The sequence below is a fragment of the Aeromonas rivipollensis genome (assembly GCF_037811135.1).
GTDB classification, from domain to species: Bacteria; Pseudomonadota; Gammaproteobacteria; order Enterobacterales; family Aeromonadaceae; genus Aeromonas; species Aeromonas rivipollensis.
In genome coordinates, this window is sequence record NZ_CP149130.1 from 3682501 (window position 1) to 3738982 (window position 56482).

General features: G+C 63.6%; 50 protein-coding genes (1 of these 50 cut by a window edge). 25 read left to right on the forward strand and 25 right to left on the reverse strand.

What is annotated here, in order from left to right:
• Positions 1-70: 70 nt before the first annotated feature.
• A complete protein-coding gene (locus WIR04_RS16650; RefSeq protein ID WP_338888394.1) occupies positions 71-712 on the reverse strand; it encodes a ribonuclease T2 family protein in 642 nt (213 codons plus the stop codon).
• A 233-nt stretch (positions 713-945) separates the two neighbouring features.
• On the opposite strand from WIR04_RS16650, the gene WIR04_RS16655 reads away from it, so the two are divergent.
• Positions 946-1506 carry a carbonate dehydratase gene (locus WIR04_RS16655; RefSeq protein WP_005330618.1) on the forward strand — a complete coding sequence of 187 codons (561 nt, stop codon included), beginning with the start codon at positions 946-948 and terminating at the stop codon, positions 1504-1506.
• Positions 1507-1589: 83 nt separating this feature from the next.
• Here WIR04_RS16655 and WIR04_RS16660 read toward each other — a convergent pair whose 3' ends face one another.
• Positions 1590-3485 carry a PhoX family phosphatase gene (locus tag WIR04_RS16660; RefSeq protein WP_338888397.1) on the reverse strand — a complete coding sequence of 632 codons (1896 nt, stop codon included), beginning with the start codon at positions 3483-3485 and terminating at the stop codon, positions 1590-1592.
• A gap of 200 nt (positions 3486-3685) precedes the next feature.
• Entirely contained in the window at positions 3686-4594 is a 909-nt protein-coding gene (locus tag WIR04_RS16665) for an S-adenosyl-l-methionine hydroxide adenosyltransferase family protein (protein ID WP_338888399.1), read from the reverse strand.
• A gap of 150 nt (positions 4595-4744) precedes the next feature.
• On the opposite strand from WIR04_RS16665, the gene WIR04_RS16670 reads away from it, so the two are divergent.
• Positions 4745-5206, forward strand: coding sequence for a hypothetical protein (locus tag WIR04_RS16670; protein WP_338888401.1), 462 nt, complete (start codon positions 4745-4747; stop codon positions 5204-5206).
• A gap of 9 nt (positions 5207-5215) precedes the next feature.
• On the opposite strand, the gene WIR04_RS16675 is transcribed toward WIR04_RS16670, so the two are convergent.
• Positions 5216-6451, reverse strand: coding sequence for an MFS transporter (locus WIR04_RS16675; protein ID WP_420883431.1), 1236 nt, complete (start codon positions 6449-6451; stop codon positions 5216-5218).
• 234 nt (positions 6452-6685) lie between these two features.
• On the opposite strand from WIR04_RS16675, the gene WIR04_RS16680 reads away from it, so the two are divergent.
• From WIR04_RS16680 to WIR04_RS16710, 7 genes are all read left to right on the forward strand, one after another.
• The gene (locus WIR04_RS16680) at positions 6686-7603 is read left to right on the forward strand and encodes a LysR family transcriptional regulator (RefSeq protein ID WP_338888405.1); all 918 of its coding nucleotides are present in this window, start codon (positions 6686-6688) and stop codon (positions 7601-7603) included.
• Positions 7604-7693: 90 nt separating this feature from the next.
• Entirely contained in the window at positions 7694-8365 is a 672-nt protein-coding gene (locus WIR04_RS16685; protein WP_338888407.1) for a CsgG/HfaB family protein, read from the forward strand.
• Positions 8366-8376: 11 nt separating this feature from the next.
• Complete coding sequence (locus WIR04_RS16690) at positions 8377-8736, forward strand: DUF4810 domain-containing protein (protein ID WP_025325859.1); 360 nt, start codon at positions 8377-8379, stop codon at positions 8734-8736.
• The gene (locus tag WIR04_RS16695) at positions 8733-9386 is read left to right on the forward strand and encodes a DUF799 domain-containing protein (RefSeq protein ID WP_338888409.1); all 654 of its coding nucleotides are present in this window, start codon (positions 8733-8735) and stop codon (positions 9384-9386) included. Before WIR04_RS16690 ends, WIR04_RS16695 begins: the two co-directional genes overlap by 4 nt.
• A 220-nt stretch (positions 9387-9606) precedes the next feature.
• Positions 9607-11082 carry a GGDEF domain-containing protein gene (locus WIR04_RS16700; RefSeq protein ID WP_338888411.1) on the forward strand — a complete coding sequence of 492 codons (1476 nt, stop codon included), beginning with the start codon at positions 9607-9609 and terminating at the stop codon, positions 11080-11082.
• Between the two features lie 102 nt (positions 11083-11184).
• Positions 11185-12438 carry a DEAD/DEAH box helicase gene (locus WIR04_RS16705; RefSeq protein WP_338888413.1) on the forward strand — a complete coding sequence of 418 codons (1254 nt, stop codon included), beginning with the start codon at positions 11185-11187 and terminating at the stop codon, positions 12436-12438.
• A 211-nt stretch (positions 12439-12649) separates the two neighbouring features.
• The gene (locus tag WIR04_RS16710) at positions 12650-13933 is read left to right on the forward strand and encodes a ferric reductase-like transmembrane domain-containing protein (RefSeq protein WP_420883432.1); all 1284 of its coding nucleotides are present in this window, start codon (positions 12650-12652) and stop codon (positions 13931-13933) included.
• 79 nt (positions 13934-14012) lie between these two features.
• Here WIR04_RS16710 and WIR04_RS16715 read toward each other — a convergent pair whose 3' ends face one another.
• The gene (locus WIR04_RS16715) at positions 14013-15470 is read right to left on the reverse strand and encodes a DUF2235 domain-containing protein (protein ID WP_338888417.1); all 1458 of its coding nucleotides are present in this window, start codon (positions 15468-15470) and stop codon (positions 14013-14015) included.
• Between the two features lie 246 nt (positions 15471-15716).
• Between WIR04_RS16715 and WIR04_RS16720 the strand changes: the two genes are divergently transcribed.
• Together WIR04_RS16720 and WIR04_RS16725 are read left to right on the forward strand one after the other, a co-directional pair.
• Complete coding sequence (locus WIR04_RS16720; protein ID WP_025325853.1) at positions 15717-16226, forward strand: hypothetical protein; 510 nt, start codon at positions 15717-15719, stop codon at positions 16224-16226.
• A 474-nt stretch (positions 16227-16700) separates the two neighbouring features.
• Entirely contained in the window at positions 16701-16871 is a 171-nt protein-coding gene (locus tag WIR04_RS16725; RefSeq protein WP_338888418.1) for a hypothetical protein, read from the forward strand.
• A 109-nt stretch (positions 16872-16980) separates the two neighbouring features.
• On the opposite strand, the gene WIR04_RS16730 is transcribed toward WIR04_RS16725, so the two are convergent.
• Entirely contained in the window at positions 16981-17160 is a 180-nt protein-coding gene (locus WIR04_RS16730; protein ID WP_338888419.1) for a hypothetical protein, read from the reverse strand.
• A gap of 689 nt (positions 17161-17849) precedes the next feature.
• Here WIR04_RS16730 and WIR04_RS16735 point away from each other — a divergent pair.
• A complete protein-coding gene (locus WIR04_RS16735) occupies positions 17850-19148 on the forward strand; it encodes a patatin-like phospholipase family protein (protein ID WP_338888421.1) in 1299 nt (432 codons plus the stop codon).
• 135 nt (positions 19149-19283) lie between these two features.
• On the opposite strand, the gene WIR04_RS16740 is transcribed toward WIR04_RS16735, so the two are convergent.
• Positions 19284-20987 (reverse strand): amidase, encoded by a 1704-nt coding sequence (locus WIR04_RS16740; RefSeq protein WP_338888423.1) that lies wholly within the window; start codon positions 20985-20987, stop codon positions 19284-19286.
• A gap of 127 nt (positions 20988-21114) precedes the next feature.
• The gene (gene aguA, locus WIR04_RS16745) at positions 21115-22212 is read right to left on the reverse strand and encodes an agmatine deiminase (protein ID WP_338888425.1); all 1098 of its coding nucleotides are present in this window, start codon (positions 22210-22212) and stop codon (positions 21115-21117) included.
• A gap of 147 nt (positions 22213-22359) precedes the next feature.
• Here aguA and WIR04_RS16750 point away from each other — a divergent pair, with 147 nt between their 5' ends.
• Complete coding sequence (locus WIR04_RS16750) at positions 22360-23271, forward strand: LysR family transcriptional regulator (protein WP_338888427.1); 912 nt, start codon at positions 22360-22362, stop codon at positions 23269-23271.
• Positions 23272-23530: 259 nt separating this feature from the next.
• On the opposite strand, the gene WIR04_RS16755 is transcribed toward WIR04_RS16750, so the two are convergent.
• Together WIR04_RS16755 and WIR04_RS16760 are read right to left on the reverse strand one after the other, a co-directional pair.
• Entirely contained in the window at positions 23531-24943 is a 1413-nt protein-coding gene (locus WIR04_RS16755; RefSeq protein WP_338888429.1) for a DUF2252 domain-containing protein, read from the reverse strand.
• Positions 24944-25042: 99 nt separating this feature from the next.
• Positions 25043-25615, reverse strand: coding sequence for a TetR/AcrR family transcriptional regulator (locus WIR04_RS16760; protein WP_338888431.1), 573 nt, complete (start codon positions 25613-25615; stop codon positions 25043-25045).
• Positions 25616-25783: 168 nt separating this feature from the next.
• On the opposite strand from WIR04_RS16760, the gene WIR04_RS16765 reads away from it, so the two are divergent.
• Together WIR04_RS16765 and WIR04_RS16770 are read left to right on the forward strand one after the other, a co-directional pair.
• Positions 25784-26821: an alkene reductase gene (locus WIR04_RS16765; protein ID WP_338888433.1), complete on the forward strand. Its 1038-nt coding sequence runs from the start codon at positions 25784-25786 to the stop codon at positions 26819-26821.
• Between the two features lie 276 nt (positions 26822-27097).
• The gene (locus WIR04_RS16770; protein WP_338888434.1) at positions 27098-28009 is read left to right on the forward strand and encodes a MarR family transcriptional regulator; all 912 of its coding nucleotides are present in this window, start codon (positions 27098-27100) and stop codon (positions 28007-28009) included.
• A 254-nt stretch (positions 28010-28263) separates the two neighbouring features.
• Here the strand turns inward: WIR04_RS16770 and prfC are convergent, their stop codons facing one another.
• Both prfC and WIR04_RS16780 read right to left on the reverse strand, forming a co-directional pair.
• On the reverse strand, positions 28264-29853 hold the full coding sequence (prfC, locus tag WIR04_RS16775) for a peptide chain release factor 3 (RefSeq protein WP_307766432.1): 1590 nt from the start codon (positions 29851-29853) through the stop codon (positions 28264-28266).
• Positions 29854-30103: 250 nt separating this feature from the next.
• Positions 30104-31978 (reverse strand): diguanylate cyclase, encoded by a 1875-nt coding sequence (locus tag WIR04_RS16780; RefSeq protein WP_338888436.1) that lies wholly within the window; start codon positions 31976-31978, stop codon positions 30104-30106.
• A gap of 188 nt (positions 31979-32166) precedes the next feature.
• Between WIR04_RS16780 and WIR04_RS16785 the strand changes: the two genes are divergently transcribed.
• Positions 32167-33171: a sensor domain-containing diguanylate cyclase gene (locus WIR04_RS16785; protein WP_338888438.1), complete on the forward strand. Its 1005-nt coding sequence runs from the start codon at positions 32167-32169 to the stop codon at positions 33169-33171.
• A 13-nt stretch (positions 33172-33184) separates the two neighbouring features.
• Here the strand turns inward: WIR04_RS16785 and viaA are convergent, their stop codons facing one another.
• Positions 33185-34639: an ATPase RavA stimulator ViaA gene (viaA, locus tag WIR04_RS16790; RefSeq protein ID WP_338888440.1), complete on the reverse strand. Its 1455-nt coding sequence runs from the start codon at positions 34637-34639 to the stop codon at positions 33185-33187.
• 88 nt (positions 34640-34727) lie between these two features.
• On the reverse strand, positions 34728-36335 hold the full coding sequence (locus tag WIR04_RS16795) for an ATPase RavA domain-containing protein (protein ID WP_338888442.1): 1608 nt from the start codon (positions 36333-36335) through the stop codon (positions 34728-34730).
• A gap of 227 nt (positions 36336-36562) precedes the next feature.
• Between WIR04_RS16795 and WIR04_RS16800 the strand changes: the two genes are divergently transcribed.
• On the forward strand, positions 36563-36994 hold the full coding sequence (locus WIR04_RS16800; protein WP_338888444.1) for a hypothetical protein: 432 nt from the start codon (positions 36563-36565) through the stop codon (positions 36992-36994).
• 98 nt (positions 36995-37092) lie between these two features.
• Positions 37093-37542: a ribosomal protein S18-alanine N-acetyltransferase gene (rimI, locus tag WIR04_RS16805; RefSeq protein WP_338892616.1), complete on the forward strand. Its 450-nt coding sequence runs from the start codon at positions 37093-37095 to the stop codon at positions 37540-37542.
• An 80-nt stretch (positions 37543-37622) separates the two neighbouring features.
• On the opposite strand, the gene WIR04_RS16810 is transcribed toward rimI, so the two are convergent.
• Complete coding sequence (locus WIR04_RS16810) at positions 37623-38165, reverse strand: hypothetical protein (RefSeq protein ID WP_338888446.1); 543 nt, start codon at positions 38163-38165, stop codon at positions 37623-37625.
• A 180-nt stretch (positions 38166-38345) separates the two neighbouring features.
• On the opposite strand from WIR04_RS16810, the gene WIR04_RS16815 reads away from it, so the two are divergent.
• Positions 38346-40136, forward strand: coding sequence for a long-chain fatty acid--CoA ligase (locus WIR04_RS16815; protein WP_338888448.1), 1791 nt, complete (start codon positions 38346-38348; stop codon positions 40134-40136).
• Positions 40137-40211: 75 nt separating this feature from the next.
• On the opposite strand, the gene WIR04_RS16820 is transcribed toward WIR04_RS16815, so the two are convergent.
• The 4 genes from WIR04_RS16820 to WIR04_RS16835 all read right to left on the reverse strand — a co-directional run bounded on the left by WIR04_RS16820 (position 40212) and on the right by WIR04_RS16835 (position 43776).
• Entirely contained in the window at positions 40212-41426 is a 1215-nt protein-coding gene (locus tag WIR04_RS16820) for an aldose 1-epimerase family protein (protein ID WP_338888450.1), read from the reverse strand.
• A gap of 249 nt (positions 41427-41675) precedes the next feature.
• The gene (locus WIR04_RS16825) at positions 41676-42368 is read right to left on the reverse strand and encodes an aspartate/glutamate racemase family protein (RefSeq protein ID WP_338888452.1); all 693 of its coding nucleotides are present in this window, start codon (positions 42366-42368) and stop codon (positions 41676-41678) included.
• 118 nt (positions 42369-42486) lie between these two features.
• Entirely contained in the window at positions 42487-43077 is a 591-nt protein-coding gene (locus WIR04_RS16830) for a LysE family translocator (RefSeq protein WP_025325831.1), read from the reverse strand.
• Positions 43078-43179: 102 nt separating this feature from the next.
• On the reverse strand, positions 43180-43776 hold the full coding sequence (locus WIR04_RS16835; protein ID WP_338888456.1) for a LysE family translocator: 597 nt from the start codon (positions 43774-43776) through the stop codon (positions 43180-43182).
• Between the two features lie 116 nt (positions 43777-43892).
• On the opposite strand from WIR04_RS16835, the gene WIR04_RS16840 reads away from it, so the two are divergent.
• The 3 genes from WIR04_RS16840 (at position 43893) to WIR04_RS16850 (ending at position 47553) form a co-directional block, all read left to right on the forward strand.
• A complete protein-coding gene (locus tag WIR04_RS16840; protein ID WP_307766395.1) occupies positions 43893-45266 on the forward strand; it encodes a PLP-dependent aminotransferase family protein in 1374 nt (457 codons plus the stop codon).
• 29 nt (positions 45267-45295) lie between these two features.
• A complete protein-coding gene (locus tag WIR04_RS16845; protein WP_338888459.1) occupies positions 45296-45760 on the forward strand; it encodes a hypothetical protein in 465 nt (154 codons plus the stop codon).
• A 164-nt stretch (positions 45761-45924) separates the two neighbouring features.
• Positions 45925-47553: a hypothetical protein gene (locus WIR04_RS16850; protein WP_338888462.1), complete on the forward strand. Its 1629-nt coding sequence runs from the start codon at positions 45925-45927 to the stop codon at positions 47551-47553.
• A gap of 30 nt (positions 47554-47583) precedes the next feature.
• Here the strand turns inward: WIR04_RS16850 and WIR04_RS16855 are convergent, their stop codons facing one another.
• The 3 genes from WIR04_RS16855 to WIR04_RS16865 all read right to left on the reverse strand — a co-directional run bounded on the left by WIR04_RS16855 (position 47584) and on the right by WIR04_RS16865 (position 51686).
• Entirely contained in the window at positions 47584-48897 is a 1314-nt protein-coding gene (locus WIR04_RS16855) for a sodium-dependent transporter (protein WP_338888464.1), read from the reverse strand.
• A 421-nt stretch (positions 48898-49318) separates the two neighbouring features.
• Positions 49319-50632, reverse strand: a complete 1314-nt coding sequence (locus WIR04_RS16860) for a sodium-dependent transporter (RefSeq protein WP_338888465.1) — start codon at positions 50630-50632, stop codon at positions 49319-49321.
• A 214-nt stretch (positions 50633-50846) separates the two neighbouring features.
• Complete coding sequence (locus tag WIR04_RS16865; RefSeq protein ID WP_234569206.1) at positions 50847-51686, reverse strand: isopenicillin N synthase family dioxygenase; 840 nt, start codon at positions 51684-51686, stop codon at positions 50847-50849.
• Between the two features lie 197 nt (positions 51687-51883).
• Here WIR04_RS16865 and WIR04_RS16870 point away from each other — a divergent pair, with 197 nt between their 5' ends.
• Complete coding sequence (locus WIR04_RS16870) at positions 51884-52447, forward strand: DUF2799 domain-containing protein (RefSeq protein WP_338888468.1); 564 nt, start codon at positions 51884-51886, stop codon at positions 52445-52447.
• A gap of 37 nt (positions 52448-52484) precedes the next feature.
• On the opposite strand, the gene WIR04_RS16875 is transcribed toward WIR04_RS16870, so the two are convergent.
• On the reverse strand, positions 52485-53306 hold the full coding sequence (locus WIR04_RS16875) for a Cof-type HAD-IIB family hydrolase (RefSeq protein ID WP_338888470.1): 822 nt from the start codon (positions 53304-53306) through the stop codon (positions 52485-52487).
• A gap of 166 nt (positions 53307-53472) precedes the next feature.
• A complete protein-coding gene (locus WIR04_RS16880) occupies positions 53473-54711 on the reverse strand; it encodes an MFS transporter (RefSeq protein WP_338888473.1) in 1239 nt (412 codons plus the stop codon).
• A 167-nt stretch (positions 54712-54878) separates the two neighbouring features.
• Here WIR04_RS16880 and WIR04_RS16885 point away from each other — a divergent pair, with 167 nt between their 5' ends.
• Together WIR04_RS16885 and WIR04_RS16890 are read left to right on the forward strand one after the other, a co-directional pair.
• On the forward strand, positions 54879-55502 hold the full coding sequence (locus tag WIR04_RS16885) for a metalloregulator ArsR/SmtB family transcription factor (RefSeq protein WP_338888475.1): 624 nt from the start codon (positions 54879-54881) through the stop codon (positions 55500-55502).
• A 310-nt stretch (positions 55503-55812) separates the two neighbouring features.
• Entirely contained in the window at positions 55813-56289 is a 477-nt protein-coding gene (locus WIR04_RS16890) for an Lrp/AsnC family transcriptional regulator (RefSeq protein WP_025325819.1), read from the forward strand.
• Positions 56290-56363: 74 nt separating this feature from the next.
• Here WIR04_RS16890 and WIR04_RS16895 read toward each other — a convergent pair whose 3' ends face one another.
• On the reverse strand, positions 56364-56482 hold the 3' end of the coding sequence (locus WIR04_RS16895) for a hypothetical protein (RefSeq protein WP_005324594.1). Its footprint extends 199 nt past the window's final position; the window shows 119 of its 318 coding nt (coding positions 200-318); its start codon lies beyond the right edge, outside the window — the gene reads right to left on this strand; it ends in the stop codon at positions 56364-56366.

A 56482-nucleotide genomic window follows, 5' to 3' on the forward strand; every position in this document is an offset into this window, starting at 1 on the left:
TGCAAAGCTCCTTTCCGATGGCTGTAGTTGCACATCAGGCCCGCAAGGGGCCCGATGAAGAGAGAGAAGGCTAACGCACGCTGCGCAGCAGGAAATCCGGCTGGCCACAGGAGCGACGCTCCCGCTTTTGCATCTCGTTCGAGCAGGGGACGGCATCAGTCCCTTCCTTGTTGATGCAGACGTAGACCTCCCGCAGGAAACGCCCGCCATCGGCGCAGGCCACAGTGATGTTGTCGGGAGCCAGCCAGTCGTTGGCACCGGCCAGATCCGCCTTGAGCTGGAAGCTGCTCTTGCGCAGCGGCTCGACCGGGGATTGATAAGCCGCCGGGATCCGCACCTTCTGGCGCAGATCGCTGGCCAGTTGATGGAATGCCTGCTGACTCAGGCCGGAGCAGGTGCCGTGTTTCTCCCACTCATGACCATAGAGAAAACGGCTGGGATAGAGCCCGGCAAAATCCTGCTCCATGGCGGGATCCAGTCGCTCGCGGGTACAGTTGCCGGGGTAGCCACGCTGGTATTGGGGCCAGAGCCCGTGCAGCACGAATCCCAACTGCCGGCTGCACTGCTCTCTATCGGCTGGCTTGATGGCGCAGTGCTCCGGTGACCAGGAGAGCGCCATGGCGTAGTAGTCAAACTCACCGGGCAGTCCCTTGGCCTGCGCGGCCTGGGCACACAGCAAGAAAGCCGCAAGGAGCAGCATCATCTTCTTCATGTCATCGTCTCCGTCATCGCAATCAGGCCCCCTTCTGATAAGGAACACGGCCTGTGGTCTGCCCCCATGCTCCCATACAAGGGAGTCAAAGAACAACCATGTGAAATGCCCTTACCAAGAGTGGGTCAGACCAGTAAAGGGTTCCCCCACCCGGATCAGAGGCGTAAGCTGACTCTCCGGCGAGCCTCTGCGCCCCGCCATTTTCCCCGATTTCATCAGCAACAGGACATGACATGATCCGCAAGAATCCCTCCGGTCACCTACCCGTCATCCACGAGTCCGCCTACATCGACAAGACCGCCATCATCTGCGGCAAGGTGATCATCAAGGAGAATGTGTTTGTCGGCCCCTACGCCGTGATCCGTGCCGACGAGGTGGATGAGAGCGGCGACATGGAGCCCATCGTCATCGGTGCCAACTCCAACATTCAGGACGGCGTGGTGATCCACTCCAAGTCCGGCGCCGCCGTCACCATAGGCGAATACAGCTCCATCGCCCACCGCAGCATAGTGCACGGGCCCTGCGAAGTGGGTAACCGGGTCTTCATCGGCTTCAATAGCGTGCTGTTCAACTGCCACATAGGCGAAGGATCCGTGGTGCGTCACAACTCGGTGATCGACGGCTGCGATCTGCCTCCCGGCTTCTATGTGCCCTCCACCACCCGCATCAACCAGCAGAGCGATCTGGCCCAGATCCCCCGCGTCACCGTGGATGCCACCGAGTTCTCCGAAGACGTGGCCCACACCAACATCGATCTGGTCAAGGGCTACAAGGCGCTCTCCAACGAGTTCTGAGTTCGCCTTGCGCCATCGAAAAAGCCGCCCGAGGGCGGCTTTCTCATTTCTGACATTATCTCTGCTTATATAAGCCTGCCGACTCAGGCCCCTATGATGCCGCCATCGTCCCGGGTGATGCGCAGCACGGCGGAGCGGGGAATGCTGGTGCCGCCGTCCGGGAAGTGGGAGGGGGCCAGCTCTTCACCGGGGTGCTGCACCCCGACGAACAGGGTGCGCCAGTCCGGGCTGAAGGTGAGGCCCGTGATCTCGCAGGCAATGGGTCCGGTCAGGAAGCGGCGCACCTCGCCGCTCGCCGGATCCGCACACAGCATCTGGTTGTTGCCCATGCCGGCAAACTGCTTCTCGTTGGAGTAGTCGCCGTCGGTCTGGATCCAGAGTCGCCCCGCCTCGTCGAAACCGATGCCGTCCGGGCTGTTGAACATGTTGTCCGGGTGGATGTTGGCGCTGCCCGCCATCAGCCCCTCTTTATGAACGCCGGGGTTGCCCGCCAGCAGGAAGAGATCCCACTCGAAGCTGTCGCTGCCGTGATCGCCAGCGGCCGGGCGCCAGCGGATGATCTGACCATAGGGGTTCTCGGCCCTGGGGTTGGCACCATCGAGGGGCTGGTTCTCCTTGAGGCCGCGGTTCTTGTTGTTGGTCAGGGTGCAGTAGGCCTCGGCCCTGTGGGGATGCACAGCCACCCATTCGGGCCTGTCCATGGTGGTGGCGCCGAGCCGGGTCGCGGCCTCCCGGGCGAAGATGAGCACCTCCCCCTGATCGGCGAAGCCGTTCTCCCGGGTCAAACCGTTCTGGCCGTGCACCAGGGGCAGCCACTGGCCTGTGCCCTTGAGCTCCCCCTCCCTGGCCTCGAAGCGAGCCACATAGAGGGTGCCCTCGTCCAGCAGATCCCGGTTGGCGGGGTCATTGCCCGGCGCGACCTTGTTCTTCGAGACGAAGCGATAGATGTGCTCGCCCCGTTCGTCATCGCCGAGGTAGACCACGGCGCGGCCATCCTTGTTGACGGTAAAGGCCGCGTTCTCGTGCTTGAAGCGGCCAAGGGCGGTGCGCTTCTTCGGGGTGGAGGCGGGATCCTGCGGATCTATCTCCACCACCCAGCCGAAGCGGTTCGGCTCCTGGGGGTGCTTAGCGAGATCGAAGCGCTCGTCGAACCTGTGCCAGCCAAAGCCTGCATCCTCGGCGGCCAGGCCGTAGCGGGCGGCGCGCTTGTCCAGCACCGGCTTGCTGGCACTACCGAAGTAGCCGTTGAAGTTCTCCTCGCAGGTGAGGTAGGTGCCCCAGGGGGTCTGGCCGTTTGAGCAGTTGTTGAAGGTGCCGAGGGCGGCGCGCCCCTCGGGGTCGGCCTGGGTCTTGAGCAGGGCGTGGCCCGCCGCCGGGCCGCTCAGTGTCATGGGGGTGGTGGCAGTGATGCGGCGGTTGAGGGCCCCCTTGGGGTTGGCCTGCCACTTGCCATCGATGCGCGCCAGCTCCACCAGGGAGACCCCGTGGGCCGCCTGGGCCTTGGCGACGGCCTCGGCACTGAGTGCCTTGCCGCCATCCGCAAACAGGTATTCGTAGTTGGTGTATTCGTTGTTGACGGCGAGCAGGGCGCGATCCGGCCCCAGGGGGAAGAAGCTCATGCCGTCGTTGTTGTCGCCGAACTGGCGGGCCTGGGCCTTGGCGTCATTGCTCTGGGCAAAGGCGGGGGCATCGGCGAACAGGGCATCCCCCCAGGCGATCAGCACCTCGGCCTTGTAACCTGGCGGCACCACTATGGTGTCGGCCACAGAGGCGGGCACGGCCTGGAAGCCGAGCAGCGGCTGGGTGGCGGCGGCCACGGCGCGGGCCACCGGGCTCGCGGCGAAGAAGGCCACCATGCTGGCGGCGCCGACCCCCTTCAAGAAACCCCGGCGGCTGAGGCCGGCCTCGATCAGGCGGTTGAACTCCGGCTCCTGCTCGCGGGGGTGGTTGGCACTGTCTCTCTCGTCAAAACGGCTCATCGGCTTTTCCTTGTTCTCTCTGCTGGCATCATGGCTCACTCACTGCGTCCGGCCACAGCATGGAGGCACTTTATTAAACAACGATGACAAGTGATGAGATAGCCGTCCGGCCTGGCATGAAGGGCCGCCATCCAGGAAAAGGGGCGGTGGACACCAATCCACCGCCCCGAAAGACGTATCGCCGACAGAAGGGTTGAACCCTAGTCGCACTTCTTCAAGCTGATGTGCCAGTTGGCGCCGGATTGCACCTGGTGCTTGGCGGCGAAGCTGTCCATGTTCAGCGCCACCGAGACCTGCAGCAGGCTGTTGAGGTAGACCAGCGGCTGCCCTTCCGGCACATCGCCGAAGCTGCTGACGTAGGGGGCCTTGCCCTCGTATTTCAGCGCATCCCCTTCGCTTATCCTGATGCAGGCGTTGTCACCCTTGTTGATCCCCGCCCTGGTGAGCAAGGTGTCGTCGATGTTGGTCCAGACGTTGCCGTACTGCACGTCGAGGATCGGGATGGTGCCCTTCAGGGTGCCATCCTGCTCGGCCACCGCCGGCTGGTAGGGGATGGTCACCACCTCGGCAGGGAGCTTGGGCCCCACCTGCTCGAAGCTGATGGCGCCGGAGGCGAGCCGGGCACCGGTATAGGCGTAGACATCGCGGCCATGGAAGGTGTAGGACTTCTCGGAGCCCTTGAGGCGGTTGGTCTTCTCGTCGATCTGGCGCAGGGTGTCGATGCCGAAGTGCTCCGCCACCAGGGTCAGGGTGCCGTTGTCCGGGCTGACGATGTAGTGGCCGCTCTTGGTCTTGAGTACCACCGACTTGCGATCCGTGCCGACACCGGGATCCACCACGCTCACGAAGACGGTGCCCTCGGGCCAGTACTGCAGGGTCTGATAGAGGCGGTAGGAGGCCTCCCAGATGTTGTAGGCCGGGATCTCGTGGGTCAGATCATAGAGCGGCAGGGTGCGGTCCACCCCGAAGGCGACCCCCTTCATGGCGGAGACGGCGCCATCCTTGAGGCCGAAATCGGTCTGGAACACCAGGGCCTCGTTGGCCAGGGCACTCGCCCCGACCAGGGAGAGGGCGAGCACGAGGGCGCGGGGGACGATGCGAATATCCATGTCAGGGCTCCTTTAAAGACGTTTGGACGTCCAGATTGCCATTGAATGAAATCTTTGCAACCCCATATCCCCGAATGGGGGGCGAAATGACTCGCCAATCCGGCCCGCGCTGGTGTATCCATGGGACATTCGACGCCAGGAGAGCACCACATGACAGTAGAGGAACGGGACACCATTTTGCTGAGCCTGGGCAGTACCCGGAGCCGGGTAGAGATCACCGGTGCGGACGGCACCAGCCAGACATTGTCGCTGGCACTGGGGCTCGATGCCCTGACCCCAGGCCCCTTTCGCCGGGATCCGCCGACGTCCCTGGAGCTGGAGCAGGCCATCATGGTGGTGGAGGATGTGCTGATGTCCCTCGCGGCCCGGATCCCGCCCCACCCCCTGGTACAGCTGCACAGCCCCGTGCCCCTGGCCGAGGCCCTCGGCAGCCGGGTGCAGAGCAGGGAGAGCATAGAGCGGCTGTTCGGCCAGCTGGTCGCCATGGTGGAAGGGGATCCCCTGGCATCGGCCCAGTTGCCCAGAGATCGCCGCGTTGCCGCCGCCCTGCTGATCCTGCGGGAGTGGATGCACCACCTGGATGCCGGCAGCGTCGCCCTGGTCGACGAATAGAGACCCCAGTCAGGAGGCGGGCTCGAAGCGCCTGCGTGACAGGGCCCAGGCCAGCCCCAGGCTGGTCAGCGTGCTGCCGACGAAGAGCAGATCCAGCGCTGCCAGGAGACCGGCGCCATCGCTCACCCAGCCCAGCAGCACGGGCACCCAGTTCGCCACATAGGCGATCACATAGAAGAGGGAGACCAGCCGCGCATGGCTGGCGGGGGGCGCGATGCGATTGATCAGGGTCGCGCTGCCCACAAAGACGGCCCCCTGGGCGTAACCGGCCACCAGCAGCCCGAGCCCCGCCAGCCAGCCCGGCAAACCGTGCACGGCACCGGCAAACAGCAGCACGCAGAGCGCCAGGGCCAGACAGCCGCTTTGCAGGGTGTGGCGGGCGTCGAGGCGACGCGCCCACAGCTGGCAGAGCCCCGAGAACACCAGATAGGCCGCGATGAGATAGCCAAACAGCCCCAGATCCCTCATCCCCAGCAACTGGCTCACCACCTTGGGACCCATTGCCAGCAGGCTGGCCGCCACCGCCCAGGCGGTGAAGAGCGCCAGGGCGCAAAGGAAGAACCCGGCCCCCGTGGCCCTGAGCCCCTCCCCCAGGGAGCCCCCGCCCTGCCCGCTCGCGATGGGCGCCGCCATCCTGGCGCCCCTGGGCCAGCTCAGCACCAGCCCCGCGATGGCGCAGCTCGCCATCCCCAGGATCAGCAGAAAGGGCAAGGTGGTCGGGTAAAGATCCAGTTGCAGCGCCAGGCCGCTGAACACGGGCCCCAGCGCCAACCCGGCGGTGAAGGAGAGGGTGGCGCTCAGGGCCGCCCGCCTGCCGCCATCCTTGGGGCCAAAGCGCAGCAACGCCACATTGGCGGCGCCGGTCAGGGCTCCAGTGCCAATCCCGGCCAGGACCCGCGCCAGCAGCAGGGACCAGAAGCTGTCCGCCAGGGAGAAGAGCAGGGCGCCCCCCGCTACCGCCAGCAGGGCGGGCAGGATCAGGGTGCGCAGATCCGCCACCCTTCCCGCCAGGTTGCCCACCCCGAACAGGGCGATCAGCACGCCCCCTGCATAGCCGCCATAGATGAGGCTGAGGCCGAGATCGCTCAGGGCCAGCGCCGCCTGGTAATGGGGATAAAGCGGGGTGGGCACGCTGCTGTTGAGCAGGGCCGACATCAGGGCCAGGGACAAAAACCAGAGCAGGCAGGGGCGAACATCGACCTCGCTGCCGTGGGCAGGCGTTAGGGTGCAGGGGGATGACATCAAGACTCCAGTCACAGACAGAGGAAGCGCTATCGGGAGCGTCATCATAGCGATCCCGTCCACCCCGGGCTGCGGCAGTTCTGCATCACGACGATTCAAACTTGCATCACCCTGGCGGTTGCCCCCCATCCCTGGATGGCCCCGGAGAGCGAGAGGGTCGCCCCCTTGTGCTGCCGCCCCCTCTCGCATCTAATACTCAGGCGCCAATCGGGCGTCCTGCTTGAGCGAGGAGCAAGCATGATCAACTGGGATGACGCCCGCTTCTTTCTGGCCCTGGCACGGCGGGGCAGCCTGCGCCGGGCTGGCCTCGAACTCGGGGTCGATCAGGCCACCGTCGGGCGGCGAGTCGGCCTGTTCGAGCAGCAGCTGGGGGCCAAGCTGTTTATCCGCACCCCCAGGCACTATCGGCTCAGCCCACTGGGGGAGACGCTCTTGCCCCAGGCACAGGCCATGGAGCAGGCGGCCCTGGCCATGGATCGCGCGGCCAGCCTGGGGGAGCTGGAGGGAGAGATCTGCATCGCCACCACGGACACCCTGGCCCAGGGCTTCGTGCTGCCGGCCTTCAGCCTGCTGCGCCAGCGCCACCCCGGCATCCGCCTCAAGCTGCTGACCGCCGTCAGCGTGAGCGACATCCCCAATCAGGAGGCGGACCTCGCCATTCGCAGCCTGCGCCCCGAGCAGGGAGATCTGGTGGTCAAACGGCTCGCCACCATCAAGATGGGGCTCTACGCCTCCCCCGACTACCTGGCCCGCCGTGGCACGCCCCGCTCGGGCCAGGCGCTGCAACAGCACGACCTGCTGCTCTTTCCCAGGGAACTGGTGGCCCGCCACTGGCTGAGCCTGTGCGGCGAGCCTCTCAATGAACCCAATGTGGTGCTGCAGAGCAACGCCCAGCTGGTGCTGATGGGAGCCGCCCGCCAGGGGCTCGGCATCGCCCTGCTCTCCACCTTCCTCGCCGAGGAGGACCCTGGCCTGGTACGCCTGCTGCCTGACCAGCATGACCCCATCGACATCTGGATGGTGCTGCACCCGGATGTGCAGAAGACGGGGCGGATGCGTGCCCTGGTGGGGGCCCTGGAGGAGGTGTTCCAGCGCCACCGGGAGACCCGGTCCCCCTCAATCCCCGCCACGATCAACCAAACGCACACTGATTGAGCGGTTATGCCCCCCATACGGGGCACTTTCTTCGCAGCGAACCATGTTAGAGTCCGCCGTTGTTTTTTTCCTTAAATAACGGGGCCTTACATGAAGAAGTTTGTTGTTTCATCCAGCGTCATCCTGATGGCGGTATTGTTGACCGCTTGTGCGAGCGAGTCGTCGCGCTCCCTGGAGGTGCCCAAGGTCACCTCCTATCAGAGCCACTATCAGGGCACACGCAGCCCCATCGCCGTCGGCAAGTTTGACAACCGCTCCAGCTACATGCGTGGCATCTTCTCCGACGGCGTGGACCGGTTGGGCAGCCAGGCGAAAACCGTGCTGATCACCCATCTGCAGCAGACTGGCCGCTTCAGCGTGCTGGATCGCGACAACATGGAAGAGATCAAGGCGGAGGCCGGGATCAAGCAGCAGGCCCAGCAGCTCAAGGGCGCCGACTATGTGGTCACTGGCGACGTCACCGAGTTTGGCCGCAAGGAAGTCGGTGATCATCAGCTGTTTGGCATCCTGGGTCGCGGCAAGTCCCAGATCGCCTATGCCAAGGTCAACCTGAACATCGTCAACGTCACCACCTCGGAAGTGGTCTTCTCTTCCCAGGGCGCCGGGGAGTACGAACTCTCCAACCGCGAGATCGTCGGCTTCGGCGGTACCGCCAGCTATGACTCCACCCTGAACGGCAAGGTGCTGGATCTCGCCATCCGCGAGGCCGTCAACAACCTGGTGAACGGCATCGAGACCGGCGCCTGGCGCCCGGCCCAGTGAGGAGGGACAAGATGAACATTTTCCGTCCTTTCCTGCTGCTGGCCAGCGGCCTGCTGCTGAGTGCCTGTGCCCAGACGCCAAAGACGCTCTACAACTGGGATCAATACCAGGGGGTGGTTTACCAGCACATGCAGGGTGACGACACCGGGGTACAAGCCCAGATCGATGCGCTGGAGAAAAACCAGCAAGAGGCCAGCGCCAAGGGCCAGGCGGTGCCGCCCGGCTTCCATGCTCACCTCGGCATGCTCTATGCCCAGCTCGGCAGGGATGCGCAGACCCGCGAGCAGTTCGAAACCGAGAAGCGCCTCTTCCCCGAGTCGGCCCCCTTCATGAACTTCCTGATGTCCAACAAGAAGGGAGAGACCCAATGACCCTGCGCACCCTCCTTGCCCTGACACTGGGCACCCTCCTGCTGAGCGGCTGCGCAAAGGGCCCCGGCTACGACTACGGCAACTTCAAGGAGAGCAGACCGACCTCCATTCTGGTGTTGCCGCCGGTGAATCACTCGCCTGATGTCAAGGCGGGCCCCAGCCTGCAATCCCAGATCACCTATCCGCTCGCCGAGTCCGGTTATTACGTGCTGCCGGTGGCGGTCACCAACGAGACGTTCCGGCAGAACGGCGTGACCGAGCCCGCAGACATTCAGGGGCTGCCCATCAAGAAGCTCCACGAGATCTACGGTGCCGATACCGCTCTGTACCTCGACATCAAGGATTACGGCACCAGCTATCTGGTCATCTCCAGCGAGACAGTGGTCACCGCCAGTGCCCGTCTGGTGGATCTGCGCACCGGCAAACTGCTGTGGGAAGGCAGCGCCAGCGCCAGCAGTGCCGAGCAGCAGGGCAATTCGGGAGGCGGCCTCATCGGCATGCTGGTGGTGGCGGTGGTCAATCAGATTGCCAACACCATTACCGACAAGGGCCATGAAATCGCCGGTATCACCAGCGTCAGGCTGCTCAGCGCCGACATGCCCAACGGCATCCTCTACGGCCCCTACTCGCCGAAATACCAGGCACGGTAAGGCACCCCCTTCCCGCACCAGCAAGAGGGCGTCATGCCCTCTTGTTTCAGCCACCATTCCTCTCCCCTGCCTGCCATCGAATGCGATCTTATCGTCTATCTTTTTGATATTGTTGGCTCATTTTTGTGCACGCCCCATGGCGCCCCACCAACTTCATCTGGTGATGCCCGGCAAAATCAGTTACAAAAATGGCCTCTGTCACCACGGGAGCGTTCACCGCATGGCTGGATCACTGTTGGGTACCGTCCCCCGTCAATGGCTCTACCGGTTTGGCTGGCTATGCCTGGCACTGACAGGGCTCGGGCTGGTGTGCAACTACAGCTACTTCAGCATCAGGCACGACATGGCGCTCATCACCGCCAGGCAGCCCAACCTGTTCGAGGTGTTTTATCAGCGGGCCCGCATCCTGGCGCCAGAGAAACTGGCCGCCTTCATCGACAACAGCAGCATCAAGATGCCCATCTTCAGCGAGAACGGAGATGCGACGGCCTATGCCTATGGCTATGATCTCCCCACCCTGAAGCGCCTGGCGGTCATTCCCGTGTTGCCCCCGGCCAACCAGATGCTCCTGGTCTATCAATATGTGCTCTCCAACCCCGAGGTCCTCAACCTCTACGCCTTCTATGACGATCGCCGCATGCTTGGCATGGTCGCCAACAAACGGATGCTGCCGAGCCAGTTGCTGCCGGTCAACACCGACCTCAGCGACATCGAGCCCTGGACCCACTATTTCGGCTGCGCCTTCTTCGCTGCCACCCATGTTCCCTGCAGCACCGATGAGGCCTGGGTATCCGGCATCTACACCGACACCTTCACCGGGTTGCAGACCATCACCCTCTACTTCCCCTTCGTCTATTACGAGGCCGCCATAGAGGACTACCGCCATGGATTGACGGGCATCGACATCGCCGTCGACAGGGCGTTCAAGGAGGTGCTGCCCCCCTTCGAGCATCTCAACCCGACCCGGACAGTCCTCTCCTTCGAGGAGGCCGAGCCCTGCCGCCCGTTCCACCTCTGCCTGAGCACCTCGCTGATGCGCACCAAGGCGGGCAGCGACCTCTACCTCAAGTGGTCATACAGCTACGGTGATTTTGCCCTGGCCGTGCTCTACGGGCCGGCCTTCAAGATCTATCTCATCGCCCTGCTGCTGCTGATGCTGACGGGGCGCAGCCTGGTTACCCGCCTGCGCACCCTGGCCCAGACCGACCACCTGACCCGGCTGCCGCGCCGTGACATCCTGGACGAGGCTCTGCTGCGGGAGCACGACTACCTGATGATCCTCGACATCGACAACTTCAAGGCCGTCAACGACACCCATGGTCACGGGGTGGGTGACCTGGCCCTCGTCGCCTTCGCCAATCACCTCAAGGCCAATATCCGCAAGGGAGATGCCGCCATTCACTGGGGCGGGGAAGAGTTCATAGTGCTGTTCAAGGGGGTGGAGAATGACGAGATGATGAGTCTCTTCGCCGCTCGCCTGCTGGAGCGGCCATTGCGGATCCCCGAGCTGCCCGCCCCCATCACCTTCTCCGCCGGGGTGATCCGCCTTCGCGATTACCTGTCGGTGGCCGAGGCGGTGCAACTGGCCGACGAGCTGCTCTACCACGTCAAGCAGCACGGCAAGCGCAATATCGCCTACTACCAGGGGCACTCCATCCGCCTTGTGCGCGACCCGGACGCCGATCCTGCCACCTGAGCGGCCCGGCTTCTGCCGCTCCCCCTCTATCTGTTACCATCCCGGCCACGCTGACTGTTTCAGTCCCGGCCACTGGCCGCGATAACCCCATACTGGTGCCCTATGTCCATTGCCTCCTTTGCCGAACTGGCCCTCTCCCCCCGCCTGCAGCAGACCCTGAGCGATCTCGGCTACGCCGCGCCCACCCCGGTGCAGGCCAGCGCCATCCCCCTCATTCTGGCGGGGCGGGATCTGATGGCGGGGGCCCAGACCGGCACCGGCAAGACCGCCGCCTTCGTGCTGCCGCTGCTGGAGCAGTTGCTGACAGAGCCGGCAAGTGAGGCTCCCCGCCCCATTCGCGCCCTGGTGCTGGTGCCGACCCGCGAGCTGGCGGTACAGGTCTTTGATAGCGTCGCGCGCTACGGTCGAGGCACTGATCTCACCAGCACCCTGGTCTACGGCGGGGTCAGCATAGCCGCGCAAGTCGACGCACTGAAAGCCGGGGTGGATATCCTGATCGCTACCCCGGGCCGCTTGCTCGATCACCTGCGCCAGGGGGCCCTGAGCCTTGGGAGCCTTCGCCATCTGGTGTTTGACGAGGCGGACCGGATGCTCGACATGGGCTTTATGGACGAGATCACCGCCCTGCTCAGACAGATACCGGCGGATCGCCAGACCCTGCTGTTTTCGGCCACCTGCGACGACAACCTCTTTGCCCTGAGCCGCGTGCTGCTGCGCGACCCGGCGCTGGTGGAAGTGGCACCGCGCAACACAACGGCGGCCGAGGTGGAGCAGCGGGTCTATGCGGTGGATGGGGATCGCAAGCTGGCGCTGGTGGAGCACCTGATCAAAGTGAAGGGCTGGGCGCCGACCCTGATCTTCAGCCGCACCCGTCAGGGGGCCGACAAGCTGGCCCAGCAGCTCGGCAAGGCGGGCATCCATGCGCTCGCCTTCCACGGGGATCTGTCCCAAGGGGCGCGGGAAAAGGTGCTGCTTGAGTTTCGCGCCGGCACCCTGCAGGCCCTGGTCGCCACCGACGTGGCGGCCCGCGGGCTCGATATCAGCGACCTCAACCATGTGATCAACATGGAGTTCCCCTTTGTGGCTGAGGATTACGTCCACCGCATAGGGCGCACCGGCCGCGCGGGCAACAAGGGGCTCGCCATCACCCTGTTCAGCCCGGAAGATGCCCCCCTGCTGGAGAAGGTCGAAGCCGTGCTCGACACCCGCCTGCCCCAGCAGTGGTTCCCGGGCTTTGAGCCGGATCTGACCCGCTTCGACCCCGAGCCGCGCCGCAGCGGCAAGGGCGCCCAGAAGCAGAAGGCCAGAAAGCAGGCCCTCTCGGGCAACAAGGGCGGCAAGGGGCGCAAAGGCTGACCCGAGAGACCCTTTGGGGAGCCCTCTACACCCAAGGACTCCCCACCTGACCTGACTCGGTTCCCCTGCACTCCCTCTTGTTCTCCCCCCCTCCTTGACCAGGCCCTCCCAGAGCGGCCCTTTGCCACAGTCTGCTACAAAAGAGGTAGTAGAGGGACACACTCTGGCCACAAAGGGGGCGTGCAATGGAGGCATGGACAAGGAGGACATCATGAAACCCGCATCCCTCGTCTGGGCCCTGCCCCTGACCCTGCTCTGGCTCTCTGGTCTCACCCAGTGGCCCGCCAGCCTCTGGCCCTGGCGCCACGAGCTGCTGATCCTGACCGGTCTGCTTGGCCTCGGCGCCATGACCCTCTCCCTGCTGCTCGCCCTACGCCTGCCGAGGCTCGAGGCCTGGTGCGGCGGGCTGGATCGCATGCTGCACCTGCACCGCAGCAGCGCCCTCTGGGCCACCGGCACCCTGGTGGCCCACTGGCTGCTGGTGGAAGCCCCCAAGTGGGCCGTCGCCGCCGACTGGCTGACCCGGCCGGCGCGCCGCAGTGCTGGTGCTGGTGCTGGTGCTGGTGCTGGCAACGATGCCCTGTGGCACGAACTCGGCAATACCCTGGGGGAGTGGAGTTTCTATCTGCTGCTGGCCCTGGTGGTGGTGAGCCTGCTCGCCGTGGTGCGCTACGAGCGCTTCAGGGTGGCCCACCGGCTGGCACCCGTCATCTATCTGATGGGCTGGCTGCACGGGCTCTGCCTGTTGCCGCGCATCGGCGCCCTGACCCCGGTCGGCCTGACCCTGCTCATCGGCGGCGGGTTGGGGGCCATGGGGGCGCTCTACTCCCTGTTTGGCCGGGTGGGCAAGAACGCGCGCCACCAGGGAAGGGTCAGCACCCTCACCCCTCTGGATGAACGCACCCTGGAGATCAAGGTCGCCCTGAACGCTCCCCTGCCAGGCTATCGCCCCGGGCAGTTCGCCTTCTTCGACTTCGCCGGGCGCGGCGAGCCCCATCCCTACACCCTGGTCAATGTCTCGGCGGATGGCCGCACCCTGACCCTGGCGGTGCGCGCCCTCGGGGATCACACCAACTGGCTGCACCAGCACCTCAAGGCGGGCGACGCCGTCACAGTCACCGGCCCCTATGGCGCCTTCGCCCTGCCAGACCCGGCTCCCGCCCTCTGGGTGGGTGCCGGTATCGGCATCACCCCCTTCGTCGCCTGGCTGGAGGCCCTGGTGCGCCGTGGCGAGACACGCCCGGGCACCACCTTGCTGCAATGCGCCCCCACCGCCGAGGCCGCCCCCTATCACAGCCGCCTCGCCGAGCTGTGCCGCCGGGCCGGGGTCGACTACCGACTGCACCTGGAGTCCGAGCGCGGCCGACTGGATCTGGCCGCCCTGGGTGAGCGTCAGCACACACCGGTGTGGTTCTGCGGCCCCGAGCCCATGGCCCAGACTCTGGATGCCCACCTGGCCACCCCGCTGCACCGGGAGCTGTTCCGCTTTCGCTAACCCCCGGCACACCTCATCGCTTCACCCGCGACATCAAAAGGGCTTCCCGAGGGAAGCCCTTATCGTCACCCACCCGATATCAGTCTCGGCTCACCGTGAGTGTCACAAAGCCACGGTTGTTCTCGTAAAATCCCCAGGCATCGTTGGCAAAACAGTAGAGATAGCCACTCTTGGTCGGCGTGATGCTGGCCTCTTTGCCGATCACAAAGGTGCTGGGCCGCGCCGGGGTGCCATCGGTGTCCGGGTTACCCGCATCCGCCACCACCCCTATCAAGGCAAACCATTCCGCATCTTCCAGCCGCTTGGTAGCGGAAACATTGGCCTGACTGTTGCGAGTCACTATGCCGTTGAAGCGCTCGATCTTGCCAAGCGCATCACCCAACAGGTGTGCAAGTGCTCTATCGCGCACCCCCTCGGGGCCAGCCGGAACATGAGAGTCCTGCCACTCACCATGAGCGTTGAAACGATAATGGCGACCGGCCTCCAGATAGATACCGGTCCAATACCAGGGGTGGCGGGCATAGACATCCAGGGTGATCGAACCCTCCGTTGACCACTCCTTGGTTGGCAGATAGGGAAGCTGATTGATGGGAGAGATCTCGCGCCGATCATTCACTGACCTGTGGATCTCGGCGGAGTGAAGATTCGGCAAGCTGCGCGGCGAGGTGAGCAAGAGCTTCATCAGACCAACATGGGATTCGTGCAGCAGGCCAGCAGGATCAGGATGTAGCTGTGAGCTTGCTGACTCCCTGAACACCAATCCACACTGGCCAGCCTCCTCCATCATCCAGGCCAGAGTGATATCGGAAAGCCCGTGTTCCTTGTAGCCGCCCCCCACGTCGCTATGCACGCCAGCAAACCAGATCTGCTGCATGTCTCGCCCTGGGGCTGGATCCCAGAGAGTCGGGGTGAAGCTGCCTCGTTTCTCGTCGATGGCGACGGCATGGCGCGCCGTCTTGATATGCTTGCCAAGCTGGACGTCGTGAAAGCGGTAGTTGTCGGGACGGTCGAGCAAGTTCAGCAATCCCTTGTCATCGGGAATACCGAGAGCGCCGACAGTATCCCATACCCCAATGAAGCGGATAGCCTGAGAGCCGGGATAAAAGGCGAGATCCGTCAAGTGCTGCTTCTTGCGATACCCCTGATCGTATATCCGCTCAACCACCTCGCCCATCCCTTCGTCAGAGGCGAATCGGACTATGCCGCATCGCCCTATCATGCCCCCGAGACTACGGGCCGTGAACGCACCACGACTAAAGCCAAACAAGAAAAGTTCATCCCCCTCTTGGTAGTGGGTTGCCAACCACTGGTAGCAATCGCGAATGTCTTCACTGAGCCCGAGCCCGATCGTGCCCCCCATCACCTTGTCAACCAGACCACCACTGCCGACCCCACTCTGATAACGGGTGAGCTGGGTCTCGTCACAACGCAAGGCATTGAAGAGCTTGAATACATTGGTGGGCGCCAGCACGCCGTCATCTTTGTTGTCTTCGTTGTTCCAGGTCCCATCGCAACAAACAATCAATTTTCTAGCCATCACGCACTCCTTACGTGGGGATATCACGGTCACCACCTCGGCACCGTATGACGCTTTATGCTAGTCCATCCATTGGAGCTCCCACTGTTGTTAAACCACGTTTGTTCCTCTAAGAGCACAAAGTAGTAAGAGATTCCTTCTTTGAAGAGACAAAGGCCGGACACTGCTGCGTCAGCCTTCTTCGGGTCATTTTCTCCATGGGCTGGCTATTCTCAACAGAGTCTTGTGCCCAAAGTGGAGCTACCCATGGATCGCTACTACAAACACCTGGCCATCAGCGGCCTCATTTCCTTCGGAGGCCTTGCCCTGATACTGCTGCTGCAAACCATCCCGTTCATTTCCAACATCATGACCGCCATCTTCTTTGCCGGATCGGTGGGGGCCGTCATCAACAACTATTACCGCCTCGCCAGGCTGCACGACAGTGGTGCCATCGCCCACATCAGCCAACCCCAGGTGATCGTGACGCAGTTTTATGTCTCCCTGCTCTTTTCCGGCATGCTTGGCTTTATCGCCTACGGGCTCTTTGCCAGCAGCCTGCTGCAGGGGGACCTATTCCCCAAGTTCAAACACATGGAGCACCCCTATGTCTCCTTGCAAACCCTGCTGACCCTGGCCTCTCCTGCGACCAATCTGGATGCCGCCAAGGCAGTCATCTGGGCCTTTATCGCCGGTTTTTCCGAGCGATTCGTCCCCAATGCCATCGATGCCCTCACCAAGGCTGCCCCCCCTTCCGGGCAAGACGCCCCCAGATAAGGGCCTGGGCAAGCGGGGGCATCGCCACCCAACGTGCAGGCAGAGACTGCCCAGCATCCGGATGAAACACGCAGGCGCCCATCCTGGCGCCGCCTTTTTATTCGCATATCGGCATCACTGAACAGCCCCTCCCTCCCCTGGTGCCAACGCAGCGGTACGGCGCCACGAGCAAGCCCCTCATTCGGATATTGATGCAGGTTGAATGAATCAATATCATCTTGCCGCCCCTGGTCATGGATAAGAATGCTGTATGTCCTTTGAGAAAAAGCATGGTGAGTTCATCTTCAATATGCAGGAACACCTGGTCACTTGTGAGCTGATCGGCCCTTTCAATGAAGAGGGCATGCTGGCGTGGATTTCGGAGATAAAGTCAGTGGTAAACAGCCTGGACGGGAAGCGTTTCTGCGCCCTGGTGGACCATCGCCAGCATCAGGGGTGGTGCTATCCGCCCTGCACCATCTCCAGGAGACCTATGTGTGGCTTGCCCGGAAGGATCTGGTGGCCATCGCCTCCCTCTATTCGGCCAAAGTGCTCCATCACATCGCCCTCTCCTGCCTGTCTCCCACTCACCCGGACCATATCCGGGCATTCAACGACCCTCAAGAGGCCATCGCCTGGTTAAATGCACAATACCAGGCGCAGTAGGCCACCCGGCCTGTACTGATACGCAGTATGCCGCGCCCTCACCGCCCGGGTCCGGATAAACAGGCCCCAGGCCATGCCCTGAGGTGCTGCACCCGGCAGCAGCCGATGGCTATTCCCCGAGCGGCAGGAACGAGGCCCCCGTCAGAACAGCCGCATCTTGCCCGGTTATCTGTACCGCCACGGCAGCATCCCGGCCAAGGGGCATCTCCGCCGCCCGCACGCTGCCGCCCCAAAAGCTCGCCACCAGTATCAGGGCCCCGGCCAGCCCGTATTTGATCCAGGATTTCATCGCCTTGCTCCCCTCTCTTTGGCCTTCGCCACCCCGTGGCAAGCAGGTCCATTTATCAGTGGGCAGAAGATAGGAGGGATTTGTGAGGGGAAAATGAGGCTGTGTGAAGCCAGGGTGAAGTCGGGGGAAGTCAGGAGAAATCAGTAGCGAGTCACGACAAGCATGGCGATTGGCAGTACAGGGAAGAGAAAGTTCTCAAGGCTCACCCCATGCCATCACCGTCTTGATGTACGGTCAATTAGCGCAGCGTAATCGTCCGTATACAGCTGCGCACAGAGTCATGGCAAGACAGGCAGGATACCCTGGAGCAGCGGCTTCTCGGCGACCTCCTTTTCGCTATTCGAACCTACGGGCCTGCAGAGATGGGGACTCCGGGATATTCCAAGCTCCCATGTTTTTCGGACAAGCAAGCTCCCCAAAGGGCAGACACATGATGCTGATATGCCACATGTTATTGATACCTGCTGGCATCTCGATATAACTCTGCATCTAGATTTTGGCTTTTTACCATTCTTTATTAAGGATATACAGCAGAGACTACTGACAACACCATTTGTAGCGACATTAAATATAAATTCACAACTGCACTTGGCAGACTAAAAACTCCTTTCATAATATTTATTCGAACTGCAAAAAGATGGTCGTTCGGTCACATTGCAACATGATCTTTTTATGCGCGGAGATAAATCATGAACATCAAAGAAGTAATGAATTCCGTTAAAGAGAAAATAAGACTCGACGCACTTGACCAAAAAATATATAGCGATGCCATTGATGAAGATGGTAATCAATATGTTGATATCGTAATGGAGGGTGGCGGTGTATTAGGTATCGCGTTGATCGGATATCTTTATACCCTGGAAGAGGCAGGGATCAGATTTGGTAGCATAGGGGGGACTTCTGCAGGCTCAATAGCGGCAATGCTTTTGGCAGCCTGCGGGTCACCGTCAGAACGAAAATCAGAAAAAATAATCAATCTGATTGCCGATATGCCAATATCGAGTTTTGTTGATGGCAAGCAGGATGGGGATAACGCCCCTCGGGAATTCATTGACCAAATAATGCGTTACTTTAAAAACAAGGATGCTAACGTACTTCATACTGCATTCAAGGCATATAAAGTAAAAGATAATATTGAAATGATGATGGGGCTGAATAGAGGGGATATATTTCAAGAATGGATGGAATCAACACTGAATAATTTCGGTGTTAGGACTACAGTTGAACTTTATAATAAAATGCACACATCTCCTATTGGCTACCAAAGACGCATTGAAAATAACAAGCATTATGAAGATCAAATCAAAGCAGGAAAGGTGAGTATAACCAACAACCAATTTGGTGTAATCACTGCAGATGTCAGTTCAGAAATGCGAGTCGAGTTTCCCAGAATGGCTGAATTATATTGGGATGACCTCGACAATATAAATCCGGCCATATTTGTAAGGTGCTCCATGTCCATTCCATTATTTTTCAAGCCTTATAAGGTATCTGGCCATGGCTTGGGAGGAATCAGGCTTAGTAAGTGGAGCTTGAACTCAGAAACAAAGAGCATAGCCAATAGTAAAAACTTCCCTCCCGATTACTTCTATTTTGTCGATGGTGGTGTGATATCAAACTTCCCAATTGATATATTTCATAAAGTAGGCGTCGTACCAACAAAACCGACTTTTGGCGTTAAACTTCAACTTGATGATAGACTTACCGATATAAAGAACACCCCTGATTATTTAGCCGCCATATTTGATACAGCCAGGCATGCAATTGAACATGAATTCATAAAAAACAATAAAGATTATACAAATCTTGTTTCATATATAGATACTGGGGATGTCGGTTGGTTGAACTTTGATATGAGCGATGAAGATAAAACAAAACTGTTTACATATGGCACTGAGGCCGCATTGGCGTTTCTCAGGAAATTCAAGTGGGATGATTATAAAGACATCAGAAAGGGGTTATTAAAATCATCCTTGGCTACACCCTGACTTATCGCTGTATTTAAAATAAAATCGCATCACACACCAGAGGGTATCTACAAGTACAGCACATTGATAAAAACCCACCAGCATGGCAGGTGGGTTTTTCTTTGTTATTACCAGACTAATCAGTGAAGACTGCAATCAACCCAACGGCGGCGTGCGCGGCGGCACCTGGCGCTTGTTGCCGGTGGACTCGAAGGCTGAGGCGACGCGCAGCAGCTTGTTGTCGTCGTAGGCGCGACCGGCGAAGGTCAGCCCCACCGGCATGCCGATATCGGCCATCACCCCCATGGGGACGGTGACGGTCGGCACGCCGAGATGGCGAATGGCGAGGTTGCCGTTGGCGACCCAGATGCCGTTGCTCCAGGCGATGTCGGCGGAGGCCGGATTCACATCCGCATCGGCCGGGCCCACATCGGCGACTGTGGGGAAGAGCACGGCGTCGAGCTTAAGCTCGTCCATCCACTCCTCCAGATCCAGCTTGCGGGTCTGCTCCAACCCACGCAGGCCGTCCGGCACTGTGGCGATCTCGTCCCAGGATTTCAGGCCGCGCTTGGCCATATTGACGTACTCGTCCATGCCCGCCGCCAGATCGCCCTCGCGGTTCGGCAAGGTGCCGGGATCGTGGGGGAAGATCTTGGGGCCATCCACATCGGCCAGCTTATTGAGCTTGGGATCGCCGTTGGCGCGCAGGAAGTCGTCGAACGCCCAGCCGGAGAGCTCCCAAAGCTCGTCGTTGAGAAACTCCGGTGACACTATGCCGCGATTGAACACGGTGGGTGCGCCGGGTCTATCCCCTTCGCAGTTGGAGACCAGCGGGAAGTCCACCTCGATGACTTCGGCGCCAGCGGCTTCCAGGGCCTTGCGTGCCTCTTCCCAGAGGGCAATCACGGAGTCGCGGGTATGGATGCGCTGACCGGTCGGGCCGCCGATGCCGGGGTGCTCGCTGGTGCCGGCCAGTTCATCCTTGTTGATAAACATGCGCGGCACCCCGAGGCGCTTGCCCTTGAGGGCATCGGACTTGGCAGCCAGCTCCAAGTAGGAAGCCGGACGCACTTCCGAGGCCTTGGGGATCTTGACCCAGGGCTGCATGCGCCAGAGATCCCCACGGGTGTCGCTATCGTCGGCCACCACCACATCCAGCACTTCCAAAAGGTCTGCCATGGTGCGGGCGTAGGGCACGACGACGTCCATGGTCGGAGTCAGGGGCCAGTTGCCGCGCACCGAGATGACGCCACGGGACGGTGTATAGGCACAGAGGCCGTTGTTGGAGGCAGGACCTCGGCCGCTCGACCAGGTCTCTTCCGCCAGACCAAAGGCAGAGAAGCTGGCGGCGGTGGCGGTGCCGGCACCGTTGGAGGAACCGGAGGCAAAGGGCGCGGTGAGATACTTAGCGTTATAGGGGCTCTCGGCACGGCCATAGACGCCGCGCTGCATGCCGCCATTGGCCATCGGCGGCATATTGGTCTTGCCGAGGCAGATGGCACCGGCGGCGCGCAGGCGCTCAACGGTAAAGGCATCGCGCTGGGCCACCAGATCCTTGAAGGCCGGGCTGCCGGAGGCGGCGGTCAGCCCCTTGACCAGGTAGCTGTCCTTGGCGGTGTAGGGGATGCCGTCGAGCGGCCCCAGGGTTTCGCCACGGGCGCGGCGGGCATCGGAGGCTTGCGCCTCTTTCAGGGCATAGGGGTTGGGCACCACCACGGCGTTGAGGCGGGTTTGTGTCTCGGGGCCGTTGTAGGCGGCGATCCGGGCCTGATAGGCCTCGACCAGTTCGACCGCTGTGGTGCGGCCCGATTCGAGCGCACCGCGCAGCTCGGCAATGGAAACCTCGGTCACTTCGATCATGGGGATCTCCTGTAAAAGGGTGACTGTTTGTCATGATGATCGCCGCATCGGCGCCTGCGACCATCAGGTTATCAAGAGATAAAACCCCACGGCGTGGGGTTTTGAATGTCTACACTCTTCGACCAGCTTATTTGCCGGACGGGATCTGCTGGGTAATGCAGTGGATATTGCCACCCCCCAGCAGGATTTCCCGGGCCGGCACGCCGACCACTTTATGCTCGGGGAAGATCTCTTCCAGAATGCGCTGGGCCTCGCCGTCGGTGGCGGCATCCAGCAGCGGATAGACGATGCGATCGTTGGTGATAAGGAAGTTCACGTAGGAACCGGCCAGACGGCCCTCAGCCTCGCGCGGCACACCGCTGCCGCTCTCGACGCCGGCGGACTCCTCCTCGGTGCAGAACAGCGGGCCCGGCTGGGGCAGCTTCCACACTTTCAGCTTGCGACCCTTGGCGTCCACCGCAGCTTCCAGCACCTTGAGGGCGGCCAGGGAGCGGGCGTACTGGGGATCGTTTTGATCGTCGGTCCAGTGCAGGGCCACTTCACCCGGGCGCACGAAGCAGCAGATGTTGTCGATGTGGCCGTCGGTCTCGTCCATGTAGACACCTTCGTCCAGCCAGATAAAGCTCTTCACCCCCAGATAGTCGCGTAAGTAAGCTTCGATCTGATCCTTGCTCAGGTGCGGGTTACGGTTCTCGTTGAGCAGGCACTCGGCGGTGGTCATGCAGGTACCTTCGCCGTCCACGTGGATGGAGCCCCCTTCCAGAATGAGCGGCGCGTCGTAGCGATCCATGCCGTGCTGCTCCAGCATCCGGGCTGCCACTTCTTCATCCTGATCCCAGGGGTAGTAGAGCCCCCCCTTGTGACCGCCCCAGGCGTTGAAGCCCCAATCCACGCCGCGGCACTCGCCGGCGGCGTTGGTGACGATGGTCGGGCCTGTATCGCGGGCCCAGCAGTCATCGCTGTTCATCTCCACCAGAGTGACGTGGGCGGGCATGATGGCGCGGGCCTGCTCCATAAACTGGGCGGGCACCCCCATAAAGACAGGGGTGGCCTGCCCGATGGCATCCGCCACCTTGGCAAAGGTGGCCTGTGCGAAACGACCGGCGCCCCGCCAGTTGTCCGGGCGGAACGGCCAGATCATCCAGACGGCCTGCTGGTGCGCCCACTCGGCAGGCATGGTGAAGCCGTCGGCGGCCGGAATGGAGTTGATGGTCTTGATGCTCATCGCAAGGCTCCTTGAATGGATTGAGGCCCCCACCTTGACCTGGGAACCCTGGAAAAATAAGAGTGGGTCGCAGTGTAAGAAGTTGCGTGCCCATCCATCAAATGAATAGGATGGATTGTCCCATAAACACGGCGAATAATCCCCACCATGAAACTGCACCAGCTCGACCTCAATCTGCTGCTCGCCCTTGACGCCCTGATGACGCAAGGCAGCGTGACCCGCGCCGCCGAGTCGCTCTTTATCAGTCAGCCCGCCATGAGCCACGCCCTCAATCGCCTGCGGGCCTTCTTTGACGATCCGCTGCTGGTGCGCACGCCCCAGGGGATGCTGCCGACCCCCCGGGCCCAGCGGCTGCATCTGGGGGTGCAGCAGGTGCTGCGGCTGCTGGAGCAGCAGCTCTCCGAGGAGGATCTGTTCGAACCGCGCCACTCCAAGCGCCGCTTCGTGCTCTGCACCACAGACTACGTGGAGTGCGTGCTGATCCCGCCCCTTATCCAGCGCCTCAGGAAGCTGGCCCCAGGGGTCACCATCGAAATCCGCATACTGCGCGACACCCTGCCGGAGGCGGAGCTGGCGAGCGGCGAAATCGACCTGGTGCTGGGGTTTGACGAGTACATGCAGGTGCCGGGCTATCTGGGCAAGGAGACCTGGCTCACCGAGCCCCTGGCCGGACTGGTGCGCGCCACCCTGGAGCTGGAGGAGGAGCGTATCACCCTCGCGCAGCTTATCGAGATGCCCCACGTGTTCCACTCGCCGCTGGGCACCTCGGAGGCGAGCCTCGACCGCTATTTGCAGAGCCTGGGACATAGCCGCACCATCTCGGTCAACAGCCAGAGCTATATGTCCGCCGCCGCCATCGTCAGCCAGAGCGATCACCTGCTGGTGCTGCCGAGCATGGTGGCCGAGCTGCTCGCCAACCACTGGCCGCTGAAAAGCCTGCCCCTGCCGGAAGACGTGCCGGACTATCACCTCAACTGCGTCTGGCATCCGGTGCACGCCCAGCAGCCCGCGCTGATCTGGTTGAAGGCGTTGATGAAGGAGCTGGTGAGTCCTCAATAAAAGAGACATACAAACTGCGTCTGGCACACTCAGTCACCATGCCCAGCAGCCGGCCTTGATCTGGTTGAAGGCGTTGATGAAGGAGCTGGTGAGTCCTGACTAACCCCCCCTCATCCCCAGCCCTTCTCCCGCGAGGGGAGAAGAGAGCAGATCAGTGTCTGTGGATAAATAGTGGCAACCAACAGGTGGACTCCTTTGCTAGCCTCGTCTCGACCAGCTCCTCGATCAATTCCCTCTCCCTACGGGAGAGGGAAAGCGCTCAACGGGCCTCTGAAGCGACCGGCAGCTCCCCGCGGGCGATGGCGGCCAGCAGCAGGGCGTGATCTTCCCGGGTGCGCTGGCCATAGGCCACGGCGAAGTCGGCAATGACCTCATCCATCGTCTCCGACTTGCCGAGGTAGCCGGCGATCTGGGCCGCATCCCCCGACTTGGCATGGGCCAGCGCCAGGGCCCAGCCGCACAGCTGGCAATACTCGACGAAGTGGCGGGGCTTGACCATGCCAGGGGTGATGTCGATGCCCCCCTTCATGTCCCGCAGTTGGCGCACGTAGAAGTGACGGCCCCTGAGATCGCACCAGCCGAGGAAGATATCCGGCGATCCCTGGATCATCCGCTGGCCCCGCACCACCCGCCGCCCCTGGTTGCCGCTGTCGTCTTCCGAGGTGAAATAGGGGGCCAGCACCGAGGGTTGCGCCTCCTTGACCTGCAAGAAGAGGGGATCGTCATCGTCGGCGCCGGTCAGCAGGATCACCCAGCAGCGGGTGCCCACGCTGCCCACCCCCACCACCTTGCGGGCGACGTCCACGACCCGGTAGCGGCGCAGCAGTATGCGCCTGTCCTCCGGCAGGGAGGCGAGATAGGCCTCCAGCAACTCGCCGAGCACCTCATAGACGGGCTCCCCGTCCTCGGTGTGGGTCTCGCGGATGACGAAGGGGTGGAGTTCGCGGATCCTGTGCTGATCGTCCACCAGATCCGTCATCTTGCCGAGCACCTGCAGGTGGTTGCGGCCCCGGGCCTTGGCGAAGGTGGCCTTGACCCTTCTGTGGGCATCGACGGAGAAGGCGTCGAGCACCGAGGCCTGTTCGATGTGATCGTACCAGACCCTCATAAAGCCCATCTTGCCGTATTCCCGCAGCTTGGTGCGGTAACCGGTCGCTATCATCCTGGCCGCCTCACGCTGGCGGGCGGCGTCGGCCCCCAGGTACTCCGCCGCCACCAGGGCGCTGGCGGCCAGGCGCTTGAGATCCCACTCCCAGGGGCCGAGATGGGTCTCATCGAAGTCGTTGATGGCCAGCACCAGGTTGCGCTCGGCACTCGCATAGAGGCCGATATTGGCGACATGCATGTCGCCGCAGGCCTGAACCATGAGGCCGGAGTGGGGGGTAGCGACGAGATCCCCCGCCATGATGGCGGCCGCACCGCGCAGGAAGGCGAAGGGGGACTCCTGCATCCTGGCATGGCGCACCGGCACCAGCTGCTTCAAGCGAGTGGTGGCCTGGGCCTTGAGCACGGCGATGGGATCCCTGTCATAGGGTGCGGGCGGCAGCCAGGAGTGAGCTTCGCGAGGAAACTGTTCCCGCAGGGCCTTGCCGGCGGCGAACCGCTGTGCGATGGAGAGCCGTGGCGTGGTGAAGTGCGCCAATATAGCCCGAGACGTTGCCTTTCTGGTCATTCCCTTTCCTCCAGCCGATATCCTCACCATCAAGATGGAAGAGGGGGCAGGCAGGGGCAAGCAGCGGGGACAAATATAGGGTCAGGGGCCTGACCGGATTCAGCGCCTGGGGGTCAGGGCCGCCATCAGCTGGTCGACGACCGCGACCAGCAGAGCGCGGTCGGGGTGGCACTGGGCGAAGGTCACCAGCCCCTGGATGTTGACCTGCAAGAAGGCGGTCAGGGTGGGGATGTCGCCCCCGGGGGCCAGCTCCCCCCGCTCGCTGGCCTGATGCAGCAGCTGCGCCAGGTCGCTTTCCAGCTCGCCATAGATGACCTTGAAGCGCAGGTGCAGCTCTTCATCCTGCTCCGCCAGCTCCATCAGGGTACGGGTCAGCAGGCAGGAGCCCTGCAGGGCATCGTCCACCAGCTGGGTGAAGAAAGCCTTCAGCCCGGCCAGCGGGCTCGGCTGATCGAAGCAGCGACGGCGCTGGGCGCCCTTCTCCTGCACATAGTGATCGACCGCCGCCAGCAGCAGGCCCCGCTTGTTGCCAAAGGCGGCATAGAGACTGCCCGGGTGCAGCCCGGTCGCCGCCACCAGATCCTGCATGGTGGTCTTGGCATAGCCTCTGGCACGAAACGCCTCCATGGCGCTTCGCAGGACAAGGTCCCGATCAAATTCGGCACTGCGCATGGGATCTCCGCTGGCAAGGGCCCGGCGTACCGGGGAACAGGGCGGCAAGTTTACCCCAGCAGGCAGGCAAGACCAATCCATGTTGAATGCTTGCTCAAAAAAGACTTGCGTACAAACCAAAAAACGTCTTGAATGCCCATTCAAGAATCACCCCCGAGGACGCTCTGCATGGATACCCTGTTTCAACCTTACCGCCTCAACGGCACCCTCACCCTCGCGAATCGCTTCATGATGGCCCCCCTCACCCGTTGCATGGCGGGCCCGGGACTGGTGCCGACCGCGCAGATGGCCGCCTATTATGGCCGCCGCGCCGACATAGGCCTCATCATCTCCGAAGCCACCATCATTCGCCCGGACGGCCAGGGCTATCCCAACACCCCGGGCATCTACAGCCCTGAGCAGATCGCAGGCTGGAAACAGGTCACCGAGGCCGTGCACGCCAAGGGAGGCAAGATCTTCGCCCAGCTGTGGCACGTGGGTCGCCTCTCCCACCCCTTCTTCCATCAGGGCGAGGTGCTGGCACCGTCCGCGGTCGCCCATGAAGGCACAGTGCCGCGCATGCGTGAGCTGGTGTATCAGGTGCCCCGCGCCCTGACGGTGGCCGAGATTGGCCAGCTGGTCGAGGATTACGCCCAGGCCGCTGCCAACGCCATCGAGGCGGGCTTTGATGGTGTGGAGATCCACGGTGCCAACGGCTACCTCATCGACCAGTTCCTACACCACTCGAGCAACCTGCGCACCGACCAGTACGGTCAGACCCCGGAGAACATGAGCCGCTTCGCCCTGGAGGTGGTGGACGCCATCAACGCCCGCATCGGCAGCGAGCGGGTGGGCCTGCGCCTCTCCCCCGGTGCCTATGTCCATCTGGCGGGCAGCCCGGCAGATCGCGCCGTGTTCGACCATCTGCTGGCCGAGCTGAACAAGCGTGCCCTGGCCTATCTGCACCTCGGCATCTTCGATGACAGCCTCACCTTCGACTATCTGGATGGCCGCGCCTCCGACTACCTGCGCGCCCACTACGACGGCCACCTGGTGGGGGTCGGCAACTACAGTGCCGAAACCGCCGCCGAGGCGATCCGCGCCGACCGCTTCGATCTCGTCGCCATCGGCCGCCCCCTCATCGCCAACCCGGATTACCTGAGCAAGCTCAAGGCCGCCGAGACCCTGGTGCCCTACTCGGAGGCCATGCTGGCGGAATTGGTATAAACCGCGCCGCGCCCTGAGACCGCTCTGTGGCCGGCACCATGCTGTCGAAGCTGGTGCAAGCCGCCAGATCCGGGCCATACACAGGCCGGGCCGCCGTTGCCCGGCCAGCTTGTTCCTGACCAAGGATGGGATCTGCGCCCTGGCGCGGGTTTCCAATGTTTGGGCCCCTCTCCCGGGCCCTTTTTTGTGCCCTCCTTCTGCCCCTTAAAAATGGTTGCCTTCAACAACCAGTTGGCTATATTGGTTGCAGGTAACAACCAGAAGGACACTCACAAGATGGATCCCCGCCCCCTGCGCGCCCTGTCACGGGAACTGGTACGCGAACTCGGCATGCTCTCCCAGCAGTGCGGCTCCCTGGCCCTCAGCCCCCTGGAGGCACACCTGCTCATAGAGCTGGAGAGCGGCCCCGCCACCAATCAGCAACTGGCCGAGCGGCTGCGCATCGACAAGTCCAATGCCAGCCGCCCCCTGGCCCGCCTCGCAGAGCGGGAGCTGATCGCCTGGCAGCCGCACCCCTCGGACGGGCGCAGCAAACAGGCGACCCTCACCGAGCAAGGATGCGCGCAACTCCATGATCTGCACCGACAGATGGATGAGGCCATGGCCGAGACACTGGCCCAGCTCGCCCCCGAGGAGCGCGAGCGGCTCTGGGAGGGCATGCGCCTCTATCGCAGCGCCCTCTCCCGCGCCCGTCGCCAGCAAGGCTATCGCATCAGGCCCATAGCGCCTGAGGACAATGCCGCCATCGCCGCCGTGATCCGGGCCGTCTCCGCCGAATACGGCCTCACCGCCGACAAGGGCTACGGGGTGGCGGATCCCAACCTCGACTTCCTCCATGAGACCTATCAAGGCAAGCAGAGCCGTTATTGGGTCATAGAGGGGCCGGACGGCGCCATTCTCGGCGGCGGCGGCATAGCCCCCCTGGCGGGGGAGACAGGGACCTGCGAGCTGCAGAAGATGTACTTCCTGCCCGCCCTGCGCGGCCTGGGGCTGGGGCGGCGGCTGGTGTTGCAGGCCCTGGCGGAGGCACGCACCCTCGGATACTTGCGCTGCTATCTGGAGACCACGGCCGATCTGCGGGAAGCCACCAGCCTCTACGAGTCGCTCGGCTTCGAGCACCTGCCGGGCCCCCTCGGTTGCACCGGCCACGACGCCTGCGAGATCTGCATGGTGTTGGAACTGGAATAGAGCGCCCCCTCATCCCCAGCCCTTCTCCCGCGAGGGGAGAAGGGAGCAAAACAGGATTCCGCTCTCTTTCGGGCAAGCATCATGTGGTTCCCTCTCCCTCCGGGAGAGGGCCAGGGTGAGGGCTGCTGTCGACCGGCCAGGTGCGATGCCATAGCCCCTGAAGTCTGTCCTTATCAGGCTAAACGACACAAAAAAGAGACCCCGCCGAAGCGGGGTCTCTTTTATCGTCAACCATCAAGGTTTGCGAGCAGGTATCAGTGCTCGCGGGTCTGGCGGAACGCCACGTCGGGGTGACGCTCCTGGGCCAGGCGCAGGTTGACCATGGTCGGGGCTATGTAGGTGAGGTTGTCACCGCCATCCAGGGCCAGGTTGACCTCGTTCTTGCGCTTGAACTCCTCGAACTTCTTGACGTCCGTCCCTTCCACCCAGCGGGCGGTGGAGACGTTGACCGCCTCGTAGATCGCCTCGACGTTGTACTCGCTCTTCAGACGCGAGACCACCACATCGAACTGCAGCACACCGACGGCACCGACGACGAGATCGTTGCTGATGAGCGGACGGAACACCTGCACGGCACCCTCTTCGGAGAGCTGCACCAGCCCCTTGAGCAGCTGCTTCTGCTTGAGGGGGTCGCGCAGGCGGATGCGGCGGAACAGCTCGGGTGCGAAGTTCGGGATGCCGGTGAACTTGAGATCCTCACCCTGGGTGAAGGTGTCGCCGATCTGGATGGTGCCGTGGTTGTGCAGCCCTATGATGTCACCGGCGCAGGCTTCGACCGCCTGCTCGCGGTCACCGGCCATGAAGGTGACGGCATCGGAGATGTTCACATCCTTGCCGATGCGCACATGGCGCATCTTCATGCCCTTGGAGTAGGTGCCGGACACTATGCGCATAAAGGCGATACGGTCGCGGTGCTTGGGATCCATGTTCGCCTGGATCTTGAACACGAAACCGGAGAACTTCTCCTCGGTCGCCACCACTTCGCGGCTCTCTGCCTTGCGCGGCATGGGGGCCGGGGCCCAGTCGGTCAGGCCGTCCAGCATGTGGTCGACGCCGAAGTTACCGAGGGCGGTACCGAAGAAGACCGGGGTCATCTCGCCGGCGATGAAGGCCTCGTGATCGAACTCGGGCGAGGCGCCCTGCACCAGCTCCAGTTCGCCGCGCAGCTGGGCCGCCAGATCTTCACCTATGGCGGCGTCCAGTTCCGGGTTGTTCAGCCCCTTGACCACCCGCTTCTCCTGGATGGTGTGGCCCTGACCGCTCTGGTACAGATAGGTCTCGTCCTTGTAGAGGTGGTAGACCCCCTTGAAGGACTTGCCGCAGCCGATGGGCCAGGTGATGGGGGCGCACATGATCTTCAGCTCGCGCTCCACCTCGTCCATCACTTCCATGGGATCGCGCACTTCGCGGTCCAGCTTGTTCATGAAGGTGAGGATGGGGGTATCCCGCAGCCGGGTGACTTCCATCAGCTTGCGGGTCCGGTCTTCGACACCCTTGGCGGCGTCGATGACCATCAGGCAGCAGTCGACCGCCGTCAGAGTACGATAGGTATCTTCGGAGAAGTCCTCGTGACCCGGGGTGTCGAGCAGGTTGACCAGACAGTCCGCATAGGGGAACTGCATCACCGAGGTGGTGATGGAGATACCACGCTGCTTCTCCATCTCCATCCAGTCGGATTTGGCGTGCTGGCCCGAGCCACGGCCCTTGACGGTACCGGCACGCTGTATGGCCTGTCCGAACAGCAGGACTTTTTCGGTGATGGTGGTTTTACCCGCATCCGGGTGCGAGATGATCGCAAAAGTGCGTCTCTTGGAGACTTCACTCAGAAATTCAGCTGACATAATTCGACGTTCTTCTATTGAGCGGCGGCCTTGGCCCCCGTGGGAATAAATGCGGGACAGCACCTTGGGATCAGGGCTCCCATGCAGACAACGACGCCACGCAGCCGGGTCATGGAACCCGCAGGTGGAAAAAGGAGGAGCGCTGCGTTACATGGGCCTTCTCGCCTGAGTCAAAGCAAAATTGCGCGACATTATACCCGCGCGAGTGAAAAATACCCAGCCCGGCATGAGGGGGCAGAAGGCCGCTTCGGGATCAGGCCGCCTTCACCACCCGGTTGCGCCCCGCCAGCTTGGCTGCGTACATGGCCTCGTCGGCCCGGCGTATCAGCTCCCCGAGATTGTCATCCTCTGCCCTGTACTGGGCACAGCCGATGCTGACGTGGATGGGATGATCCTCAGGCACTCCCTCGATGACGAGGCGGGAGACCGCCATCCTGACCCGCTCCGCCACCTCGGCCGCCTCCTCAAGATCGGTGTCCGGCAGCAGCACCAGAAACTCCTCCCCGCCGTTGCGCCCCACCCTGTCGAGGCTGCGTACCTGCTCCTCGATGCAATGGGCCACAGCGGTCAGCACCTGATCCCCCACCTGGTGGCCGAGCTGGTCGTTGACCTTCTTGAAGTGATCTATGTCCAGCAGCAGCACGCACAGGGGCTTGCCGCTCGCGCGCGCCTGGCTGAACCATTTGCGCCCCTTGGCCTGGATCTGGCGCCGGTTGTGGATGCCCGTCAGCTCGTCCGTCATGGCGAGGTGCTGCATCTTGCGAGTACGGCTGCGCTGATGGAGCACCAGTACCCCCATCACCAGCAGCGACAGGACCACCACCAGATATTGCCAGTAGCGCCGCTCCTGCAACTGCTTGAGCTTTTCTGCCTGCAACTGCTGGCTGGATCTGAGGGCCTGGTTCTCCAGCTCCTTGCGCGCCAGATCGAACTCGAAGCGCATCTGCAGGGCCCGCTGTTCCCGCAGCCGCTGATCAAGCTCCTGACGGGTCTGCACGAAGGCCTTGAGGCTGGCCAGCGCCTCCGCGACCCGACCCTGATGTTCAAGCACCCGGGCGCGCACCTCGTGCACCCAGGCGAGGAAGCGCAGGTTCTGCTCCCGGGCAAAAATCGGCTCGGCCTCGTTCAGGTGCCGCAGCGCCTCGGCCGGTTTGCCCATGGCATCTAGCGCTGTAGCCATGACGATGTGCCAGTGGCCCAGGGTCACGCTGTCCGCCCCCTCCCCCTGATGCAACAAGGTGGCGGCCTGTTCCAGCTTGGCCATGGCCTGCGCCGTCTTGCCCTGCCTGAGCAATATGGTGGCCAGCTCTATCCTGCTCCAGGCCAGCACCCCGTCCTGCTGCTGCGCCTCATAGTAGCGCTCGGCCTCCGCCATCAGGGGCAAGGCCTTGTCGTACTCTGCCGTGTCCACATAGAGCAGCCCCTGCTGGGTGTGGATATCCACCAGCCGCTCCTGATCCCCCAGCGTCCGGTAGTCGTGCTCCAGCTCCCGGAAATAGCCCTCGGCCCGCTCGAAGAGTCCCATCCGCCGATAGGCGTTGGCGATCCTGGCCAGTACCTCGCGCCCCTTGTTCTCCAGCCCCAGGGCCTCGTAGCGGCGGTGGGCATCGATAAGCTCCATCAGCCCCTCGGCCAGCTCCCCCTGGTAGGAGTACATCTCTCCCCGCAAGTTGAGGATGTCGGCCCGCTGCCGCTCATCCCCCAGCCTGCGCGCCAGGGTCAGGGCGGCGTCGTAGTCCTGCCGCGCCTCGTCCATGTTGCCGAGCAGTTGCTGATGATAACCGCGACAGGCGAGCAGTCCGCTCTCGGCGACCCTGTCCTTGCGGCCCCTCACCTCTGCCAGCGCCTTGTCGGCAAACTGCACGGCGCGCAGGAACTCCTCGTCCCGCTCGCTCGGCTGGGCCCAGCACTGCAACCGGGCGATGCGCCCTTGCACCTCGGGCGGGTAGTCATCGACATGAGCAACCAGGGCGGCGACCCGCTCGCGAAACACCTGCAGGGGCGGGGCATCATCCTCCAGCTGCTGCAGCTCCAGGGACAGCGCGGGCTCGGTCAGCCGGGGGGACACCGCGAAGGCCGGTGTCACTCCCAGCCATAACAGCAGGCTAATACCCATCAGGATCTTCATGCAGATTCAGTCTCCCCGTTCGATGGCCCGGACGCCGTGCCCACCGCCTCAATCATATCCCTCCTTGCCATGGGCGCACAGCCACGGCATTCATTGCCCTGTCAGCACTCACTCCCGCTATCTCATTCTTTACAGAAGGAAAGTCTGCATCGACTATAAGCGAACTGACACAAGGGAAGGGATGATGAATGACCTACGAGGAGCTGCGGGAGGCTTACGACAGGTTGTTGCTGGAGAATGAGCGCCTCAAACGCATCGCTGATGACGCACGGGAGAAGCTGGATGCCGCCATGGACGGCACAGGCCTGTGCATCTGGCAGAACCATGTCCCCACCGGCAAGCTCATCATCTTCAACCGGCGCTGGGGATCCATGCTCGGCTATCAGCCCAAGGAGCTGTCTGCCCACTTCGACATCTGGCGTGAGCACCTGCACCCGGAAGACAGGGAGCGGGTGCTGCAGGCCTTCTTCGACCACCTGGAGGGCAAGAGCCCTTTCTATCAGGTGATGCACAGGATGATCGGCAAGGATGGCAAGACCACCTGGGTGCTGGACCGCGGCCGGGTGGTGGAGCGCGATGAACAGGGCAACGCCATCCGGGTGATGGGCACCCACATCGACATCACCCACGAGAAGGAGTACGAGCAGCAGCTGGCCCAGCTCGCCCACCGGGATCCCCTCACCGGCCTGCTCAATCGCACCGCCATGCACCGCCAGTTTCCGGGGGAGCACAGGGCCATCTGCTTCATCGATCTCGATGACTTCAAGCAGGTGAACGACAACCTGGGCCACCGCGCCGGGGACGAGTTGCTGGTGGCCCTCAGCCAGCGGCTGCGCCACTGCTGCGGCGAGGAGGTCAGGCTGGGCCGGCTCGGGGGGGATGAGTTCGTGTTGCTGCTGCCCTGGCAGAGCGAGGATCCCAGGACCAGCCACCTGGCCCGTCAGTGTGTCGACACCATAGCCACCCCCTTCGAGCTGCCCAATGGAGAGGCGGCCGTGGGCATGAGCATGGGGATAGCGGCCATCCGGCCACAGGATGATTTCAGTACGGCGCTGGCCCGGGCCGATCAGGCCATGTACAGGGTCAAGCGCAGCGGCAAACGGGGATTCTATATCGCCAGACCGAGCGGCCAGCCGCTGCTGGATCAGGATCAGGTCAGCGAACGGGGCCTCTACCACAGGCAAGACGGCTGACGCCGGCCTGCCCCTAGCTGCGTTGCCAGCGCCTGAGCAGCCGGCCCCGCAGGCCGCAGTCCAGCAACCAGCTGTTGTCGAACACCCGCAAGATGGCCGACTTGGCATGCCTGGACATGGCGACGGCGTGGAAGCGGGTCTGCTGCGCTCGCCGCCGGTTCATCCGATCGAGCAGGGCATGGGGCAGGCTCTGGGCGATGAAGTCGGAGATCACCAGCACGTCCGCCTTGGCAAAGTCCGGTTGCTCCAGCTGCATCAGCGCCTGCTCGAGGCAGGGCACCAGATCGGTGCCACCGTGGAAACTCATGGAGAGGAAGCGCTCTGCCTTGTCCAGCCCCGTGTCTGCGGTGATCTCGAGCGTCGCCACCTCGGTGGAGAACAGCATCAGATAGCAGCCCCGCTTCTCGTCCATCGCCAGCTTGAGCAGGGCGAGAAACAGCGCCTTGGCGCACTCCTCCGGATAACCCCCCATGGAGCCCGAGGTATCGACGCAGACGATGAAGGGGCCCCGCGGCTGCACCTCCTGCCCGCCCTGCTCCGGGGAGCGCTGCATCAGCCGCTGACGCGGCAATGTGCCACGAGACTGATAGCTCAGCAGGCGCCGCTCCAGATAGCGGCGATAGAACTCCAGCTCCAGCTCCGGCAGGGCCAGCATCACAGCCTCGCTCGGCAAGAGCCGCATCAGATCGCTGGCCGGGTGCACCCCCACCAGATCGTCAGGCACGTCGTCGGTCTGCACCTCTTCCAGCTCGTGCATGGGCACAGGGGGCAGCGTCCGGGTGTCGGTTCGCCGATCCCGCTCGCTGCGCCCCAGCAGGGCCGCTATCTCCCCCAGCAGGGGTTCGCGCTGCAACATGCGGGCATATTGCTGCACCAGCACCAGGCTGCGCTTGTGCCAGCTGCCCTGAGCCAGATCCCAGAGCCCACCCGCCGAGATCTGGTGCGGATCCAGGGCATCGGCCAGGGTCCGGTTCGCCAGCAGCTGATCCTCTATCTCCTGGCGCTGCTTCTCCCGCTCCGCCTCGGCGATCTGCTGCTGCAACTGCAGCAGGCTGCCCACCAGACTGGCCCGCCACTTCTCCACGAACAGCTGACGCAGCCCCTCTGTCGGTTGACCCATGATCTGGCGCACCAGGCTGCGGGCATCCCCGGCGAAGGGGCTGTGCTGTTCCAGCGCCTCCAGCAGGGCCGGCAGCCGCCCCACCAGCTCGGGCAGGGGCAGCAATCTGTGGGACTGATAGAGCAGGTACTCTCGTTCGAGGGCCACCGGCACCGGCTTGTGGCGCATCTCCTCGCCGAGCTGCTCGCTCCAGGTCTGGATGCGTTTTTTCAGCAGCTTGCCCTGCAGCGGGGAGCGCTTGAGGAACTCGGAGATCTTGGGGGTGGACGCCAGCAGCAGCGCCATCTCCCCCGCCAGCTCCCCCTCACCGATGAGGAGCCCCAGATCCATCATGCCGATCTCTAGCATGGGCACTCCCTATGCAAGGGACGCACAAAGCCATGCTGCAGATGCGGCAGGCGGCCAAACACTTGGGGCCACGTCAGTCCGAAGAGCATCAGGCATCCAGCCTGGGCAGGCGATCCCGCCACTGCTGCAGCTCCTCGCCCAGCCGCTCCAGATCCCGGTTCAGCACGAAGAAGCTGTCCTCCACCTGGCGCAGCCAGTGCTCCCCGACAAAGAGATGGGGCTGGTGACGATCGAACAGGCTGCGCTGCCCCTTGAGGCTCTGCTGCACCCGGACAACCTGGCTCGCCAGCTCACCGAGCTCGGCCTGCCAGGGGGCCGTCACCACCTCGGGGATGGGGGTTCGCTCCACCAGCACCAGAGGCACAGGCTGGCGCTGGACATCCAGCACCTGCAGCCGCAACTGCTCGTCCAGCACCAGCTCGTAGTGCCCCTCCTTGGGGTTGCCAAGGGGCCAGCCCACCAGCGCCTCCCCATTGGGGTGCCAGTGGGAGAGCAGGGTGCGATCGAAGGTGAGGGTCTCGGTCAGCCGTTCGGGATCCCCGCCATCCAGGGGCGCCGGGGTGAGCAGCTGGAAGTGCACCTGCTTGCCGAAGGGTTTGGCGTTGGCCAGCGGCAGCTCGATGCCGCGGGCGCGGCGGCCGAACCACTGCTTGCGCTTGACCGCCTTGCAGGCGAGGCGCTGGGAGACGGCCCCCCTCAACTGCTTGAAGCGCTCGCGCAGGGCCAGCAGCTCGCGGGTCAGCACCAGTTGCTGGTAGCCGTAGAGGCGGGAGAACTCGCCGATCATCTCCAGCAAGGCGGTGCGGGAGGCCTCGTCGTGCCAGAGGCAATCCTTGAACAGCAGCAGATCCAGCGGGGCCACCTCGTCGCGGCCGTTGAAGAAGGCGCTCGCCTTGATGAGCCTCACCGCCTTCTTCCAGCGCCGATCCGACACGTAGCAGCCGTGACCCAGCTGGCTGTCGAGCTGCTGGCGCAACTGGTAGATGAGCTCGAAGCAGGCGTCGGGCAGACGCACCTGCTCGATCTCCTCCTGCCAGGCCTCGTACTCCTCACCCCGGATCTGCACCGAGGGGGGCAGGTTCTGGTGGGATTGGCCATCGCTCGCCAGCATGGCCTGGAAGTTGGATTTCTCCTGCACCCTGTCCATCCAGATCCGCACCAGCATGCGATCGTAGAGCGCCTCCAGCCCGCTGTCCGGGGCGGGCAACTCGTTCGAGGCGGTCACCAGCAGCCGCATGGGAATGGGGTGCTGGCTGTCGCCGTTGCGGAACTGCCGCTCGTTGATGGCGGTGAGCAGGGTGTTGAGGATGGCCGGGCCCGCCTTCCAGATCTCGTCGAGGAAGACCACCTCGGCCTCCGGCAGATAGCCCTGAGTCAGCCTCAGGTACTTGCCATCCTCCTTGAGCGCCTGGATGGAGAGGGGGCCGAACACCTCCTCCGGCGTGCTGAAGCGGGTCATCAGATATTCGAAGTGGCGGGCATCGTGAAAGGCGAGCTTGAGGCGCCGCGCGATCAGGCTCTTGGCGATGCCGGGGGGGCCCAGCAGGAAGACGCTCTCGCCACTCAAGGCAGCCAGCAGGCCGAGCCGCAGGGCGTCCTGGCGCTCATAGAGCCCCTCCCCGAGGGCGGCCAGCAGCCGTGGCAGGCGCTCATGGATGGGGGTGGCACGAACAGTATTCTGGGCTAAAGGCGGCATAGGCACAGTTCCGAAGCTGGTATTGTCATCAGTGTCCGCGGGGTCCGGCCTCAGGCCCCGCCTCACTGTCATGGTCTGTTGAATCTGTTCATCCCGCGGTCGGGGTCGGGATCCTGCACGGCCCTGGCGGGACAATCCCGGCACGCAAGGGGGTGCAGCAAAACCTGCGAGAGTGTACTCTGCGCATCAGAATTTACCCCAACGCAGATCAAGAGTGAGCCTTCGCCATGCAAGATCCCCTGCTGGACCCACTGCGTCAGCGCATCCTGGCCAGGATGGGCATCCCCCTCTGGCAACTGAGAGCCCAGGGCTTGCCAGGCAAACCGGCAGACGCTGCTGCAACCCGGCAGCCGGTGACCCTGGCGGCAGAGGATGCGGCGGCCCCACGCCAGCCGCTGGCGGTGCCGACCGGCAAGCTGTGGCTGCAGGCCGAGGCGCTGCCCGCGCCCTCCCTGCTCGGGGATATCTGCCAGTGGCTCGGCATAGGCACGGACGAGGTCTCCTTGCTCGGCGAGCTGCCCGAGGGGATAACGCCCCCCCTGCTCTGGCTGACGGCCCCGGATCCGCGCTGGCCCCATGCCCTCGTCTGCCCGCTCAAGCCCAGCGCGGCACACAAGCGCGCCCTCTGGCAGCAGTGCCGGCAGCGCCAGCCCGGTTGAAGCGGCCAGCCGCCAAATCCCTTGAAGCCACGACCATGGCATGACCATGCCGTCCGTCGCAAGTCCGAATCCCGTCCGGAGTAACCATGTCTGACCTCTTGCCCAGCTTTCGTCCCCTGCTCGAATCCGATTTCGATGCCATCTACCCCATAGAGCAAGCCGCCCACCAGGAGCCCTGGAGCCAGGCCAACCTGCTCTCCTGCTTCGGGCCGCGCTATCTCAATGGCCTGATGCTGGTGGGAGGCCGCCCCGCCGGTTTCTATATCTCGGATCTGGTGGCGGGAGACAGCTCCCTGATGAACATCTGCGTGCACCCCGAGTTTCAGGGCAAGGGGCTGGGGCGGGCGCTGCTGAAAGAGTATCTGGCCCGCAGCAAGGGGAAGGGGGCCGAGGCCTGGTTCCTGGAGGTGCGGGCGGGCAACCGCACCGCCATCAGCCTCTACGAGAGCGAGGGGTTTGCCGAGTATTGCCGCCGCGCCGACTACTACGGCACCGGCCAGGATCGGGAAGACGCCGTGCTGATGTCCCGCCTGTTCGACTTCGGCTGATCCCCCCGGCTTGCCCGCAACGGACAAGGGGGCATGCAGCCCCCTTGTCGCTCTCCTCATCCCGACACCCCTGTCGCCCCTCAGGGCAGGGGGGCATTGTCGATGGAGGGGTCCTCCAGGCTGAGGGTGACCCTCAGCACCGCCTCGAAGGCGGCCCCCGAGAGCGGCATGAAGAAGCCGCGTCCGTAGGTGACGCCGGGCATCCAGATCTGCTGGATATCCACCGCCACCTTGATGGGCCTAAGCGGCTCCCCCGGTCGCTGCACATAGATACCGGGCGCTGTCGCCACCTGCGGGAAGCGCCGCAGTATGTGCTCGCTGCCGTCCCCCGCATCCGGGTTGAGCCGTACCTTGGCCAGCCCAGCCAGGGCGGATTGCATCTCGGGGGCGCGCCACAGCTCGTTATTGAGCGCCTTGCAGCGTCGGCATTTGGCGCGCTCTATCACGTAGAGCAACGGGTATCCCTCCCTCAGCGCCAGCCGCTGCGCCTGCTCATAGCCCTCAGCCCCGCTCAGCCAGGGGTTGTCCTGCCCCTCGGATCCCCCAAGGAGAAACCAGAGTGCACCGGCTCCCGCCAGCAGCAACAACATGCCCGTCAACAGACTCTTGACTCCGATCCCCATGGCACACCTCCCTGAATGAATCCGACCCTCGCCCTTATCATGCCTGACTCTCCCCGAGTTGACGACTTTGTGATCCAGGACAAATGGCGCACACTTGTAAGCCGTAATGTTAGAGTTTAAACTCCAGCCCCGATTTTAGTGCCCCTGCGGGCGCACAACTGTTACTTGAGGATGATTTAGATGTCGCAGCTTCATCTGGTTAGAGTGATGCGTGAGCGTATTGCCCGCCTTGGCAACAAGGCCGCCCTGCGCGTCCAGCAGGATGGCCAGTGGCGCGCCATCGGCTGGCGTACCCTGGGCCAGGCCATGGACTACTGTGCCCAGGCGCTGATCCGCGCCGGCCACCAGCCCACCGAGATGGTCGGCCTCTATGCCCGCAACATGCCGGAGTGGACCCAGGCCGATCTCGGCATCCTCGCCGCCCGCGGCGTCAACGTGCCCATCTACCCTACCAGCACCCTGGATCAGCTGCGCTACATCGTGAAGGACGCCGGCATCAAGCTGCTGTTCGTGGGGGAGCAACCCCAGTTCGATCAGGCGCTCCTGCTGCTCAAGAGTGGCGAGATCAACCAGATAGTCACCCTGGACGGCACTGTCGATCTGCGCGGCTGCGAGCAGGCGAGCCACTTCCAGACCTTTCTGGTCTCCGGCAACCATCAGCCAAGCGAGCAGGCGCTGAGGGAGCGCGAGCAGCACTACCGCATGGATGATCTGCTGACCCTGATCTACACCTCCGGCACCACCGGTGAGCCCAAGGGGGTCATGCTCGATTTTGCCAACATCGCCGCCTGCTTCGAGATGCACGACCGCCGCCTGGATCTTGGCGAGCAGGACGTGTCGCTGTGCATGCTGCCGCTGAGCCACGTGTTCGAGCGCGCCTGGAGCTACTACGTGCTCTATTGCGGCGCCGAGAACGTCTATATCCGCGATCCCCAGAAGGTGATGGAGGTGATTGGCGAGGTGCAACCCACAGTGATGTGCGCCGTGCCGCGCCTCTACGAGAAGGCCTACGCCATGATCCAGGCGAAGGTGGCCCAGGCGCCGCGTCTGCGCCGCGCCCTGTTCGCCTGGGCCACCGGGGTCGGCAAGCGGATGGTCGCCACCCGCCAGGCCGGCAAGTCCGCCTCCCCCCTGCTCTACCTGCAACTGGCCCTGGCCGAGCGGCTGGTGTTTCGCAAGCTGCGTGCCCGCTTCGGCGGCCGTACCCGCTTCCTGCCGGTCGCAGGCGCTCGCCTGGCGGACGACGTCAACCTCTTCTTCCAGGCCATGGGGCTCAACCTCAAGTACGGCTACGGCATGACAGAGACCACGGCCACCGTCTGCTGCTACGAGGACAGCCAGTTCAAGCTCGGCTCTATCGGCACCGTCATGGACGGCATAGAGGTCAAACTCGGCGAGAACAACGAGCTGCTGGTGCGCTCACCCACAGTGATGCGCGGCTACTACAACAAGCCGGAGGCCACGGCCGAGGTGATGACGGCCGATGGCTTCCTGCGTACCGGCGATGCCGGCGAGCTGGACGACGAGGGCAACATCTACTTCACCGAGCGTCTCAAGGAGCTGATGAAGACCTCCAACGGCAAGTACGTGGCACCCCAGCTGGTGGAGGGGACCCTGGGCAAGGATCGCTTCATCGAGCAGATCGCCATCGTCGCCGACGCCCGCCACTTCGTCTCGGCGCTGATAGTCCCCTGCTTCGAGTCCCTGGAGGAGTACGCCCGCTCCATCAACCTGCAGTACCAGTGCAAGACGGAGCTGCTGCGCCACTCCAAGGTGGTGGAGTTCTTCGAGGCTCGGATCGCGGATCTGCAACAAGAGCTGGCCAAGTTCGAGCAAGTGAAGAAGTTCACCCTGCTGCCGAGCGCCTTCTCCATGGAGCTCGGGGAGATCACCCCCACCATGAAGCTGCGCCGCAAGATCATCGAATCCAAGTACCAGAGCGAGATCGAGGCCATGTATAGCCATGTCTGAGCACAGCCACGGCTGAACCCTCATCTGGCATGAAAAAGCCGCTCATGGAGCGGCTTTTTGCTGTCTGCCTGCCACTCAGGGCAGCTTGACCAGGGGCTGCTCCCGCAGCTCTGTGGGGCGGCCGGCCTGGATCTTCTCCACCTGGGCCAGGGCCTGCTTCACCTCCTCCCCATTGCGCAGCAGGCGATAGGTCAGATCGAAGGTCTTGGTCTCCCCCGGCTGGATCTTAGGTACCAGCCCCAGCGGACGCTGGTACTTGGTGCTGTAGGCATAGCTGGTGCCAGGCTCTATACCGGTCACATAGCCCTGGGCCCGGGTGTCGGTGTTCTTCCACAGGGTCAACACCGGCAACTGGTGCGTGTTGTAACCCACAGCCACCCCGACATTGCCCGCTTTGTTGTTGAGCACCGCCAGGGTATTGCCCTCGGCATCGCTGTAGGGCACCAGGTTGAACACCATCTCGTCGAAGCCCTTGGTCGGCCCCAGGTAGGTTTGCCACCCCTTGAGCCCCGCCTTGGCGTAGTCGTTGAACGGGGAGATCTGCTTCACCGGGGTGCTGACCCGCGCCCCCTCCTCCAGGATGGGTGCCCCGAAGTTGCCGTGATAGATGATCTGGTACTCGTTCTCGTAGTCGGCGTGGTTGGTCAGCTTGTCCTGCAGGGCAAACTCCGCCTGACCGGGAAGCACGCTCAGCTGGGTCCAGGTGACCAGCTCGCTCATCTTGAAGGTGCGCTCGTCCACCCGGCCCCGCACGTGGATGGCGTAGGGCGGCTCCTCGTCCACTGTCACGCTGACCACTGAGGCCGGTATGTTCTGCACACGGCCGTGCAGGCTCTTGAGGCGGCCATCGTCATCCACCCCGGGGTGGCCGGTCCACTCATAGCCGCAACGTACCAGCATCTCGTTGAAGCCATCGAGCCAGCCGAGACCGGCGCGGCTCTCCAGATCGATGAAGGCCGGGTTGACCACCTCCTTGACCGGAGAATCCCAGCCGAGGCGCACATCGGCCCCCTTGACCTCCTTGATCCCCATGCCACGGGTCGGCACCAGGGTGATCTTCATCACCCCGTTGTCGACGATGAGCAGATCGACCCCCTCCTGGCGCCCGCCGTGCAGGCGCTTCTTCTCGATGGAGAAGGGCACCGGGCTCTTGATCCCCAGCTTGTCGCTGGTGATCTTCCAGTCCCCCACATCCAGCCCCTGCTGGGAGTCGGTCAGCAGGAATTCGGCGGCCTGGCCGGAGCTCGCCCCCAGGGCAAGCAGCACGGCAATGGAGAGTCTCTTCAACATGGCTTTATCCTCGTGTCTCTTGTTCTTGTGGCTGGTTTTCGTGAAAGCTGAATCGTTTCAGTGATCGAAAACTAGGCGTCTGGCGCACCAGACTCAAGGGACAAAAGGGGAAAATGTGAGCCGTTTGACAATAAAAGCGTCAATCGGCTTGCTGAAGTGAAGGCTGACTCACAGTCAGGATCGGGGGGAATGACGGGCAGGAAGGAGGGGAGGCGCCGGGGCACCTCCCCAGGTTTCTTTCTCTCTGCCCTACTCCAGCGCCCACGCCACGGCGGCCTCGGCGTGAATGGCGGTGGTATCGTAGAGCGGCACTGCGGCCTGGCACTCCCCCACCAGCAGGGCGATCTCGGTGCAGCCGAGGATCACGGCCTGAGCGCCGGCCTGTGCCAGATCGGCGATGATGGCCAGGTATTCGGCCCGGGACGGCTCGCGAATGTCGCCGAGGCAGAGCTCGTCATAGATGATGCGGTGCACCCGCTCCCGCGCGGCCTCCTGCGGCACCAGCACCTCCAGCCCGAACAGCTCTTGCAGCCGCCCCTTGTAGAAATCCTGCTCCATGGTGAAGCGGGTACCGAGCAAGCCGACCCGGGTCACCCCGTCGGCCTGCAGACGGCGAGCGGTGGCGTCGGCGATGTGCAACAGCGGGATCTCGATGGCGGCGGCGATCTCGGGGGCCACCTTGTGCATGGTGTTGGTACCTATCATCAGGAAATCGGCGCCACCGGCCTGGATGGCCCTGGCCTCGGCCGCCAGCAGACGGGCGGTGGCGGGCCAGTCACCGGCATGTTGCAGCCGCTCTATCTCGGCGAAATCGACGCTGCTCAGCAGCACCCGCGCCGAGTGCAGGCCGCCGAGCCGCGCCCGCACACCCCGGTTGAGGGCCTGGTAATAGCTGACGGTGGACTCCCAGCTCATGCCGCCCAGCAGACCGATACATTTCATGAAACCTCCTTGCCACCATGCAGGCACTGGACGGCGCGAGCGTCATGCCGCGCCGCCGGGGAAACAAAAAAGGCCCCGAAGGGCCAACAAGACAGCCGGTAAAGGCTCAGGCCAAGGCCTAAACCCAGATCATCAGCACGCAGGCCGCCGTGGCGATCCCCATGCCGAGGTTAAAACGACGCCAGCCTCTGGCGGTACGGATGAGGCGGCGCACCTGGGCACCGAACAGCACCCAGAAGGCCCCCGTATAGAGGCCGGTCACGAAGAAGATGCCGAGCACCCAGCCGGCGGACGGCCAGTAAGCCTCCCCCGCCAGGGTGAAGCCGCTGATGGCGGAGAGCGCCATCATCCAGGCCTTGGGGTTGAGCAACTGCAACATGGCCCCCTGATGGGCCGGGATGAGCGGCCGGCTGCCATCCGCCGGGCCGCTGGCGGTGGCCACCTTCCAGGCCAGCCAGAGCAGGTAGGCCGAGCCCACCAGCTTGAGGCCGTCGTGCAGCAGCGGCACCTTCTCGAACACCACTCCCAGCCCCAGGGCCGTGGCCAGGATCATCAGGTTGATACCCCCCACCACCCCCACCAGCAGGGGGATGGAGCGGCGAAATCCCTGAGCGGCCCCGGCGCTGGTGAGCAGCATGTTGTTGGGGCCGGGGGTGCCACAGGTGATCAGGGCAAAGCCCGCCAGGGGAAACAACCAGTTCAGATCCATCTCAACCTCATTCAGATACGGCAAGCCTCTTAATATGCAGAGCCAGCGCCCTGACGACAAGGTCAGCAATGCATTTTCTTTGCATGAATAATCAGGCGGTCATTAATACCAGAGCATCACCACGCACAGGGCGGTGAGGGCCCCCAGGCTGCCATTGAGACGGCGCCAGCCTCTGTCCGAGTTGATCCAGCGGCTGAGCTGATGACCGAACAGCACCCAGGCAAAGCAGACCGGCAGCCCCGCCATGGGGAAGACCGACATGATGCCCCACATGCTCGGCCAGTAGTCGCTCCCCGGCAGGCTGAACAGACTGATGGCGGAGATCCCCATCATCCAGGCCTTGGGGTTGAGGAACTGGAAGCCCAGGCCTTCCAGCAGGGTCAGCGGGCGGGCACGCCTCGCCGGATCGCCGGGGGCACCGGCCACGGCGATGCGCCAGGCCAACCACAGCAGATAGAGGCTGCCCAGCACCTGCAGGCTCATCTTGAGCAGGGGCCAGCGCTCGAACAGCGGATAGAAGCCGAGCGCCAGCACCAGTTGCAGCACCGGCTGGCCCACCACCACCCCAATCAGGTGTGGCAGGGTGCGGCGCACCCCGAAGTTGGCACCGGATGCCGTCAACATCAGATTGTTGGGCCCCGGGGTGCCGCAGGTGAGCAGGGCGAAGCCAAACAGGGTGGCATACCATTCGATGGTCATGAGGTGACTCCTTTCTCGCCACATTGTATCGGTACAATGTGAGCTATTGGGTTGTTAACAGGCTGAATATCACGCTATATTGGGGACAATATTGGATCAATGGATTTATTGTCACCATGACAATCTGGACGCCCGACCTCACCCCCTTCGAGGGACCCCTCTACCTGAAACTGGTCAAGGCCATAGAGCAGGCCATTGCCGATGGCGCCCTACCCCCCCAGACCCGGCTGCCCACCCATAGGGCGCTGGCGGACCGGCTGGGAGTGACGGTGGGCACCATCACCCGCGCCTACACCGAAGCCGAGCGGCGGGGTCTGCTGGCGGCCAGGGTGGGTCATGGCACCTGGGTCAGGGGAGCGGCGGATCCCGCCAATGAATGGGTGATCCGCAACGAGGACAATCACCGCATCGAACTGTGGCAGAACCTGCCGGTGCAGCTGGACAGGGCCGCCATCATCAAGCCCATGCTGGCCGAGCTAGCGGACGGGGATCTCAATGGGCTGCTGGGCTATGACAAGGAGGCCGGGCGCGCCCCGCAGCGCCAGCTGTTCGTCGACTGGCTCGCCGAGCAGGGCATCAGGGGAAGCGAGGAGAGGTTGCTGTTCAGTCATGGCGCCCAGCACGGCATCATGCTGGCCCTGCTGGCCACCGGCTGCGTGGGGGAGACTCTGTTTTGCGAGGGGCTCAGCTACCCCGGCATGCTGGGCAATGCACGCCAGCTGAAGAATCAGGTGATGGGGCTGGCGATGGACGAGGAGGGGCTGCTCCCCGCCGCCCTGGAGGCCGCCTGTCGCCAGCGGCGGGCCAAGCTGCTCTACCTGACCCCCACCCTGCAAAACCCCACCACGGCCACCATGAGCCTGGCGCGGCGGGAGGAGATAGTCGCCATCGCCCGCCGCCATGATCTGCTGATCGTCGAGGATGACGTCAACGGCCTGCTGCCCGAGGAGATGCTTCCACCTCTGGTCAACCTGGCGCCGGAGCGGGTCATCTACCTCGGCAGCCTGGCCAAGATCGCCTGCGGCGGCCTGCGGGTCGGCTTCGTGCTGGCTCCCCCCGCCCTTCGCAACGGCTTCGCCCAGGCGATGCGGCTGTCGAGCTGGATGGTGAGCCCCCTGCTCATCGAGCTGGCCTGCAAGCTGGTGAGCCAGCACCAGATCATGCCGCTCATCGAGCAGCAGAGACGGATCCTGGCGCGTCGGGGAGAGCTGCTGCGCCACCTGCTGCCGGGGGCCCGCTGGCAGGCGGGCTCCATGCACGCCTGGCTGCCGCTGCCCGAACCCTGGCGCAGTCAGGAGTTCGCCGAGGCGGCCAACGCCCTTGACGTCGGGGTCGCGAGCGGAGAACACTTTGCCGCCGGCCAGTTTGCCGCCCCGCAAGGGGTACGCCTGAGCCTGAGCCAGCCCGCCACCGACGCCCGCGTCGCCGAGGGGCTGGAGCGCCTCGCCGGGCTGCTGCGCGCGGCGCCACCCACCAATCCCCTGCTATAGTCATTGACCCTGACCCCGGAGGAGTGACCATGCTGCCCGTCCGCCCCGCCCTGCTGCTCATCCCCCTGCTGCTGGGAGGCTGCGCCTCCCCCGCACATCGGCAGCTGGGCCAGGCCCTGAGTGGACTGGAAGGGGAGTTGCAGCGGCTGGAGGAGGAGCTGGCCGCCATGAACGGGCTCCACTACCAGAAGGCCATAGACGCCCCCCTGGCCCTGCGCCGCTACCTGAGCGCCCCCTCCCCCACGGCGGAGGGCCTGGTGCCCGCCCAGAGCCAGCAGCAGGACGGCCCCCTGCTGCGTTATGACTACCACCTGCCGGCGTCCATGACACAACTGCCCACTGACAATCCCTGCCTGCGTTACGAGTTCGAGCTGCGTCATCTCGGTCGCCTCGGCCAGCTCGAGCTTGCCTGGCAGGGGAGCGGCCATCAGGGCAGTCAGCTCATCCGCCAGCGCGACTGCCCCTTCTCCGCCAGGGGGCCCGGCCTGCAGTGACCCCCGTTTGCCAGGCCCGGGACCTGCAAGCCCTGCAGTACCGCCATCACTGACCCAAGTGGGGTATTGACCCCGCCTCCTCTCTCGGACAACAGTGAGAGTCATCTTTGAATCCAGTTTTTCAGATCCCTGGCTAGATCCCAGTCAGCGAAGGAGCGTCAAGAATGCAGATCCTCCTCATCGAAGACGATGCAATGATGGGCTCGGCCCTCATTCAGGGGTTGAGTGACCAGGGACTGGCGTCCACCCAGCTGTTTCACTGCAAAGAGATCACGGCCCTGCCCGCCTTGCTACGCCAGCAATCGTTCGATGCCATTCTCTGCCGCCAGTATCACCATCAGGCCCACGAGGGAGTTAACCTGCTGCAGGAGGCGCACCACCTGGGTCTGCTCTCGCCGGGTTGCGTGCTGCTGTTGCTTGAGCAGGACGATGACACCGGCCAGTTCCCCCCCTCCGACCTCTATTTCGCCCTTCGCCTGGCCGTGCCCTTCACCACTGAGCAGCTGAGCCACTGCTTGCACGAATTGCTGGTGCTGACGGCCGTGACCCGCCCTCTCGCCACCCCCATGGCCCTCAGGGAGTGGCGCAACGCTTGTGCCCAGTGCGAGGATCTGCTCTACCGGCACGCCAGCAACAAGGCACTGGGGCCACAAATGGACAGGGTCAAGGGCTACATGCTGCTGCAGGAGCAGGATCACTTCCAGGCCACCCAGCACTACGCCATGTGCACCACTGAGCACGACGCCTGGTGGCCCCGCAAGGGGTTGATCCTCGCCCTGCTGGGATTGAACAGGCTGGAGAGCGCTCGCAAGGATCTGACCCGCAACCAGGGGCGGCTGCCCCCCGTCATTTATCAGGAGCTATCCCTCGCCTGCCAGCTGCATGAGGCGCAGTGGGAGCCAGCCTGGGGAACCTTGTCAGAATTACTGCAACGCTGCCCCTGGCAGCCACAATGGCGCCAGACCGCCATCTTGCTGGCCTTGCTGCGAAAGGATGAGGAGCAGGTGCTGGCGCAGGCCACCGGCTTCACCCTGCGCTTCTTCCCCAGACAGAAGTTTCGCCAGTCCGTCGATCGCTGCGTCCTGGACGCCACCCTGGCGGTGCTCTGGCATCCCCCGGGGGCGGCCAGGGTTCATGGACTGCAACAGGCCCTGGATGAACTCGGCAAGCAGGCCGTCACTCTGCGAGCTCACGAGGAGGCACTGCTGCGCGCCCTGATGCTGGGGCTGGACTGCCGCTTCGATGAGGCGCTGATGCTGCTGGCCAAACACCCGCCGGAGGCGGCGAGGGACCATCACCTCAACCAGCTGCTCGGCGTGGCCGTCAGCCAGTTCTGCGGGCTGCCCCACCATGCCCGGCGCTATCTGGCCCAGCTCGGCCAGTATCGGGGCCCGGTGGCGCAGAGCCCGCAGTTGCAGCGCCTGATCCGGCAGGTGGTCGGCGATCTGACGCGGCAGCTGGAGCTGCGCGAACAGCACCTGACCCAGTTGCGCGAGGAGCGCCAACGGGCCATGGCCACTGGCCAGCACCAGCTCGCCGTGCAGAGCGCCCTGACCCTGCAGGAGACATTCCCCGCCCAGGCGGGGGATGCCTGGCAACTGCTGGAGTTGCTGACCTTCTGCTGGCCGGCCGGCATGGCGGCCCCCGGAGTTGCCCAACTGGTTGATCGGCTGGAGCGGCGCCTCAACCACAGCGCCGCTTTCCTGGGCCAGCATGCCGATGCCTACCACAAGACACTGCAGCAGATCAGAGCCCACCTGGCCCCCAGGCTGCCCTCCCCTCCTCCCCACTGAGTCCGGCGCCTCGTCCGGGACCAACTCCTCTTACAGCAGTCCTCGCACCAGGATACCGGCGATCAAGAGCGGCGCCACCAGTCGCCAGCACCAGAGCAGGCACAGACGCAGGGCCGGGGAGAGCCCCTCGGGCAGTATGCTCTCCCCCAGTCGCCAGCCCAGCAGCAAGGTCAGCACCAGACCGAACAGCGGCATCATCAGGTTGGAGGTGAGGTAGTCCAGCAAGTCGAAGATGGTCTTGCCAAACAGGGTGTAGTCGGCCCAGGGACCGAACGACAGGCTGACCGGAATGCCGGAGGCCATGATCAGCAGGGTCAGCACCCGGCAGGCGCCACGGCGTGACCAGCCCCACTCTTCGCAGGTGAAGCGCACCAGGTGCTCCAGCATGGAGATGGAGGAGGAGAGCGCCGCCACCAGCAGCAACAGGAAGAAGACCACCCCCAGCCCCTGACCGAACGGCAGATGGCTGAACACCGCGGGCATGGTCATGAAGGTGAGCCCTGGCCCGGCTGTGGGGTCAATGCCAGTGGACGCCAGCGCCGGGAAGATCATCAGCCCCGCCAGCACGGAGATGAGGCTCGCCAGGGTCACTACCCAGACGCCGGAGCGCAGCACACCTTCGCTATTGGGCAGGTAGGCGCCATAAGTGGTGTGTACTCCCAGGCCAATGGAGAGGGAGAAGAAGGCGAGCCCCAGGGCATCCAGCACGCTCTGGCCGGTCAGCATGGAGAAATCAGGCAGCAGCAGCTGACGCACCCCGGCCATGGCCCCCGGCATGGAGAGACCCACCCCCACCAGCAGCAGCATCATGACGAAGAGCGCCGGCATCATCCAGCGCAGCGCCCGCTCCACCCCTTTCTGGATCCCACCCTGCACGAACCACCAGGTGAGGCCGGCGAACACCAGATGGGTCAGCACAGGCCACCAGGGATCGCTGACGTAACCGTTGAACAGGGCGGTCAACGCCGAACCTTCGCCGAGGTTGAGCTTGCCCATCACGGCCAGCGCCGCATAGCCGACGGTCCAGCCCCCCACCACGCTGTAGAAGCTGTAGATGAAGAAGCCGCAGAGGATCCCCATGTAACCCATCCAGCGCCAGTTCGGCCCCACCAGCCGGTGGAAGGCGCCGAGCACCCCGCGCTGGCTGCGGCTGCCAAGCAGCGTCTCCCCCACCAGCACCGCCACCCCCAGGGTGAAGCTGAACAGCAGGAACACCAGCAGGAAGGCGCCGCCGCCATTGGTGGCGGTCACATAGGGAAACTTCCAGATGGCGCCGAGGCCGATGGCCGTGCCGGCCGCCGCCAGCACATGACCGAGACGGGAAGACCACTGAACCTGGCTCATACAACCTCCGGGGAAGACAACATCGAATCGATACTCCATGGGTAAGTGCAACCTGGGTCGCAACAAAAAGGCCGCCCGGGGGCGACCTTTGCAATGAACATTCAGACTGAGTGCGCGTGCAAGGTCACCTCTCTTGCGAGCTGAAAAATCGGCCGGACAGGGCGATGAGGGGTGACATGCGATGGGTAACCTGGGCGCAAAAAAGGAGCCACAGCCTAAACCACGGCAAGAGAAGTTGACAGCCAATAGTCCATTTTCACCCTAAAAACAGAATATTTACCAACCAACATGCAGAGTGGTGAAGCAAAGTTTTGATAATTCTCTATTTCATGGATTTTTAGATGCAGTCAATACTGCCGGCGAGGATGCCCTGTGTACCCAGGCAACGGGCGGGCCCGGGGGCCCACCCATGCGGCAGGGGTTACAGCAGACCCCGCACCAGTATGCCGCCGATGAGCAGGGGCGCCAGCCAGCGCCAGCAGCCCATCAGCAGGGCGCGCCAGTGCGGTGCCAGCCCCTGGGGCAAGGCCCGCAGACCCAGCTGCCAGCCCAGCAGCAGGGTGAGCGCCAGCCCGAACAGGGGCATCATCAGGTTGGAGGTGACAAAATCCAGCAGCTCGAAGATGTTCTTGCCAAACAGGATCACCTGCGCCCAGGGCCCGAACGACAGGCTGACCGGGATGCCCCCCGCCATCACCAGGGCGGTGATCAGGCTGCAGGCCGCCCGGCGCGACCAGCCCAGGCTCTCGGCGAGGAAGCACTGCAAGTGTTCCAGCAGGGAGATGGCCGAGGAGAGCGCCGCCACCACCAGCAGGGCGAAGAAGACCACAGCCAGCCCCTGGCCGAAGGGCAGTTGCTGGAACACCGCCGGCATCGTCATGAAGGTAAGGCCGGGTCCCGAGGCGGGATCGATGCCGGTCGCCGCCAGCACAGGGAAGATCATCAGGCCCGCCAGCACGGCGATCAGGCTCGCCAGCAGCACCACCCAGAGGCTGGAGCGGCCCACCCCTTCGCTGGAGGGCAGGTAGGCGCCGTAGGTGGTGTGAATGCCGAGGCCAATGGAGAGGGAGAAGAAGGCCAGCCCCATGGCGTCAAGCACCCCGGACATGCCGAGCTTGCTGAAGTCCGGCATCAGGAAGTGGCGCACCCCGGCCATGGCATTGGGCAGGGTGAGGCCGAAGGCCACCAGCATCAGGATCATGATGAAGAGGGCCGGCATCATCCAGCGCAGGGTGCGCTCCACCCCCTTCTGCACCCCACCCTGCACGAACCACCAGGTGAGGGCGGCGAACAGCAGGTGGGTCAGCACCGGCCAGAGCGGATCCCCGACGTAGTCGTTGAAGCGGGCGGTCAGCGCAGCGCCGTCCCCCTGCCGCAACTCTCCCGCCAGCGCCATGCCGGTGTAACCCAGGGTCCAGCCCCCCACCACGCAGTAGAAGCTGAAGATGAGCAGGCTGCACAGCAAGCCCATGGCACCGACCCAGCGCCAGCGCTTGCCCATCAACTCACCGAAGGCCCCCACCACCCCGCGCCGGGTCAGGCTGCCGAGCAGTGTCTCCCCCATCAGCACCGCCACCCCCAGGGTGAAGCTGAACAGCAGGAACACCAGCAGGAAGGCGCCGCCACCGTTGGCGGCGGTCACATAGGGGAACTTCCAGATGGCGCCGAGACCGACCGCCGAACCTGCGGCGGCCAGGATATAACCGAGCCGGGATGACCATTGGGACTGCTTCATGGGAACTCCAATCGAGGGGCCCGCCTGCGGGGCCCGAGAAATGGCGCTCAGAGTACGCCCGGGGGCGCGCAATCACTCGGCGAATATCCGTCTTAAAACTGCCTTATTGGCATAAGTTGCCAATAAAATTCGGATAACCAACCAATCGTGCCGCAAAATAAAAACCGGAGCATTTTTGCTCCGGTTCTTGCTGTCATGAGTGTGCGTTTTGGGACTAGATGACCCCCAGCTCCCGCAGCCGCTCCATCAGGTAGCTGTGGGCTGTGTGACGCTCGGAGAGCACCACGTCCGGGCGCGGGTGCAGGAACAGCGGCAAGGAGATGCGGGACTTGCTGACGCTGCCGCCGGTCGGGTTGATGACGCGGTGGGTGGTGGAGGGGTAGTAGCCGTGGGAGGCCTCCTGCAGCATGTCACCTATGTTGATGATGAGGGTGCCAAAGTCGCAAGGCACATCCATCCACTCCCCGTCAGAGCCCTTCACCTGCAGGCCGGGCTCGCTCGCGGCGGGCAGTATGGTCAGCAGATTGATGTCTTCATGGGCGGCGGCGCGGATGGCCCCCGGCGCCTCTGTGCCGTCGAACGGCGGATAGTGCAGCACCCGCAGCAGGGTCTTCTGGCTCTCTTCGATCATGGAAGAGAGCGGGCAGCTGTAGCGGGCGGCGATGTCCGCCGGGGTGTATTGCTCCACCCAGGAGAGCAGCTCGGCGGCGAGATCGTTGGCGAGGCGGTAGTACTCCATCGCCTGGGCCCTCAGCTCTTCCGGCATCTGGCCCCAGGGGTAGAGGTGGAAGTACTCCTTGATGTCCTTCTGGGTGTTGCCCTTGGCCACCTCGGACACCGAGGGCGGGAAGTAGCCGTCCTGGGTCTCGCGGTTGAACAGGAAATCCTGCTTCTGCTCGCTCATGAAGAAGCGATACCAGTTGTCATAGATGGACTGCACCAGCTCCTTCGGGATGGGGTGGTGGGTCAGCACCCCGAAGCCGGTGGTGCGCAGGGATTCGGTGAAGCGCTCGGCCGCGTCGGGGGAGCGGTAATCGACGGTCAGGACTTTCATTTTTTTTGTTACGTGCCAGTTAAAAGTAGGCGCAGTTTACCCTGCCTCCCCCGGCAAGAAAAGGTTGCCGGAAGCCCGTTCACAACGGCTTGAAAATAGTGATAAAAACATCATGATGCGGCCCCCTCGCCCGGTGCTTGTCCCGGGCGGGCTTCCTCTTCTAGAATGCCCCACCATCATTGCTGTCGGAGCCCTTCATGTCCCCCAAGATCCTGCTGTTGACCCTCCCCCTGCTGCTCGCCGGGTGCAGCTCCCTGTCGGAGGAGGAGTGCCGCGCCATGAGTTGGTACAACCAGGGTTATCAGGACGGGGAGCAGGGCAAGACCCGGACGGCCACCCGTGACTACAAGCAGACCTGCGGGGAGTACGGCCTCAGGGTGGACGAAGATGAGTGGCAGCGCGGCTACGCCAAGGGGCTGGAGCTCTATTGCATCCCCGAGCTCGCCTACAGCAAGGGGCGGGAGGGGAGCGAATACCTGGGGGTCTGCCCCAACGACACCAGCTTCCTCACCCAGTTCGAGCGCGGCCGCAAGGAGTTCCTGCTGGAGCAGCGCCTCGGCGAGCTGCAACAGGAGCTGGAGCGCACCGAGCGGACCATCTATCAGCTGGATCAGCAGATCCGGGGCGAGAGCGACAGCAAGCAGCGAGACTACTACCGGGCCCAGCGCGAGCGCGCCATCCGCCACTACGAGGGAGTACGCCGTGACTACAACCGGATCCGCTTCCCGGATCGGGTGATCCAGTTCTCCTTCGGGAGCTGACAGACAAGGGGCCGCGCTGGCCCCTTTCTGTTGCCCCTCAGGCGGGCAGGACCCAGCGCTGCAGCGCCAGCGCTATGCCGTCTTCGTTGTGATCGGCGGTGACCCTGTCCGCATGGGCCTGGATCTGGGGCGCCGCATTGCCCATGGCCACCGCCAGCCCCACCTGCTCGAACATGCTGATGTCATTGTTGTTGTCCCCAAAGGCCACCACTTTCTCCATCGCTATCCCCTCGCTCGCCGCCCACTGGGCCAGCCGGTTGCCCTTGCTGCAACCGGGCTGCACCAGCTCCACCGCATAGGGCGCCGCCCAGTCCTGGGTGAAGGGCAGTTTCTGCACCACCTCCCCCACGAAGCGGTGCAGCAGGCCAGGATCCTGATTGAACAGCTCCAGCTTCCAGATGGGCTTTTGCAGCCAGCTGTCGATATCCTCGGCGGGCAGCAGGGAGACCTTGAGGTGATCCGGCTGGTTCGCCGACCAGCGCCGCATCCGGCCCACATGCTCCTCGCAGCCGAGATAGCCTATGCCCCCGTCGAGGTGGAACAGGGCGCCCATCTGCTGCGCCTGCACCTCGGCCAGCAGGGCGGTGAGCGGCGCCACCGCCAGGGGATCCCCGGCCAGGATCCTGCCTTGCGCCGGATCATAGAGGTAGGCGCCGTTGCTGCAGATGAGGGGGGTGTCGAGGGCCAGCTCGTGATGGAAGGGACGGGCCGTCATGAAGTGGCGGCCCGTCACCAGCAGCACCTTGATGCCGTGGGCGCGGGCCTGGGCCAGGGCGGCCCGGGTCGCGGACGAGATCTTGTGATCCCGGGTCAGCAGGGTACCGTCCATGTCGAGCGCAATGGCTTGATAATGACTCATATCACCTCCAAAGACTGTGCATCGCGGGGCGCATGATGAAGGCCTCTGCTGGCCAGGTTCGCCGGGCGACGGGGTAAAAGGGGACAAAGAGCCATACCGTCCCAAACTCGGCGCCGGGATGCAAGCCCCGCCTGCCACCCCGGCGCCGATCTGTGATCCAGCCGCCTCAGCCCGGCTCGGCGCAGGCGGCCAGGGCGCTTCGTCTGTCCGCCCGTCTGCGCAACCCGTAGAAACCGAGGGCGCAGATCACGCCGCAAAGCGCCGCCAGATAGAAGGGCCACTCGGTGCCTGCCAGCAGCGCCAGGCTGCCCAGCACCACCGCCAGGATCTCGCTGCCCACCGCCAGGCCGCGGTAGATCCCCATCGCCTGCCCCTGCTGGCTGGCATGACTGCGGTTGGAGATGGCCACCGAGGTGGCGAGCTCCCCCAGGCTCATGCCGATGCCGGCCGGGATGAAGGTGAGCGCCAGCCCCCACCACTGGGTCGGCAGAATGAACATCAGCATGCCCGCCGCCATCACCAGATGCCCGACTATGCCAAGGGAGCTGCCGCGCCAGTGGCGGGCAAGCTGGGCCCCCAGCCAGGAACCCAGCATCATGGGCACGCTCACCAGCACGGCAGCCTGCGCCAGCTGCACCGGATCCCAGGCCAGCCGCTCCACCAGCCAGACGTTGAAGTAGGTGAAGTAGAGCTGCACCGCCCCGTAGCTGAGCAGGGTCAGCACGAAATAGGGCAGCAGGCGAGGTTGCAGCAGCAGTTGGCGGGTCGAGAGGGAGGCCAGCTCTTGCTCGGCGGGCACCGGCGGCCGATTGGGCAGCAGCCAGAGCACCAGCAGCAGGTTACCCACCGTCATGGCCACCGCCAACCAGGCCGCCAGGCTGTAATCCCCGGACACCACGGCCGCATAGCCCCCTATCATGGGGCCCAGCACCCAGCCCAGGTTCATGCCGATGTTGATGCGGGCGAAGTTGCGCGCCTTGGTCCTGGTGGTGCTCATGTCCGCCGCCATCGCCTGCACTATGGCGATGTCGCCGTTGAAGAAGCCCTCCACCACCCGGCTGAGCAGCAAGAGCGGCAGGGAGCGCCAGGCGATCCCCAGAGCCATCAGCACATAACCCGCCAGCACCCCGACCAGGCAGAGGGTCAGCACCGGCTTGCGACCATGACGATCCGACAGCTTGCCCAGCCAGGGGGCCCCCAGCAGTTGAAACAGCGGATAGAGCCCCATGATGACCCCGAGCCACAGCTTGCGGCTCCAGTCAGATGCCTCAGGCGTCAACATGCCCTGGGCCGGATCCAGCATCAGCGGCGCCAGCACAGGCGAGGGCAGACTGAAGCCCGCCACCGCCAGGGTCACCGTCATCACCAATACCCAGAGGGTCGCCTGTCCCTTGATCCCTTCCATCCTTGCCTCATTAAATAAAGTTATTGGTTTATTTATATTGTAAGGAGGCGCTCATTAAGTAAAGCAGATTGTTGATTTAAATCTCCCCGCTACCCATAATGACCCTATCAACGCCAGTGCCGCCCTGGCTTTCCCACAGCGAACACCTGTCGACAACGAGATCCCCCATGAATGCCAGCACCGACAAGATCCTCTACCTGCTGAAGACTCAGGGCCCCCAGAGCGCCGCCGCACTGGGGGAGCAGTTGCAGATGACCTCCATGGGCGCCCGCCAGCATCTGACGGCGCTGGAGGCCGACGGCTGGGTCGGCTTCAGCGACGAGGCGCGGGGCCGAGGGCGCCCGATACGGCTCTGGCACCTGACCGAGCTGGCCTGGCAGCGCTTCCCAGACACCCACAGCGAGCTGACACTGCAGCTTATCGACGACGTGCAGCAGCTGTTTGGCGAGAGCGGCCTGGATCAACTGATCGCGCGGCGGGAGCAGCAGATGCTGAGCCGTTATCAGGCCGGACTGACCCAGCCGGCGCTGGCGGATCGGCTGGCCGCGCTCAAGGAGCTGCGCAGCCGGGAAGGCTATATGGCGGACATGAGCCAGGAGGAGGATGGCAGCTGGCTACTATGGGAGAGTCACTGCCCCATCTGCGCCGCGGCGCGGGCCTGCCGGGGCTTTTGCCGGAGCGAACTGGCGCTGTTTCGCCAGTTGCTGGCACCAGCCGGGGTGGAGCGGGAGCAATACCTGCTGGACGGGGACAGGCGCTGCCTCTATCGCATCCGGCCGCCGCAGGCCTGAGGATGCCGGAGCGCAGAAACAACAAAGCAGGCGCCGGGATGCCTGCTTTGTTGCCTTCGGGGAGGGGATGCTCTCGTTCCAGCCCGTCGTTTCCCGATAAGGTCGGACGGCTGATGGGGTTGTTGACCCGGTAAGGTCCTTCACCACAGAGGCCTGGTCGGGCATCTGTCTTGCCACCGGAAGATGAAACCATGGTACTCCTGCCGGTGCGGTGAGTGGTTGTGAAGTAGTAGGTATTTTCAGTTGTTTTTGCAATAGTTCACCCTTAATCTAGGAAAAGTGAATCAGTAATTGCAACGAGGAACGGAGAATGCTGAAACTTGATCGCATAGACAGGCATATTCTGGAGTTGATGCAGGAGAATGGCCGCATCAGCAACCTGGAGCTGGCCGAACTGGTCGGGCTCTCCCCCTCTCCCTGCTCGCGCCGGGTCAAGGCGCTGGAGGATGCCGGTCTCATCGATACCCACGTCACCCTGCTCAACGCCCGCCAGCTGGGGCTCACCCTCACCGCCTACATTCACATCTCCATGGACAGGCACACCCCCGAGCGGTTCGAAAACTTCGATCGGGCCATTCAGGATCTGCCAGAGGTGCTCGAATGCGACCTAATCACCGGCAATGACGCCGACTACCAGCTCAAGGTGGTGGTGCGGGACATGGAGCACTACCAGCACTTCCTGCTGGACAAGCTGACCCATATCTCGGGGGTGACCGGAGTGCGCTCCAGCTTCGTGCTGCGCCGCATCAAGCACAAGACGGCGCTGCCCCTCAACCACCTGGGCTGAGGGCCAGAGGCGCAAAAAGCAAGAGGAGGCCCAGGCCTCCTCTTTGTCGTCTCTGATGTCAGGTAGTGACAGGGTCAGACGCCGACCTGGCTGACGTCCTGCACCTGCAACAGCCAGCCGGCCTGCTCCTGCTGGGGTTCGCCGCTCAGTCGCAACCGCTCCCCCTCTGACACCCACTGCCCCTCGGGCAGGG

What these genes read in the sequence shown, in the direction of transcription:
- WIR04_RS16750 (WP_338888427.1), top strand. Translation starts at nt 22,360, where the DNA reads ATGAAACTGCACCAGCTCGACCTCAATCTGCTGCTCGCCCTTGACGCC.
- WIR04_RS16765 (WP_338888433.1), top strand. Translation starts at nt 25,784, where the DNA reads ATGGATACCCTGTTTCAACCTTACCGCCTCAACGGCACCCTCACCCTC.
- WIR04_RS16650 (WP_338888394.1), bottom strand. Translation starts at nt 712, where the DNA reads ATGAAGAAGATGATGCTGCTCCTTGCGGCTTTCTTGCTGTGTGCCCAG.
- WIR04_RS16825 (WP_338888452.1), bottom strand. Translation starts at nt 42,368, where the DNA reads ATGAAATGTATCGGTCTGCTGGGCGGCATGAGCTGGGAGTCCACCGTC.
- WIR04_RS16770 (WP_338888434.1), top strand. Translation starts at nt 27,098, where the DNA reads ATGGATCCCCGCCCCCTGCGCGCCCTGTCACGGGAACTGGTACGCGAA.
- WIR04_RS16655 (WP_005330618.1), top strand. Translation starts at nt 946, where the DNA reads ATGATCCGCAAGAATCCCTCCGGTCACCTACCCGTCATCCACGAGTCC.
- WIR04_RS16865 (WP_234569206.1), bottom strand. Translation starts at nt 51,686, where the DNA reads ATGAAAGTCCTGACCGTCGATTACCGCTCCCCCGACGCGGCCGAGCGC.
- WIR04_RS16830 (WP_025325831.1), bottom strand. Translation starts at nt 43,077, where the DNA reads ATGGATCTGAACTGGTTGTTTCCCCTGGCGGGCTTTGCCCTGATCACC.
- WIR04_RS16795 (WP_338888442.1), bottom strand. Translation starts at nt 36,335, where the DNA reads ATGCCGCCTTTAGCCCAGAATACTGTTCGTGCCACCCCCATCCATGAG.
- WIR04_RS16810 (WP_338888446.1), bottom strand. Translation starts at nt 38,165, where the DNA reads ATGGGGATCGGAGTCAAGAGTCTGTTGACGGGCATGTTGTTGCTGCTG.
- aguA (WP_338888425.1), bottom strand. Translation starts at nt 22,212, where the DNA reads ATGAGCATCAAGACCATCAACTCCATTCCGGCCGCCGACGGCTTCACC.
- WIR04_RS16710 (WP_420883432.1), top strand. Translation starts at nt 12,650, where the DNA reads ATGAAACCCGCATCCCTCGTCTGGGCCCTGCCCCTGACCCTGCTCTGG.
- WIR04_RS16720 (WP_025325853.1), top strand. Translation starts at nt 15,717, where the DNA reads ATGGATCGCTACTACAAACACCTGGCCATCAGCGGCCTCATTTCCTTC.
- WIR04_RS16690 (WP_025325859.1), top strand. Translation starts at nt 8,377, where the DNA reads ATGAACATTTTCCGTCCTTTCCTGCTGCTGGCCAGCGGCCTGCTGCTG.
- WIR04_RS16855 (WP_338888464.1), bottom strand. Translation starts at nt 48,897, where the DNA reads ATGAGCCAGGTTCAGTGGTCTTCCCGTCTCGGTCATGTGCTGGCGGCG.
- WIR04_RS16875 (WP_338888470.1), bottom strand. Translation starts at nt 53,306, where the DNA reads ATGAGTCATTATCAAGCCATTGCGCTCGACATGGACGGTACCCTGCTG.
- WIR04_RS16705 (WP_338888413.1), top strand. Translation starts at nt 11,185, where the DNA reads ATGTCCATTGCCTCCTTTGCCGAACTGGCCCTCTCCCCCCGCCTGCAG.
- WIR04_RS16685 (WP_338888407.1), top strand. Translation starts at nt 7,694, where the DNA reads ATGAAGAAGTTTGTTGTTTCATCCAGCGTCATCCTGATGGCGGTATTG.
- WIR04_RS16740 (WP_338888423.1), bottom strand. Translation starts at nt 20,987, where the DNA reads ATGATCGAAGTGACCGAGGTTTCCATTGCCGAGCTGCGCGGTGCGCTC.
- WIR04_RS16870 (WP_338888468.1), top strand. Translation starts at nt 51,884, where the DNA reads ATGTCCCCCAAGATCCTGCTGTTGACCCTCCCCCTGCTGCTCGCCGGG.
- WIR04_RS16665 (WP_338888399.1), bottom strand. Translation starts at nt 4,594, where the DNA reads ATGGATATTCGCATCGTCCCCCGCGCCCTCGTGCTCGCCCTCTCCCTG.
- WIR04_RS16860 (WP_338888465.1), bottom strand. Translation starts at nt 50,632, where the DNA reads ATGAAGCAGTCCCAATGGTCATCCCGGCTCGGTTATATCCTGGCCGCC.
- WIR04_RS16840 (WP_307766395.1), top strand. Translation starts at nt 43,893, where the DNA reads ATGACAATCTGGACGCCCGACCTCACCCCCTTCGAGGGACCCCTCTAC.
- viaA (WP_338888440.1), bottom strand. Translation starts at nt 34,639, where the DNA reads ATGCTAGAGATCGGCATGATGGATCTGGGGCTCCTCATCGGTGAGGGG.
- WIR04_RS16695 (WP_338888409.1), top strand. Translation starts at nt 8,733, where the DNA reads ATGACCCTGCGCACCCTCCTTGCCCTGACACTGGGCACCCTCCTGCTG.
- WIR04_RS16780 (WP_338888436.1), bottom strand. Translation starts at nt 31,978, where the DNA reads ATGAAGATCCTGATGGGTATTAGCCTGCTGTTATGGCTGGGAGTGACA.
- WIR04_RS16785 (WP_338888438.1), top strand. Translation starts at nt 32,167, where the DNA reads ATGACCTACGAGGAGCTGCGGGAGGCTTACGACAGGTTGTTGCTGGAG.
- WIR04_RS16800 (WP_338888444.1), top strand. Translation starts at nt 36,563, where the DNA reads ATGCAAGATCCCCTGCTGGACCCACTGCGTCAGCGCATCCTGGCCAGG.
- WIR04_RS16680 (WP_338888405.1), top strand. Translation starts at nt 6,686, where the DNA reads ATGATCAACTGGGATGACGCCCGCTTCTTTCTGGCCCTGGCACGGCGG.
- WIR04_RS16890 (WP_025325819.1), top strand. Translation starts at nt 55,813, where the DNA reads ATGCTGAAACTTGATCGCATAGACAGGCATATTCTGGAGTTGATGCAG.
- WIR04_RS16670 (WP_338888401.1), top strand. Translation starts at nt 4,745, where the DNA reads ATGACAGTAGAGGAACGGGACACCATTTTGCTGAGCCTGGGCAGTACC.
- WIR04_RS16820 (WP_338888450.1), bottom strand. Translation starts at nt 41,426, where the DNA reads ATGTTGAAGAGACTCTCCATTGCCGTGCTGCTTGCCCTGGGGGCGAGC.
- WIR04_RS16850 (WP_338888462.1), top strand. Translation starts at nt 45,925, where the DNA reads ATGCAGATCCTCCTCATCGAAGACGATGCAATGATGGGCTCGGCCCTC.
- WIR04_RS16885 (WP_338888475.1), top strand. Translation starts at nt 54,879, where the DNA reads ATGAATGCCAGCACCGACAAGATCCTCTACCTGCTGAAGACTCAGGGC.
- WIR04_RS16700 (WP_338888411.1), top strand. Translation starts at nt 9,607, where the DNA reads ATGGCTGGATCACTGTTGGGTACCGTCCCCCGTCAATGGCTCTACCGG.
- WIR04_RS16880 (WP_338888473.1), bottom strand. Translation starts at nt 54,711, where the DNA reads ATGGAAGGGATCAAGGGACAGGCGACCCTCTGGGTATTGGTGATGACG.
- WIR04_RS16760 (WP_338888431.1), bottom strand. Translation starts at nt 25,615, where the DNA reads ATGCGCAGTGCCGAATTTGATCGGGACCTTGTCCTGCGAAGCGCCATG.
- WIR04_RS16715 (WP_338888417.1), bottom strand. Translation starts at nt 15,470, where the DNA reads ATGGCTAGAAAATTGATTGTTTGTTGCGATGGGACCTGGAACAACGAA.
- WIR04_RS16735 (WP_338888421.1), top strand. Translation starts at nt 17,850, where the DNA reads ATGAACATCAAAGAAGTAATGAATTCCGTTAAAGAGAAAATAAGACTC.
- WIR04_RS16755 (WP_338888429.1), bottom strand. Translation starts at nt 24,943, where the DNA reads ATGACCAGAAAGGCAACGTCTCGGGCTATATTGGCGCACTTCACCACG.
- WIR04_RS16815 (WP_338888448.1), top strand. Translation starts at nt 38,346, where the DNA reads ATGTCGCAGCTTCATCTGGTTAGAGTGATGCGTGAGCGTATTGCCCGC.
- WIR04_RS16730 (WP_338888419.1), bottom strand. Translation starts at nt 17,160, where the DNA reads ATGAAATCCTGGATCAAATACGGGCTGGCCGGGGCCCTGATACTGGTG.
- WIR04_RS16660 (WP_338888397.1), bottom strand. Translation starts at nt 3,485, where the DNA reads ATGAGCCGTTTTGACGAGAGAGACAGTGCCAACCACCCCCGCGAGCAG.
- WIR04_RS16845 (WP_338888459.1), top strand. Translation starts at nt 45,296, where the DNA reads ATGCTGCCCGTCCGCCCCGCCCTGCTGCTCATCCCCCTGCTGCTGGGA.
- WIR04_RS16835 (WP_338888456.1), bottom strand. Translation starts at nt 43,776, where the DNA reads ATGACCATCGAATGGTATGCCACCCTGTTTGGCTTCGCCCTGCTCACC.